Below are 54,359 nucleotides of genomic sequence, written 5' to 3'. Positions count from 1 at the left end.
CGCCGCCCTCGATCAGGCCATGGGCGGCCTCGCGGTAGATGCGCACCAGGTCCTCGAACGTCACCGCGCGGAAGCCCGGATCGTTGACGTCGGGGCTGATCGATGCGGTGCGGCTGGTTGGGCCGAGGATGCCGGCGACGAAGCGCGGCCGCCCGGGCGTGCGCGCCTGCGCGGCATCGCAGGCCGCGCGCGCGAGCGCGGCGCCCTCGCGATTGAGTTCGCGTGCCAGGTGCTGCAAGCGGTAATCGGCCAGCGACACTGCGGTCGAGTTGAAGGTATTGGTCTCGACCAGGTCGGCGCCGGCCTCGAGATAGGCGGCGTGGATGCCGCCAATGATGTCGGGCCGGGTCAGCGTGAGCAGGTCGTTGTTGCCGCGCTGGTCGGCGGCCTCGCAGCCGCAACCGGCGCCATGGGCATGGCCGTCGACAGCGTGCAGCGCGTCGAAGCCGTCGGCGAAGCGCGTGCCGCGGTAATCGGCCTCGGTCAGCCCGTGCTGCTGGATCATCGTGCCCATGCCGCCGTCGAGCACGAGGATGCGCTGCGCGAGCGCGGCCTCGAGCGCGGCGACGCGGTCGGGGTGCAGCCAGGTCACGGCTTTCTCGCGATGATCGAGATCACCTGGAAGTGCGGCGGCCGCTTCTCGCGCGTCACCGTCTCGGCGCTGTGGATCTCCAGCCCGGCCTTGGTGACGAAGCGGCGCAGTTCCTTGTCCGGGAAGCCAAGGTTGGCATGGCCGTAGGCCTGCACGACCGCCTCATGGCCATGGCGGTCGAGGCTCGACAGCAGCAGCCGGCCGCCGGGGCGCAGCACCCGCGCGGCCTCGGTGACCGCCTGCGCCGGGCGCGTGGCATAGGTCAGCGCATGCATCAGCACGACGAGGTCGAAGCTGGCGTCCTCGAACGGCAGCGCGTGCATGTCGCCTTCGCGGACCTCGACGTTGCGGAAGCGCTTGAGGCGCTCGGCCGACGCGGCGACCACGCGCGCACTCGCATCGAGGCAGACGTAGCGATGGGCGTGCGGTGCCAGCAGTTCGGCGAGGACGCCATCGCCCGAGGCGATGTCGAGCACGTCGCCGGTCTCGAGCAACGGCAGTGCCGAGCGCGCGAGGGCTTCCCAGGTCCGCCCGGGCGAGTAGTGCCGCTCCATGTCGCCGGCCACGCTGTCGGCCCAGTTCTGGTCCGCGGCGCGCATCGCCAGCACCGACGGGATGCGCTCGGCGTCCTGGCGCAGCAACGGATCGTCGCTGCCGGTGCTCAGCGCCTGCCACAAGGCGCGCTGTGCCGGGTCGAGCGCGGCGTCGTCGAATCGGTAGTAAGCCGACACGCCGGCACGGCGATCGCGGACCAGGCCGGCTTCCTTGAGGCGCGCCAGGTGCGTGGAGACGCGCGGCTGCGCGAGTCGGGTGATCGACGACAGCTCGGCCACCGTCAGTTCCTCGACTTCGAGCAGCGCCAGCAGCCGGACGCGGGTCGGATCGGCGAGGGTCTTGAGCCGCGCCGACCAGGCTTCCAGGTCCATGAATATCTCCATATCGCGATACAGAGATAATTTTCGGCGCGGGGCGGGGTGCGGTCAAGCCGCAGGCATCCTGCGTTCGGGTGCCGGCCACCTTGCAGCCGCGCGGCCGAGCGCCGATGCTGCGCGTCCCCACGCTGCTCCAGGTCCGCACCGCATGTTCGCTTCCCGCCCATTTCGCGCGCCAGCGCTGGCCGCCGCCTTCGCCGACTACGCGGTTCGGCATCCTGACGAGCGCGCGACCGTCGATGAGTTCGTTGCGCTGCTCGACGATCCGCTCGATCCGTTCGTGCGCGAACGCCTCGCGGGCCATTTCACCGCATCGGCGCTGGTGGTCTCGGCCGACGGTCAGCGCACCTTGCTGACCCACCACCGCAAGCTGAATCTGTGGCTGCAGCCGGGTGGCCACGCCGACGGCGACATCGACCTGGCACGCGTGGCGCTGCGCGAGACCGAGGAGGAGACCGGCCTGCAGGGCGTGGCGGTGCTGCCGGCGATCTTCGATCTCGATCGGCACTGGATCCCCGAGCACAAGGGCGTGCCCGCGCACTGGCACTACGACGTGCGCTATCTCGTGCGTGCCGGTGCCGACGAGCGTTTCGCGGTCAGCGCCGAATCTCATGCGCTCGCGTGGCGCCCCCTTGCCGACGTCGCCGCCGGCACCGAGTACGACGCGTCCTTGCGCCGCATGGCGCGCAAGTGTCTGGACGGGCGGGGGATCTCGGCCGGCTGAGCTTCGCGAGGGACCGCCGGCCCGATGCCCCGATCCCGATGGCCTAGTACAGCACTCGCGTGCGCAGCGTGCCGTCGATCTTCGACAATTCGCTGCGCAGGCGCTCGGCCTGCTCGCGGGTCGCGCCGACGTCGATGACCACGTAGCCGACATTGGCGGTGGTGCGCAGATACTGGCCGTCGATGTTGATCGCCTGGCGCGAGAACACCTCGTTGATCTTCACCAGCACGCCGGGCACGTTGCGGTGCAGGTGCAGGATGCGGTGGCTGCCGACATGCTCGGGCAGCGTGACCTCGGGGAAATTGACCGCCGACAGCGTGCTGCCGTTGTCGCTGTAGCGCACGAGCTTGGCGGCGACCTCGATGCCGATGTTGTCCTGCGCCTCGAGCGTGCTGCCGCCCACGTGCGGGGTCAGCAGGACGTTGTCGTGGGCGGCCAGCGGAGAGTCGAAGACGTCATCGTTGCCCTTGGGCTCGACCGGGAACACGTCGATCGCCGCGCCGCCGACATGCCCGGTGCGCAGCGCGGCGTCGAGCGCGTCGATGTCGACCACGGTGCCACGCGAGGCATTGATCAAGTGCGCGCCGGGCTTCATCGCGGCGAGCTCCGCGGCGCCGAACATCAGCTTGGTCGCCGGGGTCTCGGGTACGTGCAGGGTCACCACATCGCTGCGTGCGAGCAGGTCGTCCAGCCCGGTCGCGCTGCGGGCGTTGCCAAGCGAGAGCTTGGTCTCGATGTCGTGGAACAGCACCTGCATGCCCAGCGATTCGGCGAGCACGCCGACCTGGGTGCCGATATGGCCGTAGCCGACGATGCCCAAGGTCTTGCCGCGCGCCTCGTGGCTGCCCAGCGCGGACTTGCTCCAGCCGCCGCGATGGCATTGCGCGTTCTTCTGCGGGATGCCGCGCAGCAGCATGATCGCCTCGGCGACCACCAGTTCGGCGACGCTGCGGGTGTTGGAGTAGGGCGCATTGAAGACCGGGATGCCGGCCAGTTCGGCTGCTTCCAGGTCGACTTGGTTGGTGCCGATGCAGAAGCAGCCGACCGCGAGCAGCCGGCGCGCGTGGGCGATGACCTCGGCGCTGAGCTGGGTGCGCGAGCGGATGCCGACGATGTGCGCATCGGCGATCTTGGCCAGCAGTTGGTCTTCGGGCAGCGACTTGGGGTGTACCTCGATCTGCGTGTAGCCGGCGGCCTTGAAGGTGTCGACGGCGCTCTGGCTGACGCCTTCGAGCAGCAGGACGCGGATGTCCGCGCGGGGAAACGAGGTCTTCATCGAGGCTGCGGCCGCCGGTCGGGAGGAGCGCATCATGGTGCCAGAAGGCCGCCGCTGTTGCAGCGCAGCAGATGGTGCCGGACCGAGAGATGCGCGCCAGCCGCTTCGGCCCCGGACCGAGGCGGCGCGGACGCTGGACGCCTGCAGGCGCGGCTGGCAGGCTGGCCCGCCGTACCGCGATTCCTTCACACCATGTCCGATGCCCGCATCGCCCGGCTGCAAGCCGCCGTCCCGACCCTGCAGGTGCGGACCGATCCGGCCGATCTGGCCTATTTCGGCGTCGACTGGACGCGGCGCTGGACCCCCGCGCCGCTGGCGGTCGCGCTGCCGGCCGATATCGCCGAGGTCCAGGCCACGGTGCGCTGGGCGCGCGACGAAGGCGTGGCGATCGTGCCCTCGGGCGGCCGGACCGGGCTGTCGGGCGGCGCGGTCGCCGCCCATGGCGAACTGGTGTTGAGCCTGCAACGGATGAGCCGCGTGCTCGACTTCGACCCGGTCGACCGGATCCTGACCGTGCAGCCGGGCATCGCGCTCGAAGCGGTGCAGGAGGCGGCGCGCGGCCATGGGCTGGCCTATCCGGTCGACTTCGCCGCGCGCGGCTCGTGCACGATCGGTGGCAACATCGCGACCAACGCCGGCGGCATCCGGGTGCTGCGCTACGGCAACACCCGCGAGTGGATCGCCGGTCTCAAACTGGTGACCGGCACCGGCGAGCTGCTCGATCTCGGCCGCGGGCTGGTCAAGAACTCCAGCGGCTACGACTTGCGGCACCTGGCCATCGCCTCGGAGGGCACGCTGGGCATCATCGTCGAAGCCAGCCTGAAACTGACCGCGCCGCCGCCAGCCACGCGCACGCTGCTGCTGGCGCTGCCGTCGTTCGAGGGCCTGATGCAGGTGTTCCAGGCGCTGCGCGCGCGGCTGGCCCTGGAGGCCTTCGAGTTCTTCACCGATCGCGCCCTGCACCACGTGGTCGCGCATGGCGCGCAGGCGCCGTTCGAGGCCGCGCACCCCTTCTATGTCGTCGCCGAGTTCGCCTGCGAAGGCGAGGCCGGCGAGGCCGGCGAGGTCGCCATGCTGTCGGCGTTCGAGCATTGCGTCGAGCAGGGTTGGGTCGAGGACGGCGTGATCGGTCAGAGCGAGGCGCAGGCCGCGCAGCTGTGGCGGTTGCGCGAGGGCATCACCGAAAGCCTGGCACCGCACGTGCCCTACAAGAACGACGTCTCGGTGCGGATCTCGGCGATGCCGGCGTTCCTCGAGACGGCGCAGGCGCTGCTGGCGCGCGAGTACCCGCAGTTCGACGTGGTGTGGTTCGGCCACATCGGCGATGGCAACCTGCATATCAACGTGCTCAAGCCGGCCGACCTCGCCAACGAGGCGTTCGTCGCGCAATGCGAGCGCGTGACCAAACTGCTCGCCGACACCCTGCACGCGCACGGCGGCAGCATCTCGGCCGAGCACGGCATCGGGCTGGTCAAGAAGCCCTATCTCGAATCGACCCGCAGCGCGGCCGAGATCGCGGTGATGCGCGGCATCCGCCGTGCGCTCGACCCGGACGGTGTGCTCAATCCCGGCAAGCTGTTCGATGCATGACTGTCGGTCGGCCGTCGACATGAAGGCGGCGTGAGGGCGGGGTAGAGTGTGGCCTCCCTGATGGAGATGCCCCCTGATGTCCCGATCCTCGCTCGCCTGTGCGCTGCTCGTTCTGTCCACGTCGGCGTTCGCCGGCAGTTTCGCCGGTACGACGGGCGGTGCGACGTCCGCTGGCAGCTCGGCGTCGTCGGGCAGCAGTTCGGGCAAGGACAAGATCGTCCTGCAGGCGCGCGAAGATGCTGCCGGCTTCGTCGCCAGCGACGGCCGGATCCGTGGCGCCCGTCTCGAGGCCGCATTGCGCCACCTGCGGCAGACGCGGCCCGATGCGCAGGTGGCGAGCGACCTGCAACTGGCGCAGGCCATGCTCGCGCTCTGAGCCGATGGTTTCGCGCCGTCGCCTGCGGGCCGTGGGCGTCGCGCTGTTGCTCGCCGCCGGCGCTGCGCATGCGCAGGCCTGGCGGATCGACGCAGGAACCGGCACGCCGCCGCTCGATGCCGACGCGCAGGCCGCCTCGGCCCGGCTGATCGACACGGTACTTGCGCGCCTGCCGCCGGCCTGGCGCGCCGCCGAGGGACTCGACGTGCAGCTGAGCTGGCGCGACGACCTGCCGCCGCAGGTGCACGGGCGCGCGATCGGCGACCGCATCGTGCTGCGCCGGGCGCTGCTCGATGCCGTGGCCGCCGATGGCCTGGATGCCCAGGCGATGCAGGCCGCGTCCGCCGCGCTCGTGCACGAGCTCGCGCATCGCTACGACCGCAGCCGTTACGGCGGCCTGTCGCGCGATCCGCGGCTACGCGATCTTGCAGGCTGGCCGCGCGCCCCGCTGCGGCTGGGCCTGCGGGCGCGCCACAATGCGATGACCGACCGTCGGCCCGACGCCTACGAAACCGCATCTGCGGCGGAATTCGTCGCGGTCAATCTCGAGCACTTCCTGCTCGATCCCGAGTACGCCTGCCGGCGGCCCGCACTGCACGCGTACTTCACCGCGCATTTCGCTTGGGCGCCGCCCGCCGCGGACTGCGCTGGCGGGTTGCCGTTCATCGAGGCCGAGCCGCAGGCGCAGGAGGACGGCCACCTGCTGCTGGAGCTCGATCCGGCACGGGTCTGGTCGGTCGAGTACCTGTTCGCCGAGGGGAACGCGCAGCCGATGAGTCGCTGGGGCCACAGCATGCTGCGCCTGGTGATCTGCGCGCCGGGTCGCACCCCCGGGCCCGAATGCCGCTACGACCTGGCGCACCACCGCGTGCTGTCGTTCCGGGCGTTCGTCGACGATGTGCAGATCTCCAGCCTGCGCGGGCTGACGGGACGTTATCCGGCGCGGCTGTTTGTGCTGCCGCTCGACCAAGTGATCGACGAGTACACCAGGATCGAACTGCGCGGGCTGCAGTCGATTCCGCTGCACTTGTCGCCGGGCGAAATCGCGACATTGCTCGAGCGCGCGGCCAGCGTGCACTGGAGCTACGACGGCCGCTATCGGTTCGTCGGCAACAACTGCGCGGTGGAGACCTGGAAACTGCTCGATGCCGGCGTGCCGCGGCTCGACGGCCCGCGCCTGCGCAGCATCACGCCCAACGGCCTGCTGCGCAGGCTTGTACGCGACGGCATCGCCGACGTCGCGGTGCTCGATGCGCCCGATCGCGCCATGCGTGAGGGGTATTACTTTCCGGCCGCGGACCGCGAGTACGCGGCCCTGCTGGCGGTCGCCCAGGCGGCGCAGCCATTGCCGACCGGCGATGTCGCCACCTGGCTCGATCTCGATCCCGATCTGCGCGCGCCGTGGTTGGCAACGGCAGGGCAGCGCGACGGCGCAGCGCTGCTGGTGCTCGAGCACGCCGCGCAGCGGCGGCTGGAGCTGCGGCTGCGCAACATGCTCAAGCGCCGCTGGCATCTCGCGGCCGCGGACCAGGGCGCCGCAGCCGATACGCTGCAGGCATTGCTCGCTGCCGGCGACGGCCTCAGCCGTCCGGCGCAATTGCTCGACCGCGGCTACGGCCTGCCGCAGCAGACCGAGCGCGCGGCGCTGCGAGTGCAGGCCGATGCGCTCGGCCACCGCCTGCGGGCGCTGCGCGACGCGCTGGACACCCAGGGGCGCGCGGCATTGCCGCCGGACGCGCAACGACGCCTGGCGACGACCGAGCGCAACGTCGCCATGCTCGGCGCCCACCTGCGTGAACTGCATCGCGAGGCGGGCGGGCTGCAACTCGACTGAAGCATTCGCCGCCTCGGTCGCTGGCGTTTCCAACGGCGCGACCCGAGCCGGAAAATCAGTCCGCGCGTCCGCCGAACTCGCCGGTCGTGGTGTTGACCCAGACGCGCTCACCGTTGCCGATGTACTCGGGCACCTGGATCTCGATGCCGGTGCTGAGCTTGGCGGGCTTGGGCCGCTTGGTCGCGGTGCCGCCCTTGAGTTCGGGTGGGGTGTCGACGACTTCGAGCACCACGCTCTGCGGCAGTTGCAGGCCGACCGGCGCATCTTCGATCACCTGGACATAGCAGCCGCCCAGGCCTTCGGTGATGTAGCCCGCTCCGTCGCCGACGACATCGGCGTCGAGGGTGTAGGGGGTGAAGTCTTCGTCATCCATGAACACGAAGGCGTCGCCGTCCTTGTACGAGAAACTGGCCTGGCGCCGGGCCAGATCGACCTCGCGCAGGTCGTCGTCGCCGTCGAAGCTCGCGTCGAGCTTGTTGCCGCCGGGCACGCTGTACATGGTGAAACGGAAGCGCACATTGCCGCCGCGGCCTTGCGGAGAGCTGCGTTCGATGTCGCGGATCTGGTAGACCCCGCCGTTGTGTTCGACCACGTTTCCTTTCTTGACGTCGTAGGCTTTCATCGGTGTCTGCGTTGTTCAGTGGGAGACGGATGCCGCGGGTGCGGCGGGATTGCGGAGGTGCAGCCGCAGGTTCGGGTAATCGATCACCGCCTGGCCGCGGTCGAGGACGTCGGCGCCGAGCACGCCGTCGATCGTCGGCAGCCCGCGTTGCGAGAAGGCAGTGGTGACGTGGTCGAGTGCGAGAAAGTGCGCGGTGAAATCGTCGTCCCGGTACTCGCCGATCGTCAGTCGGCTGCCTGGCAGGGTCTCGATGGCGAGGTTGCCGGCACCGGCGCCGGTCGCCTGCAGCCCGCCCGACGCATCGGCCTGGCGTCCACCGGCAAAGCGCGCCTGGCGCGCCCGGTCGATGACCGTCCGCCCAGCGCCGGTGTCGATCAGGAAGGTGCCGGCGACCCCGTTGATGCTGACTTCGACCGCGAGATGCGCCGCGCCATAGCGCCGCATCGGGATCGTGTCGTAGCCGCGCGCGGCGAGCAGGCCGGTGAGCGCGCCCGCATCGGCGGGCGCCGCGTCACCGGCATGGGCCGGCGCCAGCGACAGCAGCGCGAGCAGCAGGCCCGAGGCCAGGCCGGACGACGGGAGCGACATCGCTTACTTCGGCGCCAGCCGGACCGCGCCGTCGAGGCGGATGGTCTCGCCGTTGAGGTAGCGGCTGGCCAGGAGGTGGGCGACGAGGTCGGCGAATTCGTCCGGTCGGCCCAGGCGCGAGGGGAACGGGATCGAGGCCGACAGCGACTGCTGCACCGCCTCGGGCATGCCGTCGACCATGGGGGTCCAGAAGATGCCCGGCGCGATCGTGTTGACGCGGATGCCGAAACGCGCGAGTTCGCGCGCCATCGGCAGCGTCATGCCCACCACACCGCCCTTGGACGCCGCATAGGCGGCCTGGCCGATCTGACCTTCGTACGCGGCGACGCTGGCGGTGTTGACGATCGCGCCGCGCTCGCCGTCCTCGCCGGGCGCGTTGTGCTGCATGACCGCGGCCGCGGCCTTGGCGACGTTGAAGCTGCCGACCAGATTGACCATCACCGTGCGGCTGAAGGTCTCCAGCGGCATCGGCGCCTCGCGTCCGAGCACGCGGCCGGCGCCGAGGATACCGGCGCAGTTCACCGCGGCATTGAGGCCACCCAGAAACGCGTGCGCGGCCTCGATGTTGGTCGCGACCCCGGCCTCGTCGGTGACGTCGGTGCGCAGGTAGCGTGCGCGATCGGCGCCCAGCGCCTCGACCGCCTCGGCGCCCTTGTCGTCGTTGACGTCCAGCAGCGCGACACGGCCGCCATCGGCGACGATGCGATGGGCGACGGCCAGGCCGAGGCCGGAGACCCCACCGGTGACGATGGCGCGGACGGAATCGGGGAGCATGCGCGATCCTTTCGAAACGAAAGCGCGCAGTCTAACCGCTGCGCCCGGGCACGATGGCGCGCGGACGCAGGGCCACGCGCCTGCGCCCAGGCGCGTGACGTGGCGTCTGTGGGCCGAGCCTCGAGCGCGGCCGGAGTGCGGGGCACTGCGTTGCGCGGGCGAAACAGACCCAGGCATGACGGAGGGTGGGGCGGGCGCCTGTGTCGCGGTCGCGCGGGAGTAGAATCGCGACCCATTCCCATTTGCACCGGACCTGCCTTGAACCTCTGCCAGCTGCCGCCGCGCACCCCGGGCCTCGTCGATGCCGTCCAGGCGGTCGGCAGTCACGATCCGATCGCCCGCCGCCTGGGCGAACTGGGCTTCGTGCCCGGCGAGTCGGTCGAGGTGGTTGCGCTGGCGCCGTTCGGCGGCGACCCGTTGCTGGTGCGCGTGGGCTTTACCCGCTTCGCGCTGCGTCGCAGCGAGGCCGCGCGCGTCCAGGTCCACGCTGGCGACGCGGCATGACCACGGCGGCCATCCCGCGGCTGGCCCTGGTCGGCAGCCCGAACGCCGGCAAGACGGCACTGTTCAACCTGCTGACCGGCAGCCGACAGAAGGTCGCCAACTACGCCGGCGTCACCGTCGAGCGCAAGGAGGGGCGGATGCGCGGCCCCGATGGCGCGCACTGGGCGCTGCTCGACCTGCCCGGCGCCTACAGCCTGCAGCCGGCGAGTCTGGACGAGCAGATCACCCGCGACCTGTGCCGTGGCTTCTATCCAGGCGAGCCGGCCCCCGATGTGTTGGTCTGCGTGGTCGATGCGACCAATCTGCGGCTGCACCTGCGTTTCGTGCTGGAGCTGCGGACGCTGGGCCGGCCGATGGTGGTGGCGCTGAACATGGCCGATGCCGCGGCACGGCGTGGCATCGCCATCGATGTCCCGGCGCTGGAGGCCGCACTCGGCGTGCCCGTGGTCGAAACCGTCGCCATCCACCGCGACGGCGCGCAGGCGCTGCGCCAGCGGCTGGCCGACACGGTCGCAAGACCGCGGCCGCCCTCGAGCGGCGACGCCGAAGGCGACCTGCACGCCCAGGTGCGTGCGCTGCTGGCGGCCACAGTGAGCATGCCGCGCCGGACCGCACGGATCGACGATGCCTTCGATCGCTGGCTGCTGCATCCGGTATTCGGCCTGCTGGCGCTGGCACTGGTGATGTTCCTGATCTTCCAGGCCGTCTACGCCTGGGCGACGCCGTTGATGGACATGATCGATGCCGGCACCTCCGCGCTGGGGGCCTGGGTGTCGGCGACCTTGCCGCCCGGTCCGCTGACCAGCCTGCTCGCCGACGGCATCATCGCGGGCTTGGGCGGCGTGATCGTCTTCCTGCCGCAGATCCTGATCCTGTTTCTCTTCATCCTGGCGCTGGAGGAGTCGGGTTACCTGCCGCGCGCAGCGTTCCTGCTCGATCGGCTGATGAAGGGCGCCGGGCTGTCGGGCCGATCGTTCATCCCGCTGCTGTCGAGCTTCGCGTGCGCGATTCCCGGGATCATGGCCACCCGCTCGATCCAGGACCCGCGCGACCGGCTGGCGACGATCATGGTCGCGCCGCTGATGACGTGCTCGGCGCGGCTGCCAGTCTATGCGTTGCTGATCGGTGCGTTCATTCCGCAACGGCAGGTCTGGGGAGCGCTCAACCTGCAGGGGCTGGTGCTGTTCGCGCTGTACATGGCCGGCATTTTGAGCGCGTTGGCGGTGTCGTTCGTGATGAAGCGCTGGCGCCGCGATCGCAGCGAGCATCCGCTGCTGCTGGAGCTGCCGTCCTACCGGCTGCCGCATCCGCGCGATCTGGCGATCGGCCTGAAGGAGCGCGCGATGATCTTCCTTCGGCGTGTGGGCGGGATCATCCTCGCGCTGACCGTGCTGCTGTGGGTCCTGCTCTCGTTCCCGGCGCCGCCCGACGGCGCCACCGGGGCGGCGATCGAGTACAGCCTGGGTGGCCGCCTCGGCCATGCGCTGGCGCTGGTGTTCGCGCCGCTCGGCTTCAACTGGCAGATCTGCATCGCGCTGATCCCCGGCCTGGCCGCGCGCGAAGTCGCCGTCGCATCGCTGGCGACCGTCTATGCACTATCGGCCGCCGACGATGCCGCCGCAGCCCAGGCGCTGACGCCGATCATCACCGACGGCTGGTCATTGGCGACCGGTCTATCGTTGCTGGTGTGGTTCATCTATGCGCCGCAATGCATCTCGACCTGGGCGACGATCCGGCGCGAGACCGGCTCGTGGCGGCTGATGGCGTTCAATGCCGGCTACCTGTTTGCGCTGGCCTATCTGGCCTCGCTGCTGACCTACCAAGTGGCGCGTGCGCTGGGGGCGGGGTGAGCGCGGACCTGCAACTGGCGCTGCAGTACGCTGCGGTCGCACTGCTGGTCGCGGTCAGCGGCTGGATCGTGCTGAAGAAGCAGGCGCCTGCGACCGCACGGCGCCTGCGTATCGCGCTGGCGGTGCCGCTGGTGCGGCCGGGACGGCCTGCCTGGATCCGGGCGCTGGGGCGGCGCATCGCGCCCTCACCGCGCGGCGGTGCGAGCTGCGGCGGCTGTGATGGCTGCGGTTGAATCCGACGGCTGTGCTCGCGGGCGGGGCCGGGATCAGGCGCCCTGCTCGAACGCCTCCAAAGTGCATTCGAGATAGTCGATGGCCTCGGCGCGATGCGCCGGGGGCACTGTGGTCCCAAGCTGGCTGCGGCCATCGCGCAGGGCCACGTACGCGCCAAGCTGATCACCGCCCCACAGGAAGTCCAGCACCACGATGAAGTCGTCGGCCTCGGCGCGGTGGCATGCGGCAGCGCCGCGCAGCGGCGCGAGCATGCGCACAAGCGCTTCGACGTTCTCCGACGCGCTGAGCATCGCGATCCGGCACACGCCGGTCGCGGCGTCGTAGGCCATCGGCGGCATTCCCAGGGCAGGGTCGCGCTGCCAGGCCTCGATGATGTCTGCGACCCGACCAGCATCCACATCGGCGAGCAGGCCTGCCGGCACGCGCCCGTCGCCGGCCAGTCGATGCTGATCGAACCAGGTCTGCCAGTCGCCGAAGGCAGACGGCTGGGCAGGCGCGGCCGCCAGGAACGCCTCGAACGCGCCGGGTGCGAAGCTCAGGCGAGCATACAGCGAATACGGTTCGAACATTCGGCGTGCTGCTCGATCGCGTGGGTCAGTGCCGGCCGCGGCGGTTGGGGCTGCGTCGCATGTCGCGGGTGGGCACGACTTCGACGGCGAGGCTGAAGCTGCGTTCGTCGCCAGCGAACAGTGCGCCGACGCCGACGACCTGGCGGTTGAGTTCCTTGCCGGCTTCGTCGCGGATGACCAGCACCACCGAGTACTCCCAGGCGCCACCTTCGGGCGGGTGCCGGATCGTGCCCTCGACCTGCAGCGCGGTGGTGGCGTCCTGCGTGCCGATGCTGGTGGAGGCATCGGCATCGAAGCGCAGATAGTGCCGGCACGCCGGGCAGCGCGCCGAACTTTCGAGGATCGTGGTCTTGCAGTGCGGGCAGACGCGGGTCGCGCCTGCCGCACCGGTGCGGGGATCCATGTCAGACGCGATCGGACGCCGCTGCATCCTGGCTGCGGGAGGCGCGGCGTTCGTCGCCCTTGACCTCGCCCCAGCCGCACTCGACATGCCCGCGGATCTTCGAACCGGCGGCCACCGTCAGCGAGCCGGCCTTGAGGTCGCCGGTCATCACCGCCGAGGCGCGCAGTTCGACCAGCGAGGCCGAATCGATGTTGCCGTCGAGTTCGCCCGACACCAGCACCTGGTTGGCGCGCACGCCGCCGTTGAGCTTGGCGCCATGTTCGATCGTCAGAGTGCCCTGGACGTTGACGTCGCCCTTGAAGCGGCCCGCAATGCGGACATCGCCCGAGCCCTCGATCTTGCCCTCGATCGTCAGATCGGCCGCGATGATCGATTCCTTCGCAACGGGCGCCGGCGCGCTGCGCGGCTGTGGCATCGGGGTCGGCGTCGCGAAGTCGGCGACGGCGGGCGTCACGTCGCGGACCGGCGCAGGCGAAAGCGCGGCGTCATTGCCGGGAGCGGGCGGATCCTTCTTGGCGGAACCGGAACTTGGAAAAATAGCCATGTCGCGCGTTACCTCGGAGATGGACGGGGCCGCCCGATGCACCCAACGGGCCGGTCCGCGCCGCCGGGGGACGACGCGGAAGGCCGAGACTAGCACGCACTTTGGCGCAGGCGACGGGCGAGCGCCGGCCTCGTGTTCACTCGACAACCACCGCGAGTATCGGCCGCTACGGGGCGTGTTCCGCACCGCCAAGGGCGCGGGCGCTCCTGGTGGACGGCGCGCGCGCCGGCATTTGGCTTACTCATCGGCCGTCCGTCGGCAGGCGCTGGCCAGCACGCATCGATCTGGGCGTCCCTCCATCATTTGAACGCGTGGCCAATCCGCCAACGAAAAGCCCGCCTTGCGGCGGGCCCGGGAACGACATCGCGCAGGACTCAGCGGTCGGCGCGTTCTTCCATGCGCTCGCCGGTGTTCTCGATCGCTTCGCCGGCACGCTGGGTCGCGCGGCCCGTGGCGGCGGCAGCCTCGCGGGCGGCGGCTTCGGAGCGCGCCGCGGCGTCGTCGGCGGCGACCTGGGCGCGGTGCATCGCGTCCGACGAGGCGGCAGCGGCGGCATCGGCGCCTTCGCGCGCGGCCTCGCCGGTCGCCGACGCGGCATCGGAGATTGCGCGGCCGGCATTGTCGGCGTCAGCCGAGGCTTCGGCACGCTCGCGCTCGGCATCGGCGCTGTGGTTGTTGCAGGCGGCCAGCGTCAGGGCGGCGATCGTCGTGGCGGTCAACAGAGTGAAACGCATGGCAGGTCTCCTGTGGGCAAGTACGGAAGACGGAGCGTGAATGCGTCGATGTGAGCGCGATGGCAAGGCCGGGCAGTGCCCGACCATGAAAAAAGGCCGCCGGTACACCCGGCGGCCTTCTGCAATTCGACACAGTGGCGCGAGGGCCACCACGTGGAATTACGGTGCGACTTCCTGCGCTGCGTCCTTGGCGTCTTCGGCCTTGGTCTCAGCGTGGTCGGCAGCGTCGGCGGCGTGCTCGGCAGCAGCGTCGGTGCCAGCAGCGGCGGCGTCGGCAGCAGCCTCGGCAGCGGCGTCGGCAGCAGCGGCGGCGTCGTCAGCGGCGGTCTGCGCGGTGCCAGCGACGGCCGGATCGGTCGTCTCGTTGGCAGCGGCCTGCGCGTCGGCAGCCGCGTCAGCAGCGCCTTCGGCCGAGCTGTTGGCCTGATCGGCGTTGCTGCAGGCAGCCAGCGCAAAACCCATAGCCAGGGCAAGCAGAGCCTTGTTGATCGTCATTGTGTCTTCCTCGTCTGAAAGTGTGGGCAACGCGCTAAATGCGCGCCGGCAACATCATGACAAGCCGCGAACGGCTGTCAAGCGGGAGTTCGTGGTTTTTTCGTAAAAATCACGTTAACCGAAGTTCACGCCATTTCGACGGCAATTGCGGTCGCTTCGCCGCCACCAATACAAAGTGAAGCGACTCCGCGACTTAGGCCGCGCGCCTTGAGCGCGTGGACCAGCGTCACGATCAACCGCGCGCCGCTTGCGCCGATCGGATGGCCGAGCGCCAGTGCGCCCCCATTCACATTGAGGCGGTCGTGGGGGATGCCCAGATCCTTCATCGGCGCCATCGCGACGTTGGCAAACGCCTCGTTGACCTCGAACAGGTCGACATCTTCGACCTTCCAGCCCGCCTTGTCGAGAACATTGCGGATCGCGGTCACCGGCGCGGTGGTGAACCATTCGGGCGCCTGCGAATGGCGGCCGTGGGCGACGATGCGCGCCAGTGGGGTCAGGCCTCGCGCGGCGGCCTCGTCGGCCGAGGTCAGCACCAGTGCGGCGGCGCCGTCGGAAATGCTCGACGAGCTCGCCGCGGTGAGCAGGCCGTCCTTGCCGAAGGCCGCGCGCAGGGTCGGGATCTTGTCGACCTGGATGCGTCCGGGCTGCTCGTCGGTGTCGAAGCTCGCCTCGCCCTTGCGGGTCTTCACCACGACCGGAACGATCTCGTCCTTGAAGGCGCCCGACGCGATCGCATGCTTGGCCCGGGTCGCGCTCTCGACCGCATAGGCGTCGAGGTCCTCGCGGCTGAAGCCGTACTTCTCGCTGGCGATGTCGCCGAACACGCCCATCGCCTTGCCGTCGTACGGGTTGGTCAGGCCGTCCCAGGCCATGTGGTCGAGGAACTCGGCGCTGCCGTAGCGGATGCCGGTGCGTGCGCCGGGCAGCAGATGCGGCGCATTGGTCATCGATTCCATGCCGCCGGCGACGACGACCTTGGCGGTCCCGGCCTTGATCATGTCGTGGCCGTACATCACCGCCTGCATGCCCGAGCCGCAGACCTTGTTGATGGTCACGCACCCGGCCGCGTCGGGGATGCCGGCCGCGCGCGAGGCCTGACGCGCGGGGGCCTGGCCCAGGCCGGCCGGCAGCACGCAGCCGACGACGGTCTCGTCGACCTGCTCGGGCGCCACGCCGGCCTGCTCGAGCGCGGCGCGGATGGCCGCTGCGCCCAGCGTCGGCGTGGGAACGCCAGTGAACTGGCCGAGCATGGACCCGATGGCGGTGCGCTTGGCACCGACGATGACGATCTCGGTCATGAGGCGAAACTCCGTAGTGAGTTGCATGCGATCGGGCGATTATCGCATCCGGCCACGGGAATCGGCACCCGGCCGACTGGGATTGGCCCCGATGGCGGGATTGGGCATTTGCGCGTATAGAAGCATGCGCAGGGGAAGCAGGCGCCGGCGTGGCCGCGCGCGACGATCGATCAACGGGAGAGGGGTGCAGGATGTCGGATTCGAGGATCGTGCGGGCGCCGCAGACCATGCGTCGCGCCGTGCTCGCCATGGCACTGGGCAGCGCGCTGGCGGCCTGCGGCGGCGGGTCGGGGGGCGGGATCGTGCTGCCGACACCACCGCCGCCGGTGATCTCGCCCAATCCGCCGCCGACGGTGGTCGAGCCGCCTGAGCCGGCCTATAGCCGGCATCTGGCCGACACCGGCGCCTGGACCGCGCACGACGCCGGCTATACCGGCCGTGGTGTGCGTATCGGCTTCCTCGATAGCGGCGTCAACCGCAAGCATCCGGCGTTGCGTGATCGGGTGGTCGCCAACCTGGTCTACGTCGGTCGGGACAACAACCTGTCGGTCGACGATGTCGCCGGGCATGGCACAGCCGTCGCGCAGGCGGCGGCGGGGCGGCCGTTCGGCGCCTGGCCGGGCGGCGTGGCGCCCAATGCCGAGATCGTCTCGGCGCGCATCATCAACGACAAGCCACCGGTCGACGACGGTTCGGGCAATGGCAACCCGGTGACCGGGCGCATCGGCGTCGAGGCGATCCATGCCGACCTGATCCGCCGCGATGTGCGGGTCATGAACAACTCCTGGGGCGGGCTGTACATCAGCGGCGACAATGCAGCGCGCGAGATCGCCAGCGAGTACCGCCCATTCGTGATCGGCCACGGTGGGCTGGTGGTCTTCGCCTCGGGCAACTCGAAGCGCGCCGATCCCTCGGATCTTGCCGCACTGCCGAGTCAGCGCGGCGCCAACGGCAGCACGCCCGGCGCCGATCTCGAACGCGGCTGGCTGACCGTGTCGGCATTGGCCGAGAACAGCACCACGCAGTTGGCCGATTACTCCAACGCCTGCGGCATCGCGATGCGCTATTGCCTGGTCGCGCCCGGTACCGTCGTCGTCACCGGCACCGACGACGCGCCCAACCGCCCCGAGTACTGGAAGTACAGCGGCACCTCGCTGGCCGCCCCGCTGGTCTCGGGCGCCGCGGCGCTGGTCTGGGAGGCCTTCCCGTACTTCGACAACGACCTGGTCCGACAGACGCTCCTCGGCACCGCCACCGACATCGGCGCGCCGGGTGTCGATCCGGTGTTCGGCTACGGCGCGTTGAACGTCGCCAAGGCCGTGGGCGGCCCCGCGAAGTTCGACTGGGGCGATGTGAGCGTGAACTTCGCCGGCACCTCGACCTGGCGCAACGCCATCACCGGTGCCGGCGGGTTGGTCAAGCGCGGCAGCGGCACGCTGCAACTGGACGGGCTCATGGACTACCGCGGTGCGACGCGTGTCGAGGGCGGCACGCTGTCGTTCGCCGGTACGGTGCCGGGGGCTGTGAGCGTGTCGCCCGGCGCGACGCTGCAATTCGGCGGCGCGCGCGTTGGCGGCACGTTGCTCAACAACGGCACGGTCGCGGTCGCCGGCAACTTCGGCAGGCGGACGATCGCCGGCGATTTCCAGCAAGGCGCGGCCGGGCGGTTGGCGTGGCAGATCGGTGCGCCCTTGCAGGTGACCGGCCGTGCCTCGCTGGCCGGCGAACTGCAGGTGACCGGCATCGTCGGCGGCTACGTCCACTCGGCGCGCGAGACCGTGATCCAGGCGATGGACGGGGTCACCGGGACCTTCGGCAGCTTGACCCGCGGCCCGGGCGTGTTCCTCGACGCCACGCTCGGTTACGACGCCAACCGGGCCTGGCTCGACATCGCTCGGCTCGACGTCAGCGCAACGGCGATGTCGATGGCCGGCATCACGGCGCAGGGGCAGGGCGCGGCGGTCCGCGTCGAAGGCGCGTTCTCGCGCATCGATGCGCAGAACGCCGCCGGCGTGCCGGTCGCCGACGGCTTCGTGCGCGCGGCGGGGGCGTTGCAGCAGGTGCAGGACGAGGCGCGCGCGCTCGCCGCGCTCGACAGTCTGTCCGGTACGCAGCACGCTGCGGCGCTGTCGGCGACGTTCGACAATGTCGACATGACACGCCGCCTGGTCGCCGACCGCGTCGGTGCGCTGGCGGCCAATGCCGCAAGTATCGGGGTGTGGAAGGACGCCCTGGGACAGGGCGGCCGCGGCGGATTCGCCCGGGACGGCTTCACCGTCGACGGTTGGAGCCTGGGGCGCGATCACGCGCTCGGTGACGGCCTGGTGGCGGGATTCGCGTTCGGCGAGCTGCGCGGCGACGGCATCGCACGCAGTCGCGGCGATCGCAGCCGCGATCGCCAGACGCAGGCCAAGGCCTACGTCGCACGGACCTTCGGCGCCGGCTACGCGATGATGCAACTGGGCAGCGGCCGCTTCGATCGCGACCTGCAGCGCACGCTGTTGACTGGCGCGATGCCGCAGGGGGTCTCGACCCGCTACGCGGGTCATTACACCCAGGCGGCGATCGAGGCCGGCCGTCACTGGCGGATCGGTGCGGCCGAGATCGGGCCGTATGCCGGCGCCGAGCAGGTGCGGCTGCGCAGCGACGGCTTCGACGAACTCGGCGGCGACGGCTTCGGCCTGCGCAGCGCCGGCTGGTCGGCGCAGCGCACCCAGGCGATCGCCGGCGTGCGTGCGCGCTGGGACGGACCCGGGTTCTCGCTGCACGGCTACGGCGAATGGCAGCAGACGCTGTCTGCCAGCGGCTTCGACCTGCAGGCGAGCTTCACCGGCATCGAGGCCTGGGCGCCGATCGCGGGGCTGGATCCGGCACGCTCGGGCGGCCTGTTTGGCATCGGGCTCGACAGCCGGCTGACGCGCCGCTCGCTGCTGGGGCTGGGCCTGGACCAGCGCTTCGGCCCGCGCGGCGCCGACCGCATGCTGTCGCTGCGCTACGCCTACGGCTTCTGACCGGATCGGGGCGGCGCGCGCGATTGCATTCGGCCCCGTTCTTTCGGATCGCCGGATACGACGATGGGGCCGAAGCCCCATCGTCTTGTACCGGGTTCTTTGCCGAAGTCATCAGAAGCGCTCCGCACAGAGCGGACTGCCGGTCGGTGGCCGCGTCAAGCGCGCCATGGGTGAGTCCGCTCTGCTTGCGTGGCATGCCGCGCGAGTGGACGAACGCACGGCGCGCTGCGCCGGGCCGGACCGATCCGCACAGCGGAGCGGGCGCGCGCCCGAGTCAGGACAGGGTGAGCCTGGATGGCTTGCGCGGCATTGCCGCGCATCCAGGTGAACGCCACGCGTGCTTCGCGTGGCCGGACCGCGAAGCGGCCTGGCCGAGGGAAGAGCGGCTTCCGGCCGGCAGGCCGCTGCCCAGCCGAAGTGGAACTCCCATTTCTGAAGCGCTTTGCTCTACTTCAACCGCCTCAGGCGCCGCGGACGCGGCCCTGGAAACGCGGGGCGGCGCGACCGAGCGGCAGCTTGAGCTTGCCGATGACCTCGATGCGCTCCTCGGCCAGGCGGTCGGCGGCCCGGTAGGTCGGAATGCCGTCGCGCTCGGCGATCTCGAAGATGCGCGTGAGGTTGTGGTAGATCGTGCGCATCATGCGCATCGCACGCTCGCGGTTGTAGCCGTCGATCTCCAGCGACACGTTCATCACGCCGCCCGCGTTGACCGCGTAATCGGGCGCGTAGAGGATGCCGCGCTGCTCGACTTCGTCGCCGATCGCATTGTTGGCCAACTGGTTGTTCGCCGCGCCGCAGATGATCTTGGCCTTCAGGCGGGGCAGGGTCTTTTCGTTGACCGTGCCGCCGAGTGCGCATGGCGAATAGACATCGGCATCGACATCGTAGATCTCGTCCAGGCCCACGGCCTCGGCACCGTACTCGCTGACCGCGCGTTCGACCCGCTCCTTGTTGATGTCGGTGACGAAGATCTTCGCGCCGCGCTCCTTGAGCAGCTTCACGAACTCCAGGCCGACATGGCCCAGGCCCTGGACCGCATAGCTGTAGTTGCCGACTTCCTCGTTGCCGAACTTGCGGTTCAACGACGCCAGCAGGCCCTGCAGCGTGCCGTAGGCGGTGAACGGCGACGGGTCGCCCGAGCCGCCATGGACCTGGTGCACGCCGGTGACGTACTGGGTCTCGCGGTAGACGAACTCCATGTCGTTGACATCGATGCCGACGTCCTCGGCGGTGATGTAGCGGCCGCCGAGCGACTCGACGAACTGGCCGAATGCGCGGAACAGACCCTCGGACTTGTCGGTGGCCGGGTCGCCGATGATCACCGCCTTGCCGCCGCCGATGTTCAGGCCGGCGACCGCGTTCTTGTAGGTCATGCCGCGCGAAAGGCGCAGCACGTCATTGAGCGCGTCCTGCTCGGATTCGTACGGCCACATGCGCGTGCCGCCCAGCGCCGGGCCCAGCACCGTGTTGTGGATCGCGATGATCGCCTTCAGGCCGACGTCCTTGTTGTGGCAGAACACGATCTGCTCGTGACCGGTGGTGTCGAGGTGCTCGAAAATCATTCAATGCTCCGTCGCGGGCGATCGCCCGACGCATGGTTGGCTGGAGGCGGCATGGGGCCAGCAGGTGGGCCCGTACGTCCGTCTGCGGACGTCCGCGGACGCCGTCTGTCCGGGAACGCCGCATTTTACGCACCTCCTCCCCGGAAAGGGTCGCGCCCACCCGCGCGAGGCGGAAAACACCGCGGTATCAAGCGCTTGCGTCCGCGTCATCGGGTTGCCGCAGGTGTTGCAGTGCACCACGCGGCCGGCGTGTGGGCGCAGCGCTGGCGCGCCCGCCGACCGCGCACGGTCACAGCTGCGATTCGATCGGCAGCCAGCGCACCAGCGCTGCGATCGCGCGCTGTCGCCGGGTGGCGTCGGGCTCGCTGTCCAGGGCGGCTGGCGGGTCGCGCGCGCGGTCGAGCCAGCGCAGCCGGCCCTTGCTGTCGAGATAGACCCAATAGCTCATGTCCGGGTCGGCGAGGTGCAGGTACTCGTCGCGCAGCGCCGCGCCCAGGTCCGGGTCGTCGAACAGCACGCCCATTTCGGTGTTGAGATTGGCCGAGCGCGGGTCGAGGTTGAACGAGCCTACGAAGCCGCGATGGCCATCGATCAGCACCGCCTTGGTGTGCAGGCTCGCCCCGCTGCTGCCGAACAGGCTGCTGGCGGCCTTGGCGTCGGCCTGGCTGCGGGTCTCCAACAGATGCACGCCGCCTTCGAGCAACGGCTTGCGATAGCGCGCGTAGCCGCCGTGCACGGCCACGACGTCGTTGGCGGCCAGTGAGTTGGTGACCACCGACACATGGACGCCGCGGTCGGCCAGCGCGACCAGGCCCTCGGTACCAATCCCGCCGGGGACGAAGTACGGCGAGATCAACAACGCACTGCGCTTGGCTGCGCCGATCTGGCCGACCAGATGCTCGACCAGCCAGTTGCCGCGTTCATCGCCGCGCCACTTGATCGGCGGATCGGAGAGGATCCGGATGTCCTCGCTCCAGATTGGCGTCAGCTCCTGCGAGAAGTAACGGCGTACGCTGGGCGAGATGTCCATCGCATCGAGGAAACGGCGTGCCTCGGGGCTGCCGGCCTCGTCGCGGATCCGCGCAAGCACCGCGCGCAGCGTGTGCGGCGGCTTGCGATTGAGCGCAGCGATCGGCACCGCGGCCTCGCTGTTCCAGAAGTCGTCGAAGATCGCGCTGGCCTCGGCGACTGCGGGACCAAACACGGCGACGTCGAGGTCGTGGAAGTTGAATGCTTCGGCGGCGCTGAAGTACTCCACGCCGATGTTGCGCCCGCCGACCACCGCCAGTCGCCCGTCGGCGATCCACGCCTTGTTGTGCATGCGATGGTTCACACCCCAGGCGCGCTGGATCATTTCCAGCACCCGCAGCGGCCCGCTCCGATTGCGGAACGGGTTGTACACGCGCAGCTCGATGCGCGGATGGGCGTCCATCGCCAGCAGCGTGGCGTCCATGTCGCCCACACCCACATCGTCGAGCAGGATCCGGACCCGGACGCCGCGCTCGGCCGCTTCCCAGGCCTCGTTGGCGAGCATGCGGCCGGTCAGGTCGTCGTGCCAAATGTAGTACTGCAGGTCGAGGCTGCGTCCGGCCTGGCGTGCAGAGATCGCACGCGCGGCGTAGGCATCGATGCCGTCGGGCAGCATGATCGCGCCGGTCTGGCCCGGGTGGCGGGCGAGCAGCGGCGTCAGTTCGCGGTCCAGTGCGGTCGCATCCTCCGACAGCGGCAGCGTCGTGCTCGGCACCCCGGTCGCTGGCGGCATCAGCCGGTCGGCGACGAACACACTGCTGACCGCCATGACCAGCAGCGTGAACACACCCCAGGCGAGGATTCTCTTGACGCGCTTCTTCATCGAGGGATGGCGGCGGGAAGGCCGGCTAGGATCGCAGAAGTCGCGTCGCTGCCGCGCCATGGCCGTCCTGCGCGGCCGATCGCGGCCGCAGGTCACGCCCTGCACGGGCGCCACGGTATCCTGACGTCCCGATTCGGAACCGACGGCCTTCGCCGCCCATGACCCCACCTGTGAAACGCCGCTGGCGCGGCCTCGGCCTGCTGTTCGTGCTCTCGGCGCTGCTGGCCGGTGCCGGCGCCTATCTGCTCTACGACCGCTACACCGGCTTTGCCGACACCCCGCTGTCTGGCATCGAGGACGGTCGCACGTTCACCGTCGAGCGCGGCGATTCGTTCCAGCGCGTGCTCGCGCGGCTGCGCGAGACCGGCGTGGTTGAAGGGCATGCGCTGGAATGGCGCATGCTCGCGCGCCAGCTCGGCGCCGACGCCAAGATCCAAGTCGGCGAGTATCCGCTCGACGCCAAGACGACCCCGCGCACGCTGCTGCTGCGGATGCGCGACGGCAAGGTCATCCACCACCGTTTCACGATCGTCGAAGGCTGGAACATGCGCGAACTGCGCGCTGCCCTCGCGCGCGCCGAACTGCTGGCGCAGCGTGTGCCCGAGCTCGACGACGCGCGCCTGATGGCCGAACTCGGCCTAGAAGGCGTGCATCCCGAAGGCCGCTTCCTGCCCGAGACCTATCTCTACACCCGCGGGGACACCGACCTGGACGTGCTGGCGCGGGCCAATGCCGCGCTCGAGGCTGCGCTCGACCGCGCCTGGGAGACGCGCGACCCGGGCCTGGCGCTCGAGGACCGCGAGCAGGCGCTGGTGCTGGCTTCGATCATCGAAAAAGAGACCGGCGTGCCCGAAGAGCGCCCGCAGATCTCCGGCGTCTTCAACCGCCGGCTGCAACTGGGCATGCGCCTGCAGACCGATCCCACGGTGATCTACGGCATGGGCACCGCATACACCGGCAATATCCGGCGCCGCGATCTGCAGACCGATACGCCCTACAACACCTACACCCGCGACGGCCTGCCGCCCACGCCGATCGCGATGCCCGGCCAGGCCGCGATCGAGGCGGCCACGCACCCGGCGCCGGGCGACACGCTGTACTTTGTCGCGGTCGGCGATGGCAGTGGCCGCCATGTGTTCTCGCGCAGCTACGCCGAGCACAACGCCGCGGTCCGCGAGTACGTGCGGCGCTATCGGGCGCGCTTCGGTGGCGGCGATGCGAGCGCCGGCAGCGCCGCCCAGGCCGCCGCCGGCGACGAGACCCTGCCGCCGAACGAGGCGGAGGTTGAAGCCGCGACCAGCGAGGAGGTGCGGCCGTGAGCGGGCTGCGGTCGTATCCGCGTTTTGTCACGATCGAAGGCGGCGAAGGCGCGGGCAAGACCACGGTGTTGCGCGCGCTGTGCGCAGCGTTGCAGGCCGACGGCAGCGAGGTCGTGTGTACGCGCGAACCCGGCGGGACGCCGCTGGCCGAGATGATCCGTGGCCTGCTGCTCGATCCGGGGCACGAGCCCGCACGCCCGGACACCGAACTGCTGCTGGTGTTCGCCGCGCGCGCCCAACACGTGGCCGAGACCATCGTGCCGGCGCTCGAGCGCGGCGCCTGGGTGATCAGCGATCGGTTCACCGATTCGAGCTACGCCTACCAGGGCGGCGGGCGCGGATTGGAGGTTGCGCGGATCGCCGCGCTCGAGCGCGACTATGTCGGTATCGAGCCGGCCCTGACCCTGCTGCTCGACCTGGGCGTGGCACAGGGCCGCGCGCGTGCGCGCAGTCGCGACCCGAGTCCGGACCGCATCGAGTCCGAGCAGGACGCGTTCTTCGAGCGGGTACGCGCGACGTTCCTGCACCGCGCGCAAACGCATCCGGCGCGGTTCCGGGTGATCGATGCCGCCCGGCCGGCCGATGCGGTCGCCGCCGACGCCGTGCACGCGCTCCAGGTCCTGCAGGTGTCGGCATGAGCGCCGGCGTGGCCGACTTCGCCCCCTGGCAGCAGCGCATCTATGCGCACACCCGCGCCACGCTCGATGCGCAGCGGCTGGGCCATGCGCTGCTGTTCTGCGGGCCTGCGCTGCTGGGCAAGCGCGCGGTCGCCGACGCGCTGGCCGCGCATGTGCTCGGGGCCGACCGCGAGCCGCGCGTCGCGCAGTTGCTGGCCGCGGGCAGCCATCCCGATTTCCATCCAGTGTCGTTCGTGCCGACCAAGGACGGCACCAAGCTGCGCACCGAGATCGTCATCGAACAGATCCGGGGCCTGTCGGACAAGTTGTCGCTGACGCCGCAGTACGGGCAGGCGCAGGTCGCGATCGTCGATCCGGCCGACGCGATCAATCACGCGGCCTGCAACGCGCTGCTCAAGACCCTCGAGGAGCCGCAGCCCGGTCGTCACCTGTGGTTGGTCGCGGCCAACCCGGCGCGGTTGCCGGCGACAATCCGCAGCCGTTGCCAGCGCATCGAGTTCCGCCTGCCGCCGCGCGACGAGGCGCTGGCGTGGTTGGCGGGCAAGGGCTACGCGCAGGACGACGTGGTCGAGGCGCTCGATGCGGCGAAGGGACACCCGGGCCTGGCGGCCGACTGGCTCGCTGGCGGTGGCATGCAGTTGCGCCGCGAGGTCCATCGCGATCTGGCCGGGCTGGCCAAGGGCGAGCTGCCGGCCGTTGCGACCGCGCAGCGCTGGGCCGGCGACGAGCAGGCCGTGGACCGGCTGCGCCATGCGGCCGATCTTGCGCTTGCGCGCGCGGCCGCCTTGACCGACCCGACGGGAATCGCGAAGCTCGCGGCGTGGTTCGACGCGGCCAACCGCACGCGCGATCTGCTCAGGACCACCGTCCGCGCGGACCTGGCGATCGCCGAACTGCTCCAGGGATGGCGCAGCGCCGCTGGCCGTCCATGACCACAACCGGGGAATCGAATCGATGAGCGCCACCGGAGCCGCCGCGCGCCAGGGCATCCTGTCGCTGACCATCAAGGACAAGGCGGCGCTGTACAACGCCTACATGTCCTATCTCAAGCAGGGCGGGGTCTTCGTGCCCACGACCAAGCGCTACTTCATCGGCGATGAGGTCTTCCTGCTGCTGACGCTGCCCGAGTCGAGCGAACGCCTGCCCACCGCAGGCAAGGTGGTGTGGGTCACGCCGGCTGGCGCCCAGGGCAACCGCGCGGCCGGGGTCGGCGTCCAGTTCGCCGACACCCCCGAGGGCGAAGCGCTCAAAGGGCGGATCGAGACCTTGCTGGCCGGCGTGCTGACGTCGGAGAAGCCGACCCACACGATGTAGTGCGACGGCGCTGGGCGTGCGGCGTGGCCGCCTTCAGCGCGCGTCGGCGACCAGCGCGCGCAGGGCGGGGTGGCGGATCTGCATGACATCGAACAGACCGGCGGCGCGCAGATAGACCGCGCGGCGCAGCAGCTCGTCCTCATAACGGCGCCGCAGCGCTTCGTCGTCGTCCTCGTCGATCGCCAGGCGCGCGAGTTCGACGAACTGCTCGACCCAAGACAGCGCCGCGTAGGCATCTGCGGCAGTGACGTTGGCGCTGTCGACAAGCTCAGGTCGCGGATGAAGGGAGGTCATCACGTTGAATCCTTGACTGTACCGGCTGGACGGTATCGTCTAGACTTGTGGGCTCGTCGTCAAGCCCGGCAGCCATGACCCGAAAACCCCGCAGCGATGCCCGCGCCCGCATTCTCGACGCGGCCCTGGCTGTGTCCCAACAGGTGGGCGCGGCCCATCTCACGCTCGATGCCGTGGCGGCCGAAGCGGGCGTCAGCAAGGGCGGCCTGCTGTACCACTTCGCCAGCAAGGACGCGCTGTTGCGCGCGATGGTCGAGCATCACCTCGACGAGCACCGCACGACGCTCAAGGCGGCGATCGCGGAGCAACCGGCCACGCCTGGTGGCTACCTGCAGGCACTGGTGCAGGCGCATCGCGCAGAACGCAAGGAAGGCTTGCACGAGCCTCATGCCACCCGCTCGTTCATTGCCGCGGCGGTCAACACGCCCGAGCTCATGGAGGAGCCGCGGCGGTTCTCGGGCGAACAGATCGATCAGCTGCGGCGGCTCGGACCGCGGTTTCCCGAGGCCATGATGGTCATGCTCGCCTTCGACGGGCTGTTTTTCGGCGAGACCTTCGAGATGCTCGCCTTGACGCCGTCCGAGCGCGAAGCGGTCGTGCAGGCGATCGCCGATCGCGCCGCAGCGATCGCGGCAGCCGCCGACGGCGCGTGACGCCGACCAGGCGCTCGGCCCGGTCTCGATCGGTCCGGCAGGCTCAGCCGGCGCGTAGCGCCGCGGCGTCCCAGCCCGGTCGCGGCGCGAAGCGGTCGCCGTGGCGCGCCTGCAGCGTCCGCAGGCGTTCGAGCACCGCATCGACCCCAGTCTCGCGGATGTACTGGATCGGGCCACCGCGGAACGGGGCGAAGCCGGTGCCGAAGATCACGCCGGCATCGAGCAGGTCGGCATCGGCGACGACGCCGTCGTGCAGCGCGGCGACTGCCTCGTTGAGCAGCGGCAGCACCAACCGGTCCTGCAGATCCTCGGGCGCGCGATAGTCCTTCGGCAGGTCGGGCTTCTTCGGCTTGCCGTCTTCCCACGTGTACAGGCCCTGGCCGTCCTTCTTGCCGCGCTTGCCGGCCTCGGGCGGCGTCGCCAGCGAAGCGGGAATCTGCAGGCCGAGGAACGGCGCCAGTTCCTGTCCCACGCCCGAGGCGATGTCCAGGCCGACGGTGTCGATGAGCTCGATCGGCCCCATCGGCATACCGAACGCCACCGCTGCGCGGTCGATTGCCGCCCCCGGGATGCCTTCGGCGTACGCGGTCGCGGCCTCGAGCATGTACGGAAACAGCAGCCGGTTGACCAGGAAGCCCGGCGTGCCGGCGACCGGCACCGGCAACTTGTCGATCGCCTTGCAGAACGCCGCCAGCCGCTGGATCGTCGCTTCGGCGACGCCGTCGTGGTGGACGATCTCCACCAGCGGCATCGACGCCACCGGGTTGAAGTAGTGCAGGCCGGCGAACTGCGCCGGGCGTTGCACGTGGGCGCGCAGCTCGTCGAGCGGGATCGACGAGGTGTTGGTGGTCAGCAGCGCATCGGGGCCGAGCTTGGGTTCGACCGTCGCGTACAAGGCGCGCTTGGCCTCGGCGTTCTCGATGATCGCCTCGATGACCAGGTCGGCCTCGGCGATCCCGTCACCGGCCAGATCCGAGCGCAGCCGGGCGGCGACTTCGGGACGCTTGGCTTCGTCGCGGACCTTCTTCTCGAACAGCTTGGCCGCGCGTGCCTGCGCCTTGTCGATGAATCCCTGCTCGCGGTCCTGCAGCGTGACCTCCAGGCCCTTGTAGGCCGACCACGCGGCGATGTCTCCGCCCATCACGCCGGCGCCGACCACGTGCACGCGGCGGATCGGGGCCTGCTGCGCGCCGGCCTTGCCGCCCAGGCCCTTGAGCCGTTCCATCAGGAAGAACACGCGCGTGAGGTTGCGCGCCGTCGAGGTGCCGGCGAGCTTGACCACCGAGCGGCGTTCGGCCGAGAGCAGGGCGCGGGTATCGCCGGACGCGCGCTTCCAGGTCTCGACCAGCGCGTAGGGAGCGGGGTAGTGCGCCTTCCTTGCCTTGCGTGCGACCTGCTTGAGCAGCACCGGGGCCAGCGCCTGGCGCACCGGCCACAGATTGGTCAGCCGCGCCAGCGCGCGCTGCTTGAGCGGCCGCGTGGTGCCCTTGAGCGCGAGCGCCGCGGCTGCATCCACCAGCAGCGCCGGCTCGACGACCTTGTCGACCAGGCCGATCCCGCGCGCGGCCTTGGCCGACAACGCGCGTCCGGTGAGCATCATGTCGAACGCGGCCGGTGCACCGACCAGCCGCGGCAGGCGTACGCTGCCTCCCCAGCCGGGATAGATCCCGAGTTTGACCTCGGGCAGGCCGATCTTGGTCGAGGGATCGTTGCTGGCGACGCGATAGTCGCAGGCCAGCGCGATCTCGGTGCCGCCGCCCATGCAAAAGCCGTGGATCGCGGCGACGGTCGGGCAGGGCAGCTCGGCCAGGCGCTGGAACGTGGACTGGCCGCGGCGGATCGAGTCGCCGATCGTGCCCTTGGCATCGAATGCCTGGAATTCGCGGATGTCGGCCCCTGCGATGAAGCCCTTGGCCTTGGCCGAGCGGATCACCAGGGCCTTGGGCGGGTCGAGCGCCAGGCGTTCGAGCAGCGTGTCCAACTCGATGAGCACATCCTGGGCGAAGGTGTTGACCGACTCGCCTGCGCGGTCGAACGCGAGCACCAGGACACCGTCATCGCGCGATTGCGCTTGCCAGTGGCTGAAGCGAAGCCCGTCGAGGCCTGCAAGCATACGGCACCATTCTTTAGAGTACGGAGGTGGGTCCTATGATCCCGAGGTCGCTTCCGTGCCGTCAAATCGTGCGGCCGGCTTGCGGAACGTCGGTCGTGGCCCCAGGACATGCATTCTTTGGTGCGGCGACGATGCCATACCCGTCGTGACGGAACTTTTCGCGCGACCGCCTGTCTCATTGCCCGTGCCAGGCCGGGCCCCGAAGGAGGTCCGGCTGATGGCCGAACAACGCGACAGCCCGGAGTACGGAAATCTGGACGAGGAACTGGTCAAGCGGGTACAGCGCGGCGACACCGCGGCGTTCGACCTGTTGGTGCGCAAGTACCAGCACCGCATCGCCGCGCTGATCGGGCGCTACGTGGCCGACTGGAGCGAATGCCAGGACGTCGCCCAGGAGACCTTCATCCGCGCCTACCGCGCGATCGCCAGCTTCCGTGGCGATGCGCAGTTCTACACCTGGCTGCACCGCATCGCCGTCAACACCGCCAAGAACCATCTGGTCGCGCACAACCGGCGGCCGCCGACCGACGATGTGGACGTCGATGACGCCGAGCATTTCGATTCGGCGATCCGTCTGCGCGACGGCGATACGCCGGAACGTGAACTGATGCGTCAGCAACTGGAACAAACGGTGGTGCGCGCGGTCGAAGCCTTGCCCGAGGAACTGCGCGTCGCGATCAACCTGCGTGAGGTCGATGGCCTGAGCTACGAAGAGATCGCCGAACGCATGGGGTGCCCGATCGGCACGGTGCGTTCGCGGATCTTCCGGGCGCGCGATGCGATCGATCGCGAACTCAGGCCCCTGATGGACAACGAGAGACAAGTGGAGCGCGTGACCCGATGAGCCCTTCCGACGACATCGATGCCCTGCAGCTCGGTCCCGATCCGGACAAGCTCGAGCTGTACCACCGCCAGCAGTTGTCGGCGATGCTCGACGACGCGCTGCCCCAGGACCAGGCGCGCTTCCTGCGCCGCCGGCTGCAGCATGACGCCGAACTGTCGGCGTGCTTCGAGCGCTGGCAGGTCTGTGGCGACGTGCTGCGCGGTCGCCACGTCTCGCTGCTGCCGCCCGATTTCGCCGATCGCGTCGCCCGTGGCATTGCCAACGACGGCGTCACCGTCGCGCCGGCCTCGGCCGGGCGCCGTCCGCGCCTGCTGCGCTGGGGCGGGGGCGGCGCGGCGCTGGCGGCCTCGGTCGCGCTGGCCGCCTTGTTCGTCGGCCGCCCGGGTGGCGTGCCGGGCGCGGAAGACAAGGCCGCACTGCCGGCCGCGCAGGTCGCCGCGACCAGCGAGCCGCTGGCCACCGATGCCGCGGCCGATGCGTCGGCGTTTGCGCATGAACCCGCAGCGCCGGTCCAGGCGGCTGCGGCCGCAGGTGCGGCGGCGATCGCGATCGCCGAAGTCCCCCGGCGCAGCCGCGGCGACCGCGCGGTCGCGCCCCCGGCGGCGCGCCGCACGCGCGATGCGGCACCGGTACAGGTGGCCGCTGCGGCAACGCCTCTGGAGGTCGCCCCCGATGCCCTGGCCCCAGCGCCGGCCGCCGCGTCGCAGGTCGAGGCCGCATTCGCGGCCGCCGCGACCAACGCCGGGCTGCCGGCTGCGCCCTCGGTCGCGCGGCCCTGGCCGAAGGCGAGCGACCTGGCGCCGGATGCCCGCTTCTCGGTGCGCTACGGCGGCGGCTTCGATGCGCCCTCCTGGGCACGCAGCGACGCGCCGGCCAGCGACGTGCTGCCGAGTTTCCCGGTCGAGCCCGGCGACGCACGCCAGGTCCCCGATCAGGCGTCCGCCGCGCAGCCCTGAGCATCGCGCCGCAGCCGTTCCGGCACGTCGCCGCCCAGCGGCGACAGATCCCCCTGTCTTGAACTTCCGGACTCCCCCATGACCTCGATGAAGAAATCCTTGCTGGCCGTGTCCCTGGTCGCGGTGCTGTCGGCGGCGACCACGGCGCTGGTGCTGCCCAATGCGACCGCGCAGTCGAGCGCCGCCCCGTCGGCGGCCGATACCGCCAACACCGTCTCCGCCACGCCCCAGGCGCCGCTGGTCAGCGGGCTGCCGGACTTCACCCGGCTGGTCGAGCGCGTCGGTCCGGCCGTAGTCAGCATCGAATCGACCGCCGGCACCCGCCAGACGCGCGGGCAGCAGATGCCCGACGACGCGCAGATCCCGGAAATCTTCCGACGTTTCTTCGGTCCTGGTTTCGACTTTCCGGGCGGGCCGGGTGGCCCCGGGCAGAGCGTGCCGCGTGCCTCGATGGGCACAGGATTTCTGATCTCGTCCGACGGCTATCTGCTGACCAACCATCACGTCATCGAGGGCGCCGACGAGGTCAAGGTGCGGCTGTCGGACCGGCGCGAGTTCCAGGCCGAAGTCGTCGGTAGCGATCCCGAATCCGACGTCGCCGTGCTCAAGATCAATGCCAGCGGTCTGCCGATGCTGCGCATGGGCAACGCCGCAGCGGTCAAGCCCGGGCAGTGGGCGGTCGCGATCGGCTCGCCGTTCGGCTTCGAGCAGTCGGTGACGGCCGGCATCGTCAGTGCCGTGCAGCGCTCCAATCCCTACGCCAACCAGCAGTACGTGCCCTTCATCCAGACCGACGTGCCGATCAATCGCGGCAATTCGGGCGGCCCGCTGCTCAACGTCGCCGGAGAGGTGATCGGGATCAATTCGCAGATCTTCAGCAACTCCGGCGGCTACATGGGCGTGAGCTTCGCGATCCCGATCGACGTGGCCTCCAACGTCGCCGACCAGATCAAGCGGACCGGCAGCGTGCAGCGCGGGCAGCTCGGCGTGCAGATCGGGCTGGTCGGCGCTGACGAGGTCGCCGGCTTCAAGCTGCCCGATGCGCGCGGCGCGCTGGTGACCGTGGTCGCGCCGGGCAGTCCGGCCGAGAAGGCCGGGCTGGAGCCGGGCGACGTGATCCGCGCCGTCGACGGCACGCCGATCAACACCTTCAGCGACTTGCCGCCGCTGGTCGGCAGCAAGGCGCCTGGGACCCGGGTCAAGCTCGACGTGTTCCGTGACGGCCGCAGCCGCAATTTCGACGTGACGCTGATGCAGCTCGACGGCCAAGCGTCGGCCGGCGCGCCGCGCACCGCGCCCGAGCGCGGGACCACGCCGTCGACGCAGGGCAATCCGCTCGAACTGGCCGGTCGCGACCTCGATGCCGCGCAGCGCCGGCAGTACGGGCTATCGAACGATGAAGGCGTGCTGGTGACCGGCGTCGGCCGTGGTGCCGCGGCGACCGCGGGCATCGCCGCGGGCGATGTGATCCTGCGCGTGGGCCGGACCCCGGTCGCCAGTGCGGCCGCGCTGGACCGTGCGCTGCGCGACGTCAAGCCGGGCGATACGGTGATGCTGCTGGTGCGCGGCCGCGGTGGCGCGACCCAGTACCGCGCAGTTTCGGTGCCCGACGCGCCTTGAGCGCAGGCGCCCGCGCTGCGTTCATGCAAGGCCCGCGGCCGACGCCGCGGGCCTTCGCGTCTCCGGGCGCCCAGGCGTCGCGCTGGCAGGAGGCACGGCGAGCGCGGCGGGGCGGCGGCGCTATGCGATAATCGCCCGTTATCCCGACGACGGCCCGGCCGCCGCACATGACCCACGATCCCATGCGGAACATCCGCAACTTTTCCATCATCGCCCACGTCGACCACGGCAAGTCGACCCTGGCCGACCGCATCATCCAGCTCTGCGGCGGCCTCCAGGCGCGCGAGATGGAAGCGCAGGTGCTCGACTCGAACCCGATCGAGCGCGAGCGCGGCATCACGATCAAGGCGCAGTCGGTGTCGCTGCCGTACACCGCGCGCGATGGCCAGACCTACCATCTGAACTTCATCGACACGCCCGGACACGTCGACTTCAGCTACGAGGTCAGCCGTTCGCTGGCCGCTTGCGAAGGCGCCCTGCTGGTGGTCGACGCGGCCCAGGGCGTGGAGGCGCAGTCGGTCGCCAACTGCTATACCGCGGTCGAGCAGGGGCTCGAAGTGGTGCCGGTGCTCAACAAGATCGACCTGCCCACGGCGGACATCGAGCGGGCGAAGAGCGAGATCGAGGCGGTCATCGGCATCGATGCCGCCGATGCGGTCGCGGTCAGCGCCAAGACCGGCCTGAACGTCGAGGAGGTGCTCGAGGCGATCGTGCACCGGATCCCGCCGCCGAAGCCGCGCGACACCGACAAGCTGCAGGCGCTGATCATCGATTCGTGGTTCGACAACTACCTGGGCGTGGTTTCGCTGGTGCGCGTGATGCAGGGCGAGATCAAGCCCGGTGCGAAGCTGCTGGTGATGTCGACCGGGCGCAGCCACCAGGTCGACAACGTCGGCGTGTTCACGCCCAAGCGCAAGCCGTTGCCGCAACTGCGGGCCGGTGAGGTCGGCTGGATCACCGCATCGATCAAGGACGTGCACGGCGCGCCGGTCGGCGACACCCTGACCCTGGCCGGCGATCCGGCGCCCAGCCCGCTGCCCGGCTTCCAGGAGATGCAGCCGCGCGTGTTCGCGGGCCTGTTTCCGATCGATGCCGAGGATTATCCGGCGCTGCGCGAGGCACTCGAGAAGCTGCGCCTCAACGACGCCGCGCTGCGCTTCGAGCCCGAGAGTTCGGAGGCGATGGGCTTCGGCTTCCGCTGCGGATTCCTGGGCATGCTGCACATGGAGATCGTGCAGGAGCGGCTGGAGCGCGAGTACAACCTCGACCTGATCAGCACCGCGCCGACGGTGATCTACGAGGTGTTGCGCACGGACGGTGAGATCCTCAGCCTCGACAACCCGGCCAAGCTGCCGCCGGTCAACCAGATCGAGGAGATCCGCGAGCCGATCATCCGCGCCAACGTGCTGACCCCGCCCGATTATGTCGGCAACGTGATCACGCTGTGCGAGGAGAAGCGCGGCACGCAGATCGGTATCAGCTACCTGGGCAGCCAGGTGCAGATCAGCTACGAGCTGCCGATGGCGGAGGTCGTGCTCGACTTCTTCGACAAGCTCAAGTCGGTCAGCCGCGGCTATGCCTCGCTCGACTACCACTTCCTGCGGTTCCAGGCCGGTCCGTTCGTGCGCGTGGACACGCTGATCAACGGCGACAAGGTCGATGCGCTGTCGTTGATCGTCCATCGCCAGCACGCCGACCGCCGCGGGCGCGAGCTGACCGAGAAGATGAAGGACCTGATCCCGCGGCAGATGTTCGACGTGGCGATCCAGGCTGCGGTCGGCTCGCAGATCATCGCTCGGACCACGGTCAAGGCGATGCGCAAGAACGTGCTGGCCAAGTGCTACGGCGGCGACATCTCGCGCAAGAAGAAGCTGCTCGAGAAGCAGAAGGAAGGCAAGAAGCGCATGAAGCAGGTCGGCCGCGTCGAGATCCCGCAGGAAGCGTTCCTGGCGGTGCTCAGCAACAGTCGCGATTCGTGATCGCGTGTCGGTGAGCGGCGTGCGCAACGTGAACGCCCCGTTTTTCCGATCATCGATCGCCCATCAGGCACCACCGCTCCCGAGGAGCTCGCATGAAATGGTTTGAGACTGCATTGGTCCTCCTGACGCTGCTGACCGGCGTCATCTGGTTGCTCGACAAGCTGGTGCTGGCCAAACGGCGCGCGCGCCGCAGCGGGCTGATCGAGGAGAAGGAGCCGGTCGCGGTGGATTACGCCAAGGCCTTCTTCCCGGTCCTGTTCGTGGTGCTGATCCTGCGCAGTTTCGTCGCCGAACCCTTTCGCATCCCGTCGAGCTCGATGATGCCGACGCTGCTGATCGGCGACTTCATCCTGGTCAACAAGTTCAGTTACGGCATCCGGCTGCCGATCACCAACAAGAAGGTCATCGACATCGGCGAGCCGGCGCGTGGCGACGTGGTGGTGTTCCGTCCGCCGCAGCACCCCGACCAGGACTGGATCAAGCGGGTGATCGGCCTGCCGGGCGACACGGTCGAGTTCCGCGACAACCAGGTCTTCGTCAACGGCACCCCGTTCGGCTACCAGCGGCTGGGCACCTACGAGGGCGTGGGGCGCGGCGCGGAGATGACTGGTGCCTCGCTCTACGAAGAGACGATGCCCGGTCGCAGCCATGAGATCCTGCACATCGACGAGGCCGCGCCGTTCCACATGGGCGAGGGGCGCTACGAAGTCCCGCAGGGCCATTACTTCGTCATGGGCGACAACCGCGACCGCAGCGACGACGGCCGCTTCTGGGGTACGCTGCCCGAGACCCAACTGCGCGGCAAGGCGTTCCTGATCTGGATGAACGTCGATTCGCAGGCGCCGGGCTGGGTCGACTGGGGCCGGATCGGCAGCAGCATCCGCTGAGCCGGCGGACGCGACCTGAGGGGGACACCATGAAACGTACGCAACGCGGCATCACCTTGCTGGGCTTCGTCGTTGTGCTGGCGCTCGTCGGCTTCTTCGCCTACGTGGGCATGAAGCTGTTTCCGATGTACTCGGAGTACTACAGCGTCCGCTCCGCGCTCAAGGGCCTGGCCGCCGAGCCGGGCATCGCCAGCGCCGACACCGCGCGGATTCGCGAACTGTTCTTCCGTCGGCTGCAGATCAGCTACGCGGAGACCGTCAAGCCCCAGGACGTCACGATCACCCGCGTGCCCGAAGGCCTGCGCATGGACGTGAACTACGAGGCCCGCAAGGCATTGATCGGCAATCTCGACGTGGTCGGCCGCTTCCAGGCCACCCAGACGTTCGCAGGCGATGGCGGGCGCGGTTGACCGCCAGCAGGGCCGGTTCGCAGGGCATGTGTTCCGCGATCCGGGGTTGCTGGCGCAGGCGCTGACCCATCGCAGCGCCGGTGCGCCGCATAACGAGCGGCTCGAGTTCCTCGGCGACGCGGTGCTGGGTGCGCTGATCGCCGAGGCGCTGTTTGCGCGCTGCCCCAGTGCCGACGAAGGCACGCTGACGCGGGCACGGGCCGAACTGGTGCGCGAGTCCTCGCTCGCCGCGGTCGCGCGCGAACTCGATCTGGGATCGCGTCTGGTACTGGGCCCGGGCGAGATGAAGTCCGGTGGCCATCGTCGCGACTCGATCCTGTCCGACGCGCTCGAGGCGGTGATCGCGGCCGTCTACCTCGATGCCGGCCTGGACACCTGCCGCGCGGTGGTGCTGCCGCTGTTCGAGCGCGCGCTGGCCACCCTGGCCAGCGGCCGGATCGCCAAGGACGCCAAGACCCGGCTGCAGGAATGGCTGCAGGCGCGGCAGCGCGCGTTGCCGGTCTACGAACTGTTGGCCGAGACTGGCGAGGAGCACGCACGGACCTTCATCGTGCGCTGCGTGCTGGGCGATGCCGACATCGCCGCCGAGGGGCAGGGCAGTTCCCGCCGAGCGGCCGAACAGCAGGCCGCCGAGGGCGTGGTCGCGCTGCTCGACGCCCGCGCCTGAGCGCGGCGGCCCGCCGCCGCCGAGCGATGCGGGTTTTTCCGTAGAATGCCGGCATGACAGATCCCCATTCCGCGTCCCATCGCGCCGGCTTCGTTGCCGTCATCGGTCGACCCAATGTCGGCAAGTCCACCCTGGTCAACGCGCTCGTGGGCGCCAAGGTCAGCATCGTCTCCAACCGCCCCCAGACCACCCGGCACCGTCTGCTGGGCATCGCGACCCTGCCCGAAGGCCAGCTGTTGCTGGTCGACACCCCGGGCATCCATCGCGAGCAGAAGCGCGCGATGAACCGGGTCATGAATCGCGCCGCGCGCGGTGCGCTCGAAGGCGTGGATGTCGCCCTGCTGGTCGTGGTGGCCGGTCGCTGGGACGAGGAGGACACGCTGGCGTTCGATGCGCTGCGCGGTGCCGGCGTACCGGTGGTGCTGGTGGTCAACCAGATCGACCGGATGAAGGACAAGACCGCGTTGCTGCCGTACTTGCAGCAGGTCGCAGACGGACGCGAGTTCGCCGGCGTGGTGCCGCTGTCGGCGCTCAAGCGCAATGGCCTGCAGCAACTGGTGTCGACCGTGCTGCCGTTGCTGCCCGAGCAGCCGCCGCTGTATGGCGAGGACGAAATCACCGACAAGAGCCAGCGCTTCCTGGCCGGTGAACTCGTGCGCGAGCAACTGATGCGCCAGCTTGGTGCCGAACTGCCGTATGCCACGACGGTCGAGATCGAGAGCTTCACGGTCGACGGCGCGATGCTGCGCATCGGCGCGGTGATCTGGGTCGAGCGCGACGGCCAGAAGGCGATCGTCATTGGCAAGGGCGGCGCGCGGCTCAAGGACATCAGCACCAAGGCGCGCCTGCAGATGGAGCGGCTGTTCGACGCCAAGGTGTTCCTGGAGACCTGGGTGCGGGTGCGCCAGGGCTGGTCCGACGACGAGGCCGCGCTGAAGGCGCTGGGCTACGGCGAATGACCGAGGCTGTGGCCGTGCACGATCAGGACGAGGCGGCGCGGCTGCAAGGACGGTGTCTGTGCGGCGGGGTGGTGCTGAGTGTGCCTGCCGGGACGCGCGAGGTGCATGCCTGCCACTGTGGGGCCTGTCGCCGTTTCCATGGTAGCCCGGCGATGCTGCTGCCGGTCGCCACGTCGTTGCGGATCGAGGCCGGTGCGTCGCTGGTGCGCAGGTTCGCATCCTCCGACTGGGCCGAACGCGCGTTCTGTGCGACCTGTGGCAGCAGCCTATTCTTCGCGACCACCGACGACGGCCACCATTACATCGCCGCGGGGCTGTTCGATGCGATCCCCGATGCGCATTTCGCGCTCGAGATCTTCATCGACGCCAAGCCCGATTGGTACAGCCTGGCCGATCCGGACGAGCGGCTGACCGGCGAGGCGTTCTTCGCCCGCATCGGCGCGGGCTGAGCGCGGCGCCTGGCGCCTGTGCGCATCGACAACGAGCCCGCGTTCGTCCTGCATGCCCGACCATGGCGGGAGACGAGCCTGCTGGTCGAGGTCCTGAGCTGCGAACACGGACGCCTGGGCCTGGTGGCGCGTGGCGTCCAGGGCCCGAAGAAGCACGTACTGCGCGCGGCGCTGCAACCGCTGCAACATGTGCGGCTGGACGCGCAACTGCGCGGGGAGCTGGCGCAGTTGCGCAGCGCCGAGGCGCTCGACGCGGCGCCCCGGCTGCTCGGCGATGCGATGCTTGCCGGCTTCTACCTCAACGAGCTGGTGTTGCGGTTGGCGCCGCGCCAGGATCCGCTGCCCGAGTTGTACGAGGCCTATGCGCGCGTGCGTGGGCGTCTGGCGTTGCCGGGCGAGTTGGCCTGGAGCCTGCGCCGGTTCGAACGCGACTTGCTCGATGCGCTTGGCGTGGGTCTGCCGCTCGATACCGATGGCGATGGCCGGGCGATCGACCCCGCGGCGCGCTACCTGCTCGATCCCGAGCATGGCCCGCGCCGTCTGCATCTCGACGGCGGCGCGGCCTCGCGCAGCGCGGCGGCGACCGGGCGCGCATTGCTCGCGCTGGCCGCCGATGGTGCGGCGCCCGACAGCGCGGACCTCGCCAATCTGCGGCGCGCACTGCGCGCGGTCCTGGCGCATCACCTAGGGCCGCGGGGCCTCAAGTCCTGGGAACTTGCGTCCCAGTTCGCGCGGCGCGGAACGCCGGGCGACCGTTAGCCGCCCGCGCGCTCACGCCGCCGCGAGCGTCGCGTCGATGGCGGCGAGAAACCTATGCAGCGCCGGCTCCGACTCCGGGGCGGCGTGCAGGCTGGCGGCGGCTGCGCACAGGCGGTCGGCGCCGACGAACCCGCAGCCAGCCCGCAGCTTGTGCAGCAGGCTGCGCATGACCGCGGCATCGCCGCGTCGTGCCGCCAGCACGATCCCATCGCGGGCCTGCGGCAGTTCGCCGATGAACAGCCCGCGCAACGCATCGGCGTTGCCGACGTTGCCGCCGACCGCGGCCAGCGCGGCCTGGGTGTTCCAGACGGGGGGACGTGCGGAGGCGCTGGGTTCGAGGTCGTCGTCGGCCGGGGTCGGTCGCGGCGGTGGCGGCGGGGCGACGACCGGCGCTGCCACCAGGGTGCGGATCGCGGCGCGCCAGTTGGCGGCCGTCACCGGCTTGCTCAGCGCGAGCAGGAAGCCGGCCGCGCGCAGGGCATCGAGCGATTCGCGTTCGCGCTCGGCGGTGTGCGCCAGGGCCGGCGTGTCCAGCCCCTGGGCGCGCAGGCGGGCGAGCAGCTCGATGCCGCTGCCGTCGGGCAGGTTGGCGTCGATGAGCCAGGCATCGTGGGTGTCGTCGGCGGCCAGTGCCAGGGCATCGGCGACCGTGCCGGCCACGTCCACCTCGGCCGGCAACGCCGCCGCTGCGGCGAGCAGGAAACTGCGGCTCGTGGGGTCGTCTTCGACCAGCAGCAATCTGGGCATCGGTCGCTCCATGCGATGAAGGTATCCTGCGGCGATGCCTCGCCGCCTGCTGCCGATCCTACCGCTGTTGCTGGCCTGTGTGCCGGTCGCACAGGCGCGGACGATGGCGGCGCGAATCGCGCATGTCGACACCCCGGTCGCGGCGATGACGCAGGTCCGGCTGGCGCTCGACTGGCCGGCCGACGCGCCCGATGGCCGGCTCCGGCTGCGCGCTGCGGACGTCGACGCCGGGGCATTGGGGTGGCGGCTGCGCGATGTCGATTGGCAGTGCCCGCTGCAACGGATCGTGAACGAGGGGCGGGTGCGCTGGCGCTGCGATGGTCCGGTCCGCGACGGCTCGGGGTCGGTGCTGCGGCTGGCGCTCGAACTCGATGCGCAGGACCTCGATGCCCGCCTGTCGGGCGAGGGGGGCACGCTGACGCTGACGCGCCGGGCGGCCACGCCCGAGCGCACGACGATCGACCTCAAGCGCGTCCCGGCGGCCTGGGCGCAGGCGCTGGTGCGCACCGCTTGGGAGGCCGCGCAATTGCGCAAGGGACGGCTGGACGGCGCACTGCAGATCGACGCGCCGGACGCGCAGCCGTTGCGCGTCGCCGGTCCCCTGGCCGTGCACGACCTTGCGCTTGAGACTGCGGACGGCGCGATCGCGACCGAAGGGGTCGCCGCCGATCTGCGGCTCGACCTGCGTCTGCCCGATGCCGGCCCCACGCTGCGGCTGGACGGCACGCTGCACGGCGGGGAATGGCTGTTCGGTGCGGCGTATCTGGCCTTGCCTGCTGCGCCGATCGGGATCGGGCTCGACCTCCAGCGCATCGCCGATGGCGGCTGGGCACTGCCGCGCCTGGCCTGGCGCGACAGCGATGCGTTGCAACTCGGCGGCACTGCGGCACTGGCGGCCGATGGCACGTTGCAGGCCTTGTCGCTCGATGCGACGAGCCGGGACGCCCATGCGCTGCCGGCACGCTACCTCTCCGGCTGGCTCGGCCCGGCCGGGCTGTCGGGGCTGTCGCTGCAGGGCGGGTTCGAGGCGTCGTTGGAGGTGGCGGGGGGCGTCCTGCGGACGGCGGACCTGCGCCTGCGCGGCCTGGATGTCGGCGATGCGCAGGCGCGGTTCCGCTTCGACCGCATGGACGGCGCGCTCCGCTACTCCGCCACCGCGCCCGTGCACAGTACGTTCGCCTGGCGGGGCGGGGCGCTGTACGGCATGCCGTTCGATGCAGCGGCCTGGAGCCTGGAAAGCGCGGCGGGCCGTATGCGGCTGCGCGAGCCGGTCGCGCTGTCGTTCCTCGGCGGCGAGGTCGGGTTCGACGCGTTGGCGCTGCAATTGCCAGGGCATGCGCAGAGCGATGGCGACGGCCTGCGGATGCGTACCGCGCTGCGGCTCGACGGTCTGGATATCGGTCGACTGGCGCAGGCGCTGGCCTGGCCCGCGTTCGAAGGCCGCCTGAGCGGTCGCATTCCGACAGTGCGCTATGCGGACAACCGGATCGACTTCGACGGCGGATTGGCGATGCAGCTCTTCGACGGACGCGTCGATGTGTCGTCGCTGTCGATCGAGCGCCCGTTCGGCGTCGCGCCGACGGTCACCAGCGACCTGGCGCTGCAGGGGCTGGACCTGCAGGCGCTGACCGGCGTGTTCGGCTTCGGCAGCATCGAGGGGCGGCTGCACGGACGGATCGATGGGTTGCGCCTGGTCGATTGGGGCGCGACCGCGTTCGATGCCGAACTGCATACCGAACGCACGCCCGGCGTGCGCCAGCGCATCAGCCAGCGCGCGGTGCAGGACATCTCCAGTGTCGGCGATGCGTCGTTCGTCACCAGCCTGCAGGGCAGGGCGATCGCGCTGTTCGACGACTTCGGCTATCGCGGCATCGGCATCTCCTGCCGGCTGCGCAACCAGGTGTGCCGAATGGGGGGTCTGCATTCAGCGGGCAACGCCTTTACTATCGTCGACGGCGCGGGCCTGCCGCGGCTGGACGTCGTCGGCTACAACCGCGACGTCGACTGGCCGACGCTGGTCGAGCGTCTGGCTGCCGCCGCTGGCGGCGATGTGGCCCCGGTCATCGACTGAGCGCCACGCCCCGTATCGATACAGGAGAACACCCGATGGCGCGTTGGATGGGACTGCCGGCCGTGGCCGCGCTCGCACTTACCGCATGCGTGACGATCAACGTCTATTTTCCCGCCGCCGAGGCCAAGGAAGCGGCGCGCGAGTTCGTCGAGAACGTGATCGGCGACACGCCGGCCGCACAGCCGCCTGCGCCGTCGACGACGCCCGGTGGCGGCATGGCCCAGCGCGGCATGCGCTTTGATCCTTGGATGCTGCTGGGCATCGGTACCGCCCAGGCCCAGACCCCGGACGTCACGATCCGCACGCCGGCGATCCAGGCGATCCAGTCGCGCATGGAGCAGCGTTTCAACGGCACGCTGCGGCCGCATTTCGATTCGGGCGCGCTCGGCTTCGGCAGCAATGGCCTGATCGTGGTCCGCGATGCCTCGCAGTTGCCGATCAAGGACCGGGTCGCGGTCAACACCGCGGTCGCCGACGACAACCGCGACCGCCAGGCGGTGTACCGCGAGATCGCGGTCGCCAACGGTCATCCCGAATGGGAGTCGCAGATCCGCGATGTGTTCGCGCGCCAGTGGATCCAGAGCGCGCGTTCGGGCTGGTGGTATCAGCAGGGCGGGAGCTGGACGCAGAAGTAGGGTCTGTTAGGCGCTTCGACGTCGGTAGCGGCGTTGCGTCGGCCGGGGAGTGCTACTCGGCTCGGCAGCCCGCTCCGCGGTCCGGCCCGGCGAAGCACGCCGTGCGTTCGTGCAGGCTGCGCGACATGCCGCGCGAGCAGCCCACACTCACCCATGGCCGACTCGCCGCCGCGGGCCATCCATGGCCCGCTCTCCGCACCCTCCAGCCGCCACAACGCGCTGCGGCTCGAAGTTCGCGGCTTCTTCGAACGCGTGATTCTCGATCAAAACCGGGGTCAGAGTGCAATTTCGTGGAGCGAAATTGCACTCTGACCCCGGTTTACCGCAGCTTTCCCGGAGGCGGCGCGGGCTTGCCCATGACGTGCTTGACGCGGGCACCCGGTCCGATGTCGCGTTAGGTTCTGCGACAATACGCGGCCTTTCCGCCCGCAGCCTTCGCCACGTGGCCCGCAAACGCCTCGATCAGACTCCCTTCCAGGTCGACATCCTCGACCTGACCCACGATGGCCGCGGCGTCGCGCGGCTGCCCGACGGCAAGGCCGTGTTCGTCGCTGGCGCGTTGCCGCGCGAGCAGGTCGTCGCCCAGCGCACCGCGCGTTCGCGCAGCTTCGACGAGGCGGTGACGCTGGAGGTGCTGCGTGCGTCCGAGCACCGGGTCACACCACGCTGTGCGCATTTCGGCGTCTGCGGTGGCTGCGTGTTGCAGCATCTGGATGCCGACCAGCAGATCCAGGCCAAGCAGCGCGTGCTGCGCGAGAACTTCGAGCGCATCGGTCACGTCACGCCGCAGCGCTGGATGGCGCCGCTGGTCGACCGCGCCTGGGGCTACCGCCGCAAGGGCCGCTTCTCGGTGCGGCGCGTGGAGAAGAAAGACAAGACGCTGGTGGGCTTTCGCGAGCGCGATCCACGCTTCGTCGCCGACCTGCACGAATGCCACACGGTGATCCCGCCGATCGGCGCTGCGATCCTGGCGCTGTGCGCGCTGGTCGATGGCCTGGACGCCCGCGCCGATATTCCGCAGATCGAGTTCATTGCCGGCGACCCGACCCCCGAGTTCGACGGCGTGGCGCTGGTGTTCCGGCACCTGCAGCCGTTGGGCGAGCGCGATCTCGCGGCGCTGACCACGTTCGGCCAGCAGCAGCGGATGGCGATCTTCCTGCAGCCGGGCGGCAACGACAGCGTGCACCCGCTGTGGCCGCAGGCTCCGGCGCTGTCGTTCCGGCTCGAGGCCTGGGATGTGGAGCTGAAATTCCGGCCGCTGGATTTCATCCAGGTCAACGCCGGCCTCAACGGCACGATGATCGCGCGCACGCTCGACCTGCTCGACGTGCAGCCCGACGACCGCGTGCTCGACCTGTTCTGCGGCCTGGGCAACTTCACGCTGCCGCTGGCGCGCCGCGTGCGCGAGGTTGTCGGTGTGGAGGGCGAGGCCGGGCTGGTCGCGCGTGCGCGGGAGAATGCCGCGCACAACGGCCTGGACAATGCGCAGTTCCATGCCGCCGACCTGACCCAGGACCAGCGCGGGGCGCCCTGGATGCGCCAGGGCTTCGACAAACTGCTGCTCGACCCGCCGCGCTCGGGCGCGATCGATGTGTTGCGCCAACTGCCACTTGAACGGTTCGCCCGCATCGTCTACGTCAGCTGCCACCCCGCGTCGCTGGCGCGCGATGCCGGCTACCTGGTCAACGAGCGCGGCTGGCGGCTGGTCGACGCCGGCGTGATGGACATGTTCCCGCAGACCGCGCACGTGGAGTCGATCGCGGTGTTCGAGAGCAAGAAGTAGCGCCATGGCGATCGAGATCGAACGCAAGTTCCTGGTGACGTCCGAGGCGTGGCGCGATGCGGCGCATGCGGTGGTGCCAATGGCGCAGGGCTATCTCAACGACATGGCTGCGCTCGACAGCGGCGCGCAGAAGGCCTCGGTGCGCGTGCGCATCGAGGGCGAAGCGGCGTTCGTGAACATCAAGTCGCGCGCGCTCGGCCATACCCGGCAGGAGTTCGAGTTGCCGCTGCCGATCGCCGATGCGCACGCGCTGCTGACGCTGTGCGTCGGCGGCCGGGTCGAAAAACGCCGGCATCTGGTGCACCACGGCGACCATCTGTGGGAGGTCGATGAGTTTCTCGGCGATAACGCCGGGCTGGTCGTGGCCGAGATCGAGCTGGACCACGCCGACGAGGCCTTCGCGCGCCCCGGCTGGCTGGGTGAGGAGGTCACCGACCACAAGCGCTACTACAACCTGGCACTCGCCGCGTATCCGTTCTCCCGCTGGGACGCTGCGGAACGGGGCTGAGGCGAGCGCAGCGCCAGCAACCGGCGCATGATGCACACATGAGAATCGACATCTGGTCCGACGTCGTGTGCCCGTGGTGCTGGATCGGCAAGCGCCGATTGCAGCGCGCCATCGCGCTGCTGGGCGAGGATGCGCCGGCGATCGACATCCATTGGCATCCCTTCCTGCTCGACCCCGACGCGGATGCCACGCCGGTGCCGCTGCGCGAGGCCTATGCCCGCAAGTTCGGCGGCGCCGAGCGCACCGCGCAGCTGCTGGCGCAGACCCAGGCCACTGCCCGCGCCGAGGGCCTGCCGTTCGACTTCGACCGCGGCCAGGTCCGCGTGACCACGTTGCCGGCGCACCGGCTGCTGGCGCTGGCTGCGCGTGAGGGCGACGCCGACGCGGTTGGCGAGGCGCTGTTCCATGCTCACTTCGCGCAAGGCCGTAATCTGGCCGATGTCGAGGTGCTGGTGGAGGCGGGCGCAGCGGGTGGGCTCGACGCGGCGCGCGTGCGGGCGCTGCTGGCCAGCGATGAAGGCGAGGCGGAGGTGCAGGCGCAGATTGCGCAGGCGCAGGCGATCGGTATCCGCGCCGTGCCGACCTTCATCATCGACGGGCGGCTGGCGGTGCAGGGCGCGCAGCGGCCCGAGCAACTGGCCCAGACGTTGCGCCAGGCGCTGGCCGCCGCTGGGCCTGCGTCGGCATCCGGTGCCGTTTGCGGCCCGGACGGCTGCGCCTGAACACCGGGCTGCGCACGCTCGGCGCGATGCGTGCATCTGCGACAATGCCCGTCTGCGCCGCCCGGCGCGCTCGATGGAGATGTCCGCAATGCTCGTGATCGGCGTGGCCGGCACCGAACTCACCGCGCAGGAGCGCGACTGGCTGCAGCACGATGCCTGCGCCGGTGTGATCCTGTTCAAGCGTAACGTCGCCTCGCGCGCGCAGATCGCCGAACTGGCCGCCGCGATCCGCGAGGCCGCGCCGCGCCCGCAGTTGGTCTGCGTCGACCAGGAAGGCGGCCGCGTACAGCGCTTCGTGGACGGCTACACGGCGCTGCCGCCGCTGGCCGGCTTCGGCGTGCAGTACTTGAGCGATCCCGATGCGGCGCTCGCCCAGGCGCGCGCGCATGCGCGACGCATGGCCGAGGAGGTGCACGGCAGCGGCGTCGACTTGAGTTTCGCGCCGGTGGTCGATGTCGGCCACGGCAACCTCGCGATTGGCGACCGGGCGTTCTCGGACGATCCGCAGATCGTCGCTGCGCTCACGCGCGCCTACGTCGAAGGGATGCACGAGGCGGGCATGGCGGCCACGCTCAAGCATTTCCCCGGCCACGGCTCGGTCCGCGAGGACACGCATTTCGATCAGGCGGTGGATCGCCGCAGCCTCGAGGAGATCCGCGCGCACGACCTGGTGCCGTTCGTCGCCGGCATCGACGCCGGTGCCGATGCCGTGATGCTCGCGCACGTGACCTATCCGCAGGTCGCGCCGGAGCCGGCGGGGTACTCGCCGCGCTGGATCGAGACCATCCTGCGCGGTGAGCTGGGCTTTCGCGGCGTCGTGTTCTCCGACGACATCGGCATGGCCGCCGCATTCTCGGCCGGAGGCATCAAGGCGCGCGTCGATGCGCACCTCGATGCCGGCTGCGACGTGGTGCTGGTCTGTCATCCCGAACTCGTCGCCGAATCGCTCGCCGCCGTCGAAGGCCGCGCCCTCAACACCATGGCGTTGACCGGCCTGATCGGTCGCGGCCCCCTCGGTTGGGACGGCGCATTCGCCGCGACCGCCACGCGCAACGGAGACATCGCATGAACATCCCCCGGCTCGACGACGTGCTCGATAGCGCGGACCTGCTGTTTGATCGCGATGTGCTCGACGAGGCGATCGAGGCGATGGCCGACGGCATCGCCGACGACTACGGCGACGACGAGGTGCCGCCGCTGTTCATCACGGTGATGCACGGCGGCATGCCATTTGCCGCGCAACTGGCGTTCGCGCTGGGCGAGCGCGAACTGGACCTGCAGTTCGACTATCTGCACGCCACCCGCTACCGCGGCGCGACCACCGGCTCGGGCCTGGCCTGGCTGCACCGTCCGGCCACACCGCTGCAGGGCCGGCGCGTGCTGCTGGTCGACGACATTCTCGACGAAGGCCACACGCTCAAGGCCGTGCGGCACTGGTGCGAGGATCAGGGCGCGAGCGAGGTCCGGGTCGCGGTGCTCGCGGTCAAGGTGCACGACCGCTGCGTCGAGGGCGTGGAAGCCGACTACGTGGGCGTCGAGGTACCCGACCGCTACGTGTTCGGCTACGGCATGGATTTCCACGAGCAGGGACGCAACCTGCCGGGGATCTACGCGCTGGCCGACTGAACAGGCCGGACCGGCGCGGCCGGGTCCGCACGCCTGCGCGGTATCGGGACGACGGCGGCCAGGCGCTATCATCCCGGTCCCGCGTCGCCCGGCGCCTGACGAGACTTCGCGATGACCGCATCCATCGACCTGGCCGTGATCGGCGGTACCGGGCTGTACGCACTGGCCGAGCTGCAGGATGTCGAGGCGCACCAGCCGGTGACGCGCTATGGCGGCCTGTCGGGTCCTGTGCGGATCGGCACGCTCGACGGCCGCCGCGTGGCATTCCTGGCGCGCCACGGCGAGGGCCATTCGCTGCCGCCGCACCGGATCAACTACCGCGCCAATCTCGCCGCGCTTCATGCGCTCGGCGCCTCGCGGGTGCTCGCGCTCAACACCGTGGGCGGCATCACCGACCGTTTCGGCCCGCGCGTGCTGGCCTGCCCCGATCAGTTGATCGACTACACCTGGGGCCGGGTGTCGACGTACTGCGAGGAGGAGGGCAGCGAGGTGCTGCACGTCGATTTCGGCGATCCCTATACGCCTGCGCTGCGGCGGGCGGTCGTCGATGCGGCCGGGCGCGCCGGCGTGGCGCTGGTCGACGGCGGCTGCTATGGCGCGACCCAGGGTCCGCGACTGGAGACCCGGGCCGAGATCGCGCGCATGCGCCGCGATGGCTGCGACCTGGTCGGCATGACCGGCATGCCCGAGGCGGGCCTGGCACGGGAGCTCGGTCTGGACTACGCGTGCCTGGCCATCGTCGCCAACTGGGCGGCCGGGGCCGGCCCCCAGGTCGATGAGGTCATCACCTTCGAGGACGTGCTCGCCAACGTCGCCGCGGCGTCGTCCGGCATTCCGGCCCTGCTGCGGGCGCTGCTCGCGGCCTGATTGCCACGGCGGTAGCTTGCTTTGCATACTCGGGCCGCCGGTCGCTCCTTGCAGGCGGGCCGGTATCACGTATCCAGACGAGGTCAGACGTTCATGCAATACGGCACAGTGAAGTGGTTCAACGATGCGAAGGGATTCGGGTTCATTGCGCCCGAGGACGGCAGTGCGGACGTATTCGTTCATTTCTCGGCGATCAACTCGAGTGGTTTCCGCTCGCTGCAGGAGGGGCAGCGGGTGAGCTACGAGGTGACGCAGGGACCGAAGGGGGCGCAGGCCTCGGGTGTGGCGCCGGTCGCCTGACCGCGCGCGCAGCCACAAGAAAGCCCCGCGTGAGCGGGGCTTTCTTGTGGTTCTTCACCCAGATGCGGGAACGGGCGTTCCACTTTGGATGGGCAGGGACGTGCCAGCCAGGAGCCGGCCGTCCGTCGTGGGCGCCTGCCGGCTACCGCGCCCAGTCGCGGCCCGATTCCGCTGGGTGGTCGCGGCACTCGGCAGGCGCTGGACACTGTGCGATGGCGGGCCGATAAGCGCGCGCGATCATCGCGGACAGTCGCCGTCGCGCCAGTGCGCACCTTTTGGGGTGTGGCCGATGCCTGGGTTGAAGCTGTTGGTCGGGTCGAGCGCGCGATAGAACGCGGCCAGCGCCGGCTTGGCGGTGTAGAGATGGCCGACATTGTGCTCGGCCGGGTACTCGGCGCCACGTGCGTCGAGCAGGGCCCACATCGCATGCTCGATCGCCAGAGGGTCGTGGCCGGCCTTGACGATGTAGTCCTGGTGAAAGACGTGGCACAGGAAGTGTCCGTAGCACAGCCTGCCGGCGAGCGCGGATGCGATCGACGGCGGCAACGTCTCGACCCAGTCGCGATCGTTGCGGCGCAGCGCGATGTCGAGCGCGACGATGTCGGCGACCTGGCGCCGGTGCACCTCGCGGTAGCGGACCGCCGCGCCGGCGATGGCGAAGCGATGCAGGAAGGCCTTGCGGCCCTCGTCGGCGGTGCAGCGGAACCAGCTGCCCGATGTGGCTGCGGCGAAATGGCGATCCAGAAACGCCTCGGTCGCGGCCGCCTGCGGGGTGCCGACCTTGAGCAACAGATGGTGCGCATAGCGCTCGCGGAAGTCGCGCAACCGGCGCGGCAGGTGGTCGGGTAACAGCGAGACGAGCGCCTGCAGCGCCCGGTCGCTCGCGCCGCGCAGGCCGATACGCTCAAGCACGCCGTCGATCCGGCTCTTGAGCGCGAACGCTGCCGGGACCTTGTCGGTGCCGAAGCGGTCGATCAGCAGGAACACGTCCTTGCCGTACTGAGCGCCGATGTCGAACGCGTCGCGGTGCACGTACTCGCCGGCGATCGGCAAGTCGTCGGATGCGCGCAACAGGTGACGGCGGATCGCGGTGAGGTCGTCGGGCTCGTTGCTGCCGATGTAGAGCACGGTCGCCGGCGCGCGCGGGAAGGTGTCGAGCCGCACCGCGAACACCGCCAGCCGGCCTGCCGAACCGGAGGCCTCGTGCAGTCGCGAGGGGTCGGCGTTGTAGCGTGCCGGCGTGGGCGCATCGACGTCGCGCACGTCCTGCGCGTAGCGGCGGTCCGAGGCGACGCGATCGGGCGGGTCGCGGACATCGCGGGTGCGGTAGTCGCCGGCCTCCAATCGCGCGAGCATCATCTCGGGGTCGTCGCCCAGTTCGATGCCCAGGTGGTTCACCAACCGCAGCGTACCGTCGGCGTCGCGCTGCGCAAACAGCGCCAGCTCGGTGTAGGCCGGACCGCGGCGCACCAGCGCGCCGCCGGAGTTGTTGCACACGCCGCCGAGCACTGAGGCGCCGATGCACGACGCACCGATCACCGAATGCGGCTCGCGATCCAACGGCGCGAGGGCTTTTTCCAGCCGGTCGAGCGTTGCCCCCGGCAGGCACACCACTTGCCGGCCGCCGTCGAGCAACTGGATGCCCAGCAGCCGCCGCGTGCTGACCAGTACGATGCCGCGGTCATAACCGTTGCCGTCAGGCGTCGACCCACCGGTCAGGCCGGTGTTGGTCGCCTGCATCAGCACGATCGCGCCAGCGTCGAGCACCGCCTGCAGCACCTGCCACAGCGCCACCAGACTGCCCGGACGGACGACCGCGAGCACCGGCCCGTCGCCGAAGCGATACCCCTTGCGGTAGCGCCGTGTCGCACGCATGCCGGTCAGCACATGACGGCGGCCGACGATGCCGCGTAGCCGCTCGACCAGCCCCGGTGTCATCGCGGTGGCGCAACCAGGGTATCGCCGCCGATGTCGGCGACGGTGCGCGCGCCGGTCAGCGTCATCGCCACGCGCATTTCCTGTTGCAGCAGGTCGAGCAGGTGTGCCACCCCCGCCTGGCCGGCCGCGGCCAGCGCATAGACGAACGCACGGCCCAGCAGCACTGCATCGGCGCCCAGCGCCAGCATCCGCACGATGTCCAGCCCGCTGCGCACGCCCGAATCGGCGAGGATCTTCAGCGACCCGCCGACGGCGTCTGCGATCGCGGGCAGCGCATGCGCGGTCGACAATACGCCATCGAGCTGACGCCCGCCGTGGTTGGAGACGACGATGCCGTCGGCGCCGAAGCGCACCGCATCGCGGGCATCGTCCGGGTCGAGGATGCCTTTGATGACCATCGGTCCGCGCCAGAATGCGCGGATCCATTCCAGATCCTTCCACGCAATCGACGGGTCGAAGTTCGCGCCCAGCCAGCCGATGTAGTCGGCCAGTCCGGTCACAGCGCCGCGGTAGGCGGAGATGTTGCCCAGATCGTGCGGGCGCCCGCGCAGACCCACGTCCCAGGCCCAGCGCGGATGCGTGGCTGCCTGCCACAGGCGGCGCAGCGCGGCGTTGGGGCCGCTCATACCCGAGTGCGCGTCGCGGTAGCGCGCGCCGGGCGTGGGCATGTCGACCGTGAACACCAGCGTGCTGCAGCCGGCGGCCTGTGCGCGTTCGAGCGCGGCGCGCATGAAGCCGCGGTCGCGCAGCACGTACAACTGGAACCACATCGGCCGGTCGATCGCGGGTGCGACTTCCTCGATCGCGCAGACCGACACCGTCGACAGCGTGAACGGGATGCCACGCGAAGCCGCCGCGCGGGCCGCCTGGACTTCGCCGCGGCGCGCATACATGCCGCTCAGCCCGACCGGTGCGAGCGCCGCGGGGAAGGCCAGGCGCTCGCCGAACAGTTCGGTCGACAGGTCGAGGTCGGCGACATCGCGCAGCACCCGCTGGCGCAGGGCGATGCCCTCCAGGTCGGCGACGTTGCGACGCAGGGTCTGTTCTGCGTACGCGCCGCCGTCGATGTAGTGGAACAGGAACGGCGGCAGCCGCCGCTGGGCGGCGGCGCGGTAGTCGGTCGAGGCGGCGATGATCATGGCGCTCGCCTTCAGCTGTGCGACGGCGGCAGGCGCGAAGCGCGGGCGCGGCGCGCTTCGTTGTCATCGAGTTCGCGTAGCGAGCTGTGCACGAACGCCAGGTGGGTGTGCGCGGCGGCGCGTGCGCCCTCCGGGTCACCCGACAGGACGGCGTCGCGCATCGCCCGGTGCTGCATCAACAGCGGCTCGAAGGTGCGCGCCGAGACATAGAGCGTTTCGCGGCTCTGCGAGATATTGGTCTGCAGCAGGTCGAACATCCCGCGCATGACCTGCAGCAGCACCAGATTATGCGAGGCCTCGGCGATGGACAGGTGGAATGCGGCATCGGCGCGCGCCTCGCCGGCGGGATCGTTGCGGCCATGCAGGGCCGTCATTGCGTCGAAGGCATCGGCGATCCGCGCGCGGTCCTCGTCGGTCGCGCGCAGCGCGGCGTGCCAGGCAGCCATGCCCTCCAGTCCGTGGCGGATCTCCAGGACGTCGTAGCGGTACTCCGGATCGCTCCGGAACACGCTGATGAATGGTTGCAGCGGCGCGATGCGCGGGGCTGCGGGTGCGTCGTGCGCACACAGGTAGGTGCCGCCGCCCTGGCGTGCACGCAGCACGCCCTGACTCGCCAGGTGGGCGATCGCCTCGCGCAAGACGGTGCGCGACACGCGCAGTTCGAGCGCGAGCGCGCGTTCGGCCGGCAGGCGATCACCGGGCCTCAGCTCGCGCGCGTCGATCAGTGCCAGCACGCGGTCGACCACCTGGTCGGACAGACGCAATCGGCGCGCGCCGATCGTGTCGGGGCGGGTCGCTGGGGCGGGAAGGCGCATCCGGGAATCCATCCATGTCAGTTCGCCTGCAGCGATGACGATCATCGGCGCGGAGGCGGGGCGGTGAACCGAGGCGGGTCCGATTCGCGCCCGGCAAGCGCGGATCTATGGACCGCATCCGGCGCGCCACGGCCGATTGGTATGACCGATTCGAAGGCAGGGCGCGCTCAACACCGGGCAATCTTAGCGAAATGAGCGGGTTCAACGTCAACGCGACCAAGGTCGCAGATATGTGGTCATACCAATGTGAGGGGCGCTGATGTTCGCAGCCGGTGCGCGCCACACCGTCGCGCAGATGCGCGTCGAAGGTCTCGGCCTATGCGGCGGCAGAGGGAGGCCGCCACGCACCGGGGCGCGGCTGGTCGCCTCATTCCATACCGGCGATGTGCGCACGCAGCCACTGGTGGGCCGGGTCGCGATGGACGCGCTCGGGCCAGAGCATCAGCAGGTCGAAGCCGGGAATGGCGATCGGCGGTGCGACCACCCGCAACGCCGGGTTCGCCTGGACCAGGCGCGAGGGCAGCATCGCCACCAAGTCGCTGGTTTCCAGCAACGCCGGCAGCGCCAGAAACTGCGGCACCGACAGCACGACGCGACGGGCCATGCCGCGCTCGGCGAGTGCGCGGTCGGTAGCCCCATCGAAGCCGCCGCCGTCCGGCGAGACGATCGCATGGTCGAGCTTGCAAAACTGCGCCAGTGTCGGGCGACGCTTCAATCCAGGATGTCCGGCGCGCCCGACCAGCAGGTAGCGCTCGGTGAACATGCGGCGCCAGCGCAACGTGGGCGGTGCCTCGGCGTTGGTCAGGAACGCGAGGTCGACCTCATCTTGCGCCGTACTGGCGGCCATCTGGCCCGGTGGCCGTTGCACGACCGCCAGGCGCATCCCTGGCGCGGCGATCCGCAACGTGGCCAAGGCCGGGCGCAGGACCGTCAGTACGCTGTAGTCGAAGGCGGCGACGCGCCACGTCTGGCGGGCCTGGGCGGGCGCGAAGGGCGGGGCAGGTGCGACCGCCTGGGCCAGCGCCGCCAGCGACTGCCGCAGCGGCTCGCGCAGCGCATCGGCGCGTGCCGTCGGGCGCATGCCGCGCGGTCCTGGCAGCAGCAGCGGGTCGTCGAAGAAATCCCGCAGCCGTGCGAGCTGGGCACTGATGGTCGGCTGCGCCAGATGCAGACGCTGCGCGGCGCGGGTCACGTTGTGCTCGATCAGCAGCGCGTCGAGTGTGCGCAGCAGGTTGAGATCGAGTCCCCGCAAGGTATTGCGCATGACGATACCTGGAATGGTGAGAATCCATTTCAACTATAGGGCTCCGATCGCTACCTTGCGTGCATCGCCCTTGCGAGCCGCGCCGATGCACGTCCTGCTGGTCCACGCCCATCCAGAGCCGACCTCGATGACCCGTCGTCTGGTCGACATCTCGACCGACGTCCTGTCTGCGCAGGGTCACGTGGTGGCGCAATCCGATCTGTACGCGGCGCGCTGGAAGGCGGTGTTCGACGCCGACGACTTTCCCCATCGCCTCGACCCCGAGCGCTTGTCGTTCGTGGCCGAGTCGCGCCATGCCTTCGCCCATGATGGTCAGACGCCGGACGTGGTGGCCGAACAGCGCAAGCTGATGGCGGCCGATGCGGTGATCCTGCATTTTCCGCTGTGGTGGTTCGGCATGCCGGCGATCATGAAGGGCTGGATCGACCGGGTCTGGGCCTACGGGCTGGCCTATGGCTACGGCGATGCCGGCAACGCCCATCGGTACGGGGAGGGCGGGTTTGCGGGCAAGCGTGCATTGCTCGCGGTGTCGGTCGGCGGTCCCGAGGTGGACTACTCGCCTCGCGGCATCAATGGCCCGCTGGAACAGTTGCTGTTTCCGATCACCCACGGTGCTTTGTTCTTTCCGGGCATGCAGGTGCTGCCCACTTTCGCGGTCTACGGCGCGGGCGCGCTCGACGCGCAGGGCCTCGCGTCGGCATCCCAGGCGTGGCGGGCGCGGCTGGCGGGGCTGTTCGAGCAGGCGCCGATCGCGTTCCGGGCGCAGAACGGTGGCGATTACCCCGACCGCCACGTGCTGGCCGCGGAGGTCGCGCCCGGTCGAAGCGGGTTGATGGCGCATATCGCCGATTCGGATGCCCAAGCGGGATGCTGACCTGCGGCGGGCGGTGCCCGTCCGGCTGGACAGCGTCCCCGCCTGCGCCGTGACCTCAGCGCGGACGCCCGATGAACGGCGTGCAGTGGAGGAAGTCGCCTGATTCGAGGCAATCGATCACGAAGCCAGCCACCTCGTCCCGGGTGACCGTGCGCAGTTGCAGCGACGGCGGGACGGACAGGGCGACCTGCCAGTCGCCGCGTCCACTGCGCGCGGTGAACGGCGCGGGCCGCACCAGCGTCCAGTCCAGCCCTGAGTCCTGGATCAGCGCCTCCTGGCGTTCCTTGTCGGCATAGCGGTGGCGAGTGACCAGCGGAAAGACGATGCGGTTGTACAGCCAGCCGCCGTGCCCGCGCGTCTCGCCCGCGCCCACGCCGGTGATCGCGATCAGGCGCCGCACGCCGCTGTCGCGCATCGCGGCGATCGCTGCACGGGTCGCATCAGAGAACACCGTCGTCGGCCTCGGGCTGGCGACGCCCAGGCTCATCACGACCGCGTCGTGCGCGGGCATGCGTTGCGCCAGGAAGCGGGCGTCGTCGGGGCGGCCGACTACGATGTCGACGCCCGCTGTGGCGGTGAGCCGATCTGCCGACCGCGTTTGCGCCGTGACCCGGTGGCCGCGCGCCACCGCCTGCGCGACCAGCCGTGTGCCCACGCCGCCCGACGCGCCCATGACGAATACGCGCATTGCTGTCCCTGCCAAGCCGGTGCCGGCCGACAGTCTCGCAGATGCCGGGCGATGCGGCCGGGGGGGGGGGGGGGGGCGGGGCGGCGCCCCCCCCCCCCCCCCCCCCCCCCGCGCCCGCGCGCCGGGGCGCCCCCCCCCCCCCCCACCCCGCGCC

Annotated in this window: 56 protein-coding genes (1 of these 56 running past the window's edge); 34 read left to right on the top strand and 22 right to left on the bottom strand. The window is 70.2% G+C overall.

Annotated features, from left to right (window positions below):
• Positions 1-592, bottom strand: the 5' portion of a protein-coding gene (locus ABE488_RS07755) for a homocysteine S-methyltransferase family protein (RefSeq protein ID WP_346447717.1). Its footprint begins 503 nt before the window's first position; 592 of the gene's 1,095 nt are visible here — the first part of the coding sequence; the start codon lies at positions 590-592; its stop codon lies off the left edge, out of view.
• Positions 589-1,518, bottom strand: a complete 930-nt coding sequence (locus ABE488_RS07750; RefSeq protein WP_346444346.1) for a metalloregulator ArsR/SmtB family transcription factor — start codon at positions 1,516-1,518, stop codon at positions 589-591. The genes ABE488_RS07755 and ABE488_RS07750 overlap by 4 nt, the downstream gene beginning before the upstream one ends.
• Positions 1,519-1,672: 154 nt before the next feature.
• On the opposite strand from ABE488_RS07750, the gene ABE488_RS07745 reads away from it, so the two are divergent.
• Positions 1,673-2,248: an NUDIX hydrolase gene (locus tag ABE488_RS07745; RefSeq protein ID WP_346447715.1), complete on the top strand. Its 576-nt coding sequence runs from the start codon at positions 1,673-1,675 to the stop codon at positions 2,246-2,248.
• A 43-nt stretch (positions 2,249-2,291) separates the two neighbouring features.
• Here the strand turns inward: ABE488_RS07745 and serA are convergent, their stop codons facing one another.
• Positions 2,292-3,524: a phosphoglycerate dehydrogenase gene (gene serA / locus ABE488_RS07740; protein WP_346444417.1), complete on the bottom strand. Its 1,233-nt coding sequence runs from the start codon at positions 3,522-3,524 to the stop codon at positions 2,292-2,294.
• Between the two features lie 192 nt (positions 3,525-3,716).
• On the opposite strand from serA, the gene ABE488_RS07735 reads away from it, so the two are divergent.
• The 3 genes from ABE488_RS07735 (at position 3,717) to ABE488_RS07725 (ending at position 7,324) form a co-directional block, all read left to right on the top strand.
• On the top strand, positions 3,717-5,114 hold the full coding sequence (locus ABE488_RS07735; RefSeq protein WP_346447714.1) for an FAD-binding oxidoreductase: 1,398 nt from the start codon (positions 3,717-3,719) through the stop codon (positions 5,112-5,114).
• Between the two features lie 76 nt (positions 5,115-5,190).
• Positions 5,191-5,490 (top strand): DUF2388 domain-containing protein, encoded by a 300-nt coding sequence (locus ABE488_RS07730; RefSeq protein WP_346447713.1) that lies wholly within the window; start codon positions 5,191-5,193, stop codon positions 5,488-5,490.
• Between the two features lie 4 nt (positions 5,491-5,494).
• Positions 5,495-7,324, top strand: a complete 1,830-nt coding sequence (locus ABE488_RS07725; RefSeq protein WP_346447712.1) for a DUF4105 domain-containing protein — start codon at positions 5,495-5,497, stop codon at positions 7,322-7,324.
• Positions 7,325-7,379: 55 nt separating this feature from the next.
• Here ABE488_RS07725 and yeiP read toward each other — a convergent pair whose 3' ends face one another.
• Genes yeiP through ABE488_RS07710 form a run of 3 tightly spaced genes read right to left on the bottom strand, consistent with a single transcriptional unit; the run spans position 7,380 to position 9,308 of the window.
• Positions 7,380-7,946 carry an elongation factor P-like protein YeiP gene (gene yeiP, locus ABE488_RS07720; protein WP_346447711.1) on the bottom strand — a complete coding sequence of 189 codons (567 nt, stop codon included), beginning with the start codon at positions 7,944-7,946 and terminating at the stop codon, positions 7,380-7,382.
• Between the two features lie 15 nt (positions 7,947-7,961).
• A complete protein-coding gene (locus ABE488_RS07715) occupies positions 7,962-8,534 on the bottom strand; it encodes a retropepsin-like aspartic protease (RefSeq protein ID WP_346447710.1) in 573 nt (190 codons plus the stop codon).
• Between the two features lie 3 nt (positions 8,535-8,537).
• A complete protein-coding gene (locus tag ABE488_RS07710; protein WP_346444359.1) occupies positions 8,538-9,308 on the bottom strand; it encodes an SDR family oxidoreductase in 771 nt (256 codons plus the stop codon).
• 258 nt (positions 9,309-9,566) lie between these two features.
• Here ABE488_RS07710 and ABE488_RS07705 point away from each other — a divergent pair, with 258 nt between their 5' ends.
• From ABE488_RS07705 to ABE488_RS07695, 3 genes are read left to right on the top strand one after another with little or no spacing between them, the layout of a single operon-like run.
• Complete coding sequence (locus tag ABE488_RS07705; RefSeq protein ID WP_346444361.1) at positions 9,567-9,812, top strand: FeoA family protein; 246 nt, start codon at positions 9,567-9,569, stop codon at positions 9,810-9,812.
• Complete coding sequence (locus ABE488_RS07700; RefSeq protein ID WP_346447709.1) at positions 9,809-11,662, top strand: ferrous iron transporter B; 1,854 nt, start codon at positions 9,809-9,811, stop codon at positions 11,660-11,662. Before ABE488_RS07705 ends, ABE488_RS07700 begins: the two co-directional genes overlap by 4 nt.
• A gap of 8 nt (positions 11,663-11,670) precedes the next feature.
• The gene (locus ABE488_RS07695; RefSeq protein ID WP_346444418.1) at positions 11,671-11,895 is read left to right on the top strand and encodes a DUF6587 family protein; all 225 of its coding nucleotides are present in this window, start codon (positions 11,671-11,673) and stop codon (positions 11,893-11,895) included.
• Positions 11,896-11,928: 33 nt separating this feature from the next.
• On the opposite strand, the gene ABE488_RS07690 is transcribed toward ABE488_RS07695, so the two are convergent.
• The 6 genes from ABE488_RS07690 to ABE488_RS07665 all read right to left on the bottom strand — a co-directional run bounded on the left by ABE488_RS07690 (position 11,929) and on the right by ABE488_RS07665 (position 15,942).
• Positions 11,929-12,465 (bottom strand): hypothetical protein, encoded by a 537-nt coding sequence (locus tag ABE488_RS07690; protein ID WP_346447708.1) that lies wholly within the window; start codon positions 12,463-12,465, stop codon positions 11,929-11,931.
• A 25-nt stretch (positions 12,466-12,490) separates the two neighbouring features.
• Entirely contained in the window at positions 12,491-12,868 is a 378-nt protein-coding gene (locus tag ABE488_RS07685) for a hypothetical protein (protein ID WP_346444367.1), read from the bottom strand.
• A gap of 1 nt (position 12,869) precedes the next feature.
• Positions 12,870-13,412, bottom strand: a complete 543-nt coding sequence (locus tag ABE488_RS07680) for a polymer-forming cytoskeletal protein (RefSeq protein WP_346444369.1) — start codon at positions 13,410-13,412, stop codon at positions 12,870-12,872.
• Positions 13,413-13,786: 374 nt separating this feature from the next.
• Positions 13,787-14,146, bottom strand: a complete 360-nt coding sequence (locus tag ABE488_RS07675; RefSeq protein WP_346447707.1) for a hypothetical protein — start codon at positions 14,144-14,146, stop codon at positions 13,787-13,789.
• 159 nt (positions 14,147-14,305) lie between these two features.
• Entirely contained in the window at positions 14,306-14,641 is a 336-nt protein-coding gene (locus ABE488_RS07670) for a hypothetical protein (protein ID WP_183426352.1), read from the bottom strand.
• A 125-nt stretch (positions 14,642-14,766) separates the two neighbouring features.
• On the bottom strand, positions 14,767-15,942 hold the full coding sequence (locus ABE488_RS07665) for an acetyl-CoA C-acyltransferase (protein ID WP_346444373.1): 1,176 nt from the start codon (positions 15,940-15,942) through the stop codon (positions 14,767-14,769).
• Between the two features lie 191 nt (positions 15,943-16,133).
• Between ABE488_RS07665 and ABE488_RS07660 the strand changes: the two genes are divergently transcribed.
• Entirely contained in the window at positions 16,134-18,953 is a 2,820-nt protein-coding gene (locus ABE488_RS07660) for a S8 family serine peptidase (RefSeq protein WP_346447706.1), read from the top strand.
• A gap of 461 nt (positions 18,954-19,414) precedes the next feature.
• Here ABE488_RS07660 and ABE488_RS07655 read toward each other — a convergent pair whose 3' ends face one another.
• Together ABE488_RS07655 and ABE488_RS07650 are read right to left on the bottom strand one after the other, a co-directional pair.
• Positions 19,415-20,515, bottom strand: coding sequence for a Glu/Leu/Phe/Val dehydrogenase (locus tag ABE488_RS07655; RefSeq protein WP_183426350.1), 1,101 nt, complete (start codon positions 20,513-20,515; stop codon positions 19,415-19,417).
• Between the two features lie 289 nt (positions 20,516-20,804).
• The gene (locus ABE488_RS07650) at positions 20,805-22,367 is read right to left on the bottom strand and encodes a phospholipase D family protein (protein WP_346447705.1); all 1,563 of its coding nucleotides are present in this window, start codon (positions 22,365-22,367) and stop codon (positions 20,805-20,807) included.
• Between the two features lie 158 nt (positions 22,368-22,525).
• Here ABE488_RS07650 and mltG point away from each other — a divergent pair, with 158 nt between their 5' ends.
• From mltG to ABE488_RS07630, 4 genes are read left to right on the top strand one after another with little or no spacing between them, the layout of a single operon-like run.
• Positions 22,526-23,686, top strand: coding sequence for an endolytic transglycosylase MltG (mltG, locus tag ABE488_RS07645; RefSeq protein WP_346447704.1), 1,161 nt, complete (start codon positions 22,526-22,528; stop codon positions 23,684-23,686).
• Positions 23,683-24,324: a dTMP kinase gene (gene tmk, locus ABE488_RS07640; protein WP_346444382.1), complete on the top strand. Its 642-nt coding sequence runs from the start codon at positions 23,683-23,685 to the stop codon at positions 24,322-24,324. Before mltG ends, tmk begins: the two co-directional genes overlap by 4 nt.
• Positions 24,321-25,256 (top strand): DNA polymerase III subunit delta', encoded by a 936-nt coding sequence (locus tag ABE488_RS07635; protein WP_346447703.1) that lies wholly within the window; start codon positions 24,321-24,323, stop codon positions 25,254-25,256. Before tmk ends, ABE488_RS07635 begins: the two co-directional genes overlap by 4 nt.
• A 22-nt stretch (positions 25,257-25,278) precedes the next feature.
• Positions 25,279-25,638 carry a PilZ domain-containing protein gene (locus ABE488_RS07630; protein ID WP_183426345.1) on the top strand — a complete coding sequence of 120 codons (360 nt, stop codon included), beginning with the start codon at positions 25,279-25,281 and terminating at the stop codon, positions 25,636-25,638.
• Between the two features lie 33 nt (positions 25,639-25,671).
• Here the strand turns inward: ABE488_RS07630 and ABE488_RS07625 are convergent, their stop codons facing one another.
• Positions 25,672-25,932, bottom strand: coding sequence for a hypothetical protein (locus tag ABE488_RS07625; RefSeq protein WP_346447702.1), 261 nt, complete (start codon positions 25,930-25,932; stop codon positions 25,672-25,674).
• 74 nt (positions 25,933-26,006) lie between these two features.
• On the opposite strand from ABE488_RS07625, the gene ABE488_RS07620 reads away from it, so the two are divergent.
• Positions 26,007-26,585: a TetR/AcrR family transcriptional regulator gene (locus ABE488_RS07620; RefSeq protein WP_346444388.1), complete on the top strand. Its 579-nt coding sequence runs from the start codon at positions 26,007-26,009 to the stop codon at positions 26,583-26,585.
• Between the two features lie 43 nt (positions 26,586-26,628).
• On the opposite strand, the gene ABE488_RS07615 is transcribed toward ABE488_RS07620, so the two are convergent.
• Positions 26,629-28,698, bottom strand: coding sequence for a 3-hydroxyacyl-CoA dehydrogenase NAD-binding domain-containing protein (locus ABE488_RS07615; RefSeq protein ID WP_346447701.1), 2,070 nt, complete (start codon positions 28,696-28,698; stop codon positions 26,629-26,631).
• Between the two features lie 217 nt (positions 28,699-28,915).
• Here ABE488_RS07615 and rpoE point away from each other — a divergent pair, with 217 nt between their 5' ends.
• From rpoE to recO, 10 genes are all read left to right on the top strand, one after another.
• Positions 28,916-29,542 carry an RNA polymerase sigma factor RpoE gene (gene rpoE, locus ABE488_RS07610; protein WP_346444391.1) on the top strand — a complete coding sequence of 209 codons (627 nt, stop codon included), beginning with the start codon at positions 28,916-28,918 and terminating at the stop codon, positions 29,540-29,542.
• Entirely contained in the window at positions 29,539-30,498 is a 960-nt protein-coding gene (locus ABE488_RS07605; protein WP_346447700.1) for a sigma-E factor negative regulatory protein, read from the top strand. The genes rpoE and ABE488_RS07605 overlap by 4 nt, the downstream gene beginning before the upstream one ends.
• Before the next feature lie 78 nt (positions 30,499-30,576).
• Positions 30,577-32,118, top strand: coding sequence for a Do family serine endopeptidase (locus tag ABE488_RS07600; protein WP_346447699.1), 1,542 nt, complete (start codon positions 30,577-30,579; stop codon positions 32,116-32,118).
• 167 nt (positions 32,119-32,285) lie between these two features.
• Positions 32,286-34,097: a translation elongation factor 4 gene (gene lepA, locus ABE488_RS07595; RefSeq protein ID WP_346444396.1), complete on the top strand. Its 1,812-nt coding sequence runs from the start codon at positions 32,286-32,288 to the stop codon at positions 34,095-34,097.
• Between the two features lie 92 nt (positions 34,098-34,189).
• Positions 34,190-34,984: a signal peptidase I gene (lepB, locus tag ABE488_RS07590; RefSeq protein WP_346444398.1), complete on the top strand. Its 795-nt coding sequence runs from the start codon at positions 34,190-34,192 to the stop codon at positions 34,982-34,984.
• A gap of 29 nt (positions 34,985-35,013) precedes the next feature.
• Entirely contained in the window at positions 35,014-35,394 is a 381-nt protein-coding gene (locus tag ABE488_RS07585; RefSeq protein ID WP_346444400.1) for a DUF4845 domain-containing protein, read from the top strand.
• Complete coding sequence (rnc, locus tag ABE488_RS07580) at positions 35,378-36,061, top strand: ribonuclease III (protein ID WP_346447698.1); 684 nt, start codon at positions 35,378-35,380, stop codon at positions 36,059-36,061. The genes ABE488_RS07585 and rnc overlap by 17 nt, the downstream gene beginning before the upstream one ends.
• A gap of 53 nt (positions 36,062-36,114) precedes the next feature.
• Positions 36,115-37,020, top strand: a complete 906-nt coding sequence (era, locus tag ABE488_RS07575; protein ID WP_346447697.1) for a GTPase Era — start codon at positions 36,115-36,117, stop codon at positions 37,018-37,020.
• Positions 37,017-37,469 carry a GFA family protein gene (locus ABE488_RS07570; RefSeq protein ID WP_346447696.1) on the top strand — a complete coding sequence of 151 codons (453 nt, stop codon included), beginning with the start codon at positions 37,017-37,019 and terminating at the stop codon, positions 37,467-37,469. The genes era and ABE488_RS07570 overlap by 4 nt, the downstream gene beginning before the upstream one ends.
• A gap of 18 nt (positions 37,470-37,487) precedes the next feature.
• Positions 37,488-38,228 (top strand): DNA repair protein RecO, encoded by a 741-nt coding sequence (gene recO, locus ABE488_RS07565; protein WP_346447695.1) that lies wholly within the window; start codon positions 37,488-37,490, stop codon positions 38,226-38,228.
• A 12-nt stretch (positions 38,229-38,240) separates the two neighbouring features.
• Here the strand turns inward: recO and ABE488_RS07560 are convergent, their stop codons facing one another.
• On the bottom strand, positions 38,241-38,975 hold the full coding sequence (locus ABE488_RS07560; RefSeq protein ID WP_346447694.1) for a response regulator: 735 nt from the start codon (positions 38,973-38,975) through the stop codon (positions 38,241-38,243).
• Positions 38,976-39,009: 34 nt separating this feature from the next.
• Here ABE488_RS07560 and ABE488_RS07555 point away from each other — a divergent pair, with 34 nt between their 5' ends.
• The 10 genes from ABE488_RS07555 (at position 39,010) to ABE488_RS07510 (ending at position 47,487) form a co-directional block, all read left to right on the top strand.
• The gene (locus ABE488_RS07555) at positions 39,010-41,046 is read left to right on the top strand and encodes a hypothetical protein (protein WP_346447693.1); all 2,037 of its coding nucleotides are present in this window, start codon (positions 39,010-39,012) and stop codon (positions 41,044-41,046) included.
• A 35-nt stretch (positions 41,047-41,081) separates the two neighbouring features.
• Positions 41,082-41,681, top strand: coding sequence for a YdbL family protein (locus tag ABE488_RS07550; RefSeq protein WP_346447692.1), 600 nt, complete (start codon positions 41,082-41,084; stop codon positions 41,679-41,681).
• Positions 41,682-41,834: 153 nt separating this feature from the next.
• Complete coding sequence (locus ABE488_RS07545; protein ID WP_346447691.1) at positions 41,835-41,993, top strand: hypothetical protein; 159 nt, start codon at positions 41,835-41,837, stop codon at positions 41,991-41,993.
• Between the two features lie 130 nt (positions 41,994-42,123).
• Positions 42,124-43,464: a 23S rRNA (uracil(1939)-C(5))-methyltransferase RlmD gene (gene rlmD, locus ABE488_RS07540; protein WP_346447690.1), complete on the top strand. Its 1,341-nt coding sequence runs from the start codon at positions 42,124-42,126 to the stop codon at positions 43,462-43,464.
• A gap of 4 nt (positions 43,465-43,468) precedes the next feature.
• Complete coding sequence (locus ABE488_RS07535) at positions 43,469-43,972, top strand: CYTH domain-containing protein (protein WP_346447689.1); 504 nt, start codon at positions 43,469-43,471, stop codon at positions 43,970-43,972.
• 38 nt (positions 43,973-44,010) lie between these two features.
• Positions 44,011-44,694, top strand: a complete 684-nt coding sequence (locus tag ABE488_RS07530; RefSeq protein ID WP_346447688.1) for a DsbA family oxidoreductase — start codon at positions 44,011-44,013, stop codon at positions 44,692-44,694.
• Positions 44,695-44,782: 88 nt separating this feature from the next.
• Entirely contained in the window at positions 44,783-45,763 is a 981-nt protein-coding gene (gene nagZ, locus ABE488_RS07525; RefSeq protein ID WP_346445821.1) for a beta-N-acetylhexosaminidase, read from the top strand.
• Positions 45,760-46,320, top strand: coding sequence for a hypoxanthine-guanine phosphoribosyltransferase (locus ABE488_RS07520; protein ID WP_183426326.1), 561 nt, complete (start codon positions 45,760-45,762; stop codon positions 46,318-46,320). Before nagZ ends, ABE488_RS07520 begins: the two co-directional genes overlap by 4 nt.
• A 111-nt stretch (positions 46,321-46,431) precedes the next feature.
• On the top strand, positions 46,432-47,187 hold the full coding sequence (locus ABE488_RS07515) for an S-methyl-5'-thioinosine phosphorylase (RefSeq protein ID WP_346447687.1): 756 nt from the start codon (positions 46,432-46,434) through the stop codon (positions 47,185-47,187).
• Between the two features lie 93 nt (positions 47,188-47,280).
• Positions 47,281-47,487, top strand: coding sequence for a cold-shock protein (locus ABE488_RS07510; protein ID WP_241946029.1), 207 nt, complete (start codon positions 47,281-47,283; stop codon positions 47,485-47,487).
• Between the two features lie 237 nt (positions 47,488-47,724).
• Here the strand turns inward: ABE488_RS07510 and dld are convergent, their stop codons facing one another.
• The 4 genes from dld to ABE488_RS07490 all read right to left on the bottom strand — a co-directional run bounded on the left by dld (position 47,725) and on the right by ABE488_RS07490 (position 52,676).
• Complete coding sequence (gene dld, locus ABE488_RS07505) at positions 47,725-49,425, bottom strand: D-lactate dehydrogenase (RefSeq protein WP_346447686.1); 1,701 nt, start codon at positions 49,423-49,425, stop codon at positions 47,725-47,727.
• Complete coding sequence (gene lldD, locus ABE488_RS07500) at positions 49,422-50,564, bottom strand: FMN-dependent L-lactate dehydrogenase LldD (protein WP_346445816.1); 1,143 nt, start codon at positions 50,562-50,564, stop codon at positions 49,422-49,424. Before lldD ends, dld begins: the two co-directional genes overlap by 4 nt.
• An 11-nt stretch (positions 50,565-50,575) precedes the next feature.
• Positions 50,576-51,379: a transcriptional regulator LldR gene (gene lldR / locus ABE488_RS07495; RefSeq protein WP_346447685.1), complete on the bottom strand. Its 804-nt coding sequence runs from the start codon at positions 51,377-51,379 to the stop codon at positions 50,576-50,578.
• 367 nt (positions 51,380-51,746) lie between these two features.
• A complete protein-coding gene (locus ABE488_RS07490; protein WP_346447684.1) occupies positions 51,747-52,676 on the bottom strand; it encodes a LysR family transcriptional regulator in 930 nt (309 codons plus the stop codon).
• A gap of 52 nt (positions 52,677-52,728) precedes the next feature.
• On the opposite strand from ABE488_RS07490, the gene ABE488_RS07485 reads away from it, so the two are divergent.
• Positions 52,729-53,517 carry an NAD(P)H-dependent oxidoreductase gene (locus ABE488_RS07485; RefSeq protein WP_346447683.1) on the top strand — a complete coding sequence of 263 codons (789 nt, stop codon included), beginning with the start codon at positions 52,729-52,731 and terminating at the stop codon, positions 53,515-53,517.
• 55 nt (positions 53,518-53,572) lie between these two features.
• Here ABE488_RS07485 and ABE488_RS07480 read toward each other — a convergent pair whose 3' ends face one another.
• A complete protein-coding gene (locus ABE488_RS07480) occupies positions 53,573-54,205 on the bottom strand; it encodes an NAD(P)H-binding protein (protein ID WP_346447682.1) in 633 nt (210 codons plus the stop codon).
• Between the last annotated feature and the right edge of the window lie 154 nt (positions 54,206-54,359).

Origin of the sequence: Luteimonas sp. TWI662 (genome assembly GCF_039673825.1) — a bacterium.
Taxonomy (GTDB): domain Bacteria; phylum Pseudomonadota; class Gammaproteobacteria; order Xanthomonadales; family Xanthomonadaceae; genus Luteimonas.
Note: the sequence above shows the minus strand (reverse complement) of the source record. Positions and strands in the feature narration are given on the sequence as shown.

What these genes read in the sequence shown, in the direction of transcription:
- ABE488_RS07660 (WP_346447706.1), top strand. Translation starts at nt 16,134, where the DNA reads ATGTCGGATTCGAGGATCGTGCGGGCGCCGCAGACCATGCGTCGCGCC.
- ABE488_RS07605 (WP_346447700.1), top strand. Translation starts at nt 29,539, where the DNA reads ATGAGCCCTTCCGACGACATCGATGCCCTGCAGCTCGGTCCCGATCCG.
- ABE488_RS07655 (WP_183426350.1), bottom strand. Translation starts at nt 20,515, where the DNA reads ATGATTTTCGAGCACCTCGACACCACCGGTCACGAGCAGATCGTGTTC.
- ABE488_RS07515 (WP_346447687.1), top strand. Translation starts at nt 46,432, where the DNA reads ATGACCGCATCCATCGACCTGGCCGTGATCGGCGGTACCGGGCTGTAC.
- ABE488_RS07725 (WP_346447712.1), top strand. Translation starts at nt 5,495, where the DNA reads ATGGTTTCGCGCCGTCGCCTGCGGGCCGTGGGCGTCGCGCTGTTGCTC.
- ABE488_RS07545 (WP_346447691.1), top strand. Translation starts at nt 41,835, where the DNA reads ATGGCCGACTCGCCGCCGCGGGCCATCCATGGCCCGCTCTCCGCACCC.
- mltG (WP_346447704.1), top strand. Translation starts at nt 22,526, where the DNA reads ATGACCCCACCTGTGAAACGCCGCTGGCGCGGCCTCGGCCTGCTGTTC.
- ABE488_RS07510 (WP_241946029.1), top strand. Translation starts at nt 47,281, where the DNA reads ATGCAATACGGCACAGTGAAGTGGTTCAACGATGCGAAGGGATTCGGG.
- ABE488_RS07480 (WP_346447682.1), bottom strand. Translation starts at nt 54,205, where the DNA reads ATGCGCGTATTCGTCATGGGCGCGTCGGGCGGCGTGGGCACACGGCTG.
- ABE488_RS07630 (WP_183426345.1), top strand. Translation starts at nt 25,279, where the DNA reads ATGAGCGCCACCGGAGCCGCCGCGCGCCAGGGCATCCTGTCGCTGACC.
- ABE488_RS07745 (WP_346447715.1), top strand. Translation starts at nt 1,673, where the DNA reads ATGTTCGCTTCCCGCCCATTTCGCGCGCCAGCGCTGGCCGCCGCCTTC.
- ABE488_RS07750 (WP_346444346.1), bottom strand. Translation starts at nt 1,518, where the DNA reads ATGGACCTGGAAGCCTGGTCGGCGCGGCTCAAGACCCTCGCCGATCCG.
- lldD (WP_346445816.1), bottom strand. Translation starts at nt 50,564, where the DNA reads ATGATCATCGCCGCCTCGACCGACTACCGCGCCGCCGCCCAGCGGCGG.
- ABE488_RS07635 (WP_346447703.1), top strand. Translation starts at nt 24,321, where the DNA reads ATGAGCGCCGGCGTGGCCGACTTCGCCCCCTGGCAGCAGCGCATCTAT.
- ABE488_RS07570 (WP_346447696.1), top strand. Translation starts at nt 37,017, where the DNA reads ATGACCGAGGCTGTGGCCGTGCACGATCAGGACGAGGCGGCGCGGCTG.
- ABE488_RS07680 (WP_346444369.1), bottom strand. Translation starts at nt 13,412, where the DNA reads ATGGCTATTTTTCCAAGTTCCGGTTCCGCCAAGAAGGATCCGCCCGCT.
- rnc (WP_346447698.1), top strand. Translation starts at nt 35,378, where the DNA reads ATGGCGGGCGCGGTTGACCGCCAGCAGGGCCGGTTCGCAGGGCATGTG.
- ABE488_RS07555 (WP_346447693.1), top strand. Translation starts at nt 39,010, where the DNA reads ATGCCTCGCCGCCTGCTGCCGATCCTACCGCTGTTGCTGGCCTGTGTG.
- ABE488_RS07530 (WP_346447688.1), top strand. Translation starts at nt 44,011, where the DNA reads ATGAGAATCGACATCTGGTCCGACGTCGTGTGCCCGTGGTGCTGGATC.
- yeiP (WP_346447711.1), bottom strand. Translation starts at nt 7,946, where the DNA reads ATGAAAGCCTACGACGTCAAGAAAGGAAACGTGGTCGAACACAACGGC.
- ABE488_RS07700 (WP_346447709.1), top strand. Translation starts at nt 9,809, where the DNA reads ATGACCACGGCGGCCATCCCGCGGCTGGCCCTGGTCGGCAGCCCGAAC.
- ABE488_RS07710 (WP_346444359.1), bottom strand. Translation starts at nt 9,308, where the DNA reads ATGCTCCCCGATTCCGTCCGCGCCATCGTCACCGGTGGGGTCTCCGGC.
- ABE488_RS07550 (WP_346447692.1), top strand. Translation starts at nt 41,082, where the DNA reads ATGGCGCGTTGGATGGGACTGCCGGCCGTGGCCGCGCTCGCACTTACC.
- ABE488_RS07730 (WP_346447713.1), top strand. Translation starts at nt 5,191, where the DNA reads ATGTCCCGATCCTCGCTCGCCTGTGCGCTGCTCGTTCTGTCCACGTCG.
- rpoE (WP_346444391.1), top strand. Translation starts at nt 28,916, where the DNA reads ATGGCCGAACAACGCGACAGCCCGGAGTACGGAAATCTGGACGAGGAA.
- ABE488_RS07600 (WP_346447699.1), top strand. Translation starts at nt 30,577, where the DNA reads ATGACCTCGATGAAGAAATCCTTGCTGGCCGTGTCCCTGGTCGCGGTG.
- ABE488_RS07485 (WP_346447683.1), top strand. Translation starts at nt 52,729, where the DNA reads ATGCACGTCCTGCTGGTCCACGCCCATCCAGAGCCGACCTCGATGACC.
- lldR (WP_346447685.1), bottom strand. Translation starts at nt 51,379, where the DNA reads ATGCGCCTTCCCGCCCCAGCGACCCGCCCCGACACGATCGGCGCGCGC.
- ABE488_RS07675 (WP_346447707.1), bottom strand. Translation starts at nt 14,146, where the DNA reads ATGCGTTTCACTCTGTTGACCGCCACGACGATCGCCGCCCTGACGCTG.
- ABE488_RS07560 (WP_346447694.1), bottom strand. Translation starts at nt 38,975, where the DNA reads ATGCCCAGATTGCTGCTGGTCGAAGACGACCCCACGAGCCGCAGTTTC.
- lepB (WP_346444398.1), top strand. Translation starts at nt 34,190, where the DNA reads ATGAAATGGTTTGAGACTGCATTGGTCCTCCTGACGCTGCTGACCGGC.
- ABE488_RS07620 (WP_346444388.1), top strand. Translation starts at nt 26,007, where the DNA reads ATGACCCGAAAACCCCGCAGCGATGCCCGCGCCCGCATTCTCGACGCG.
- era (WP_346447697.1), top strand. Translation starts at nt 36,115, where the DNA reads ATGACAGATCCCCATTCCGCGTCCCATCGCGCCGGCTTCGTTGCCGTC.
- ABE488_RS07665 (WP_346444373.1), bottom strand. Translation starts at nt 15,942, where the DNA reads ATGACCGAGATCGTCATCGTCGGTGCCAAGCGCACCGCCATCGGGTCC.
- ABE488_RS07535 (WP_346447689.1), top strand. Translation starts at nt 43,469, where the DNA reads ATGGCGATCGAGATCGAACGCAAGTTCCTGGTGACGTCCGAGGCGTGG.
- serA (WP_346444417.1), bottom strand. Translation starts at nt 3,524, where the DNA reads ATGAAGACCTCGTTTCCCCGCGCGGACATCCGCGTCCTGCTGCTCGAA.
- ABE488_RS07735 (WP_346447714.1), top strand. Translation starts at nt 3,717, where the DNA reads ATGTCCGATGCCCGCATCGCCCGGCTGCAAGCCGCCGTCCCGACCCTG.
- ABE488_RS07650 (WP_346447705.1), bottom strand. Translation starts at nt 22,367, where the DNA reads ATGAAGAAGCGCGTCAAGAGAATCCTCGCCTGGGGTGTGTTCACGCTG.
- ABE488_RS07520 (WP_183426326.1), top strand. Translation starts at nt 45,760, where the DNA reads ATGAACATCCCCCGGCTCGACGACGTGCTCGATAGCGCGGACCTGCTG.
- ABE488_RS07625 (WP_346447702.1), bottom strand. Translation starts at nt 25,932, where the DNA reads ATGACCTCCCTTCATCCGCGACCTGAGCTTGTCGACAGCGCCAACGTC.
- ABE488_RS07585 (WP_346444400.1), top strand. Translation starts at nt 35,014, where the DNA reads ATGAAACGTACGCAACGCGGCATCACCTTGCTGGGCTTCGTCGTTGTG.
- ABE488_RS07715 (WP_346447710.1), bottom strand. Translation starts at nt 8,534, where the DNA reads ATGTCGCTCCCGTCGTCCGGCCTGGCCTCGGGCCTGCTGCTCGCGCTG.
- lepA (WP_346444396.1), top strand. Translation starts at nt 32,286, where the DNA reads ATGACCCACGATCCCATGCGGAACATCCGCAACTTTTCCATCATCGCC.
- ABE488_RS07670 (WP_183426352.1), bottom strand. Translation starts at nt 14,641, where the DNA reads ATGACGATCAACAAGGCTCTGCTTGCCCTGGCTATGGGTTTTGCGCTG.
- ABE488_RS07690 (WP_346447708.1), bottom strand. Translation starts at nt 12,465, where the DNA reads ATGTTCGAACCGTATTCGCTGTATGCTCGCCTGAGCTTCGCACCCGGC.
- nagZ (WP_346445821.1), top strand. Translation starts at nt 44,783, where the DNA reads ATGCTCGTGATCGGCGTGGCCGGCACCGAACTCACCGCGCAGGAGCGC.
- dld (WP_346447686.1), bottom strand. Translation starts at nt 49,425, where the DNA reads ATGACACCGGGGCTGGTCGAGCGGCTACGCGGCATCGTCGGCCGCCGT.
- ABE488_RS07615 (WP_346447701.1), bottom strand. Translation starts at nt 28,698, where the DNA reads ATGCTTGCAGGCCTCGACGGGCTTCGCTTCAGCCACTGGCAAGCGCAA.
- ABE488_RS07685 (WP_346444367.1), bottom strand. Translation starts at nt 12,868, where the DNA reads ATGGATCCCCGCACCGGTGCGGCAGGCGCGACCCGCGTCTGCCCGCAC.